Annotated in this window: 60 protein-coding genes and 1 pseudogene (1 of these 61 running past the window's edge); 29 read left to right on the top strand and 32 right to left on the bottom strand. The window is 66.5% G+C overall.

The window, feature by feature from the left end; genetic code table 11:
• The 9 genes from N415_RS33395 to N415_RS23115 form a co-directional block, all read left to right on the top strand.
• Positions 1-91: the final stretch of a hypothetical protein gene (locus N415_RS33395; protein ID WP_343203466.1), read on the top strand. Its footprint begins 785 nt before the window's first position; 91 of the gene's 876 nt are visible here — the last part of the coding sequence; its start codon lies beyond the left edge, outside the window; it ends in the stop codon at positions 89-91.
• Positions 27-1,313: a hypothetical protein gene (locus N415_RS33390; RefSeq protein WP_343203465.1), complete on the top strand. Its 1,287-nt coding sequence runs from the start codon at positions 27-29 to the stop codon at positions 1,311-1,313. Before N415_RS33395 ends, N415_RS33390 begins: the two co-directional genes overlap by 65 nt.
• 35 nt (positions 1,314-1,348) lie before the next feature.
• Positions 1,349-2,182, top strand: a complete 834-nt coding sequence (locus N415_RS23145) for a DUF3097 domain-containing protein (protein ID WP_068187097.1) — start codon at positions 1,349-1,351, stop codon at positions 2,180-2,182.
• Between the two features lie 326 nt (positions 2,183-2,508).
• On the top strand, positions 2,509-3,033 hold the full coding sequence (locus N415_RS23140) for an OsmC family protein (protein WP_068187094.1): 525 nt from the start codon (positions 2,509-2,511) through the stop codon (positions 3,031-3,033).
• Positions 3,034-3,075: 42 nt separating this feature from the next.
• Positions 3,076-4,152: an acyl-CoA dehydrogenase family protein gene (locus tag N415_RS23135; protein ID WP_068187093.1), complete on the top strand. Its 1,077-nt coding sequence runs from the start codon at positions 3,076-3,078 to the stop codon at positions 4,150-4,152.
• A 10-nt stretch (positions 4,153-4,162) separates the two neighbouring features.
• Entirely contained in the window at positions 4,163-4,792 is a 630-nt protein-coding gene (locus tag N415_RS23130) for an RNA polymerase sigma factor (protein ID WP_068187090.1), read from the top strand.
• Positions 4,789-5,058, top strand: coding sequence for a hypothetical protein (locus tag N415_RS23125; RefSeq protein ID WP_068187088.1), 270 nt, complete (start codon positions 4,789-4,791; stop codon positions 5,056-5,058). Before N415_RS23130 ends, N415_RS23125 begins: the two co-directional genes overlap by 4 nt.
• Positions 5,055-5,978 (top strand): formate/nitrite transporter family protein, encoded by a 924-nt coding sequence (locus N415_RS23120; RefSeq protein WP_068187086.1) that lies wholly within the window; start codon positions 5,055-5,057, stop codon positions 5,976-5,978. The genes N415_RS23125 and N415_RS23120 overlap by 4 nt, the downstream gene beginning before the upstream one ends.
• Before the next feature lie 180 nt (positions 5,979-6,158).
• Positions 6,159-7,034: a universal stress protein gene (locus N415_RS23115; protein ID WP_068187082.1), complete on the top strand. Its 876-nt coding sequence runs from the start codon at positions 6,159-6,161 to the stop codon at positions 7,032-7,034.
• Between the two features lie 86 nt (positions 7,035-7,120).
• Here the strand turns inward: N415_RS23115 and N415_RS23110 are convergent, their stop codons facing one another.
• From N415_RS23110 to N415_RS23100, 3 genes are read right to left on the bottom strand one after another with little or no spacing between them, the layout of a single operon-like run.
• The gene (locus N415_RS23110; protein ID WP_068187080.1) at positions 7,121-8,647 is read right to left on the bottom strand and encodes a bifunctional 3-(3-hydroxy-phenyl)propionate/3-hydroxycinnamic acid hydroxylase; all 1,527 of its coding nucleotides are present in this window, start codon (positions 8,645-8,647) and stop codon (positions 7,121-7,123) included.
• Positions 8,644-9,588: a fumarylacetoacetate hydrolase family protein gene (locus N415_RS23105; protein WP_068187078.1), complete on the bottom strand. Its 945-nt coding sequence runs from the start codon at positions 9,586-9,588 to the stop codon at positions 8,644-8,646. The genes N415_RS23110 and N415_RS23105 overlap by 4 nt, the downstream gene beginning before the upstream one ends.
• Entirely contained in the window at positions 9,585-10,715 is a 1,131-nt protein-coding gene (locus N415_RS23100; protein ID WP_068187191.1) for a VOC family protein, read from the bottom strand. Before N415_RS23100 ends, N415_RS23105 begins: the two co-directional genes overlap by 4 nt.
• A gap of 107 nt (positions 10,716-10,822) precedes the next feature.
• On the opposite strand from N415_RS23100, the gene N415_RS23095 reads away from it, so the two are divergent.
• On the top strand, positions 10,823-11,467 hold the full coding sequence (locus N415_RS23095; protein WP_068187189.1) for a TetR family transcriptional regulator: 645 nt from the start codon (positions 10,823-10,825) through the stop codon (positions 11,465-11,467).
• Here N415_RS23095 and N415_RS30975 read toward each other — a convergent pair.
• From N415_RS30975 to N415_RS23030, 13 genes are all read right to left on the bottom strand, one after another.
• Positions 11,464-11,685, bottom strand: a complete 222-nt coding sequence (locus N415_RS30975; protein WP_081665446.1) for a hypothetical protein — start codon at positions 11,683-11,685, stop codon at positions 11,464-11,466. The genes N415_RS23095 and N415_RS30975 overlap by 4 nt on opposite strands.
• 112 nt (positions 11,686-11,797) lie before the next feature.
• On the bottom strand, positions 11,798-12,295 hold the full coding sequence (locus tag N415_RS23085; RefSeq protein ID WP_152531536.1) for a hypothetical protein: 498 nt from the start codon (positions 12,293-12,295) through the stop codon (positions 11,798-11,800).
• Between the two features lie 255 nt (positions 12,296-12,550).
• Positions 12,551-14,101 carry an MlaD family protein gene (locus N415_RS23080; protein ID WP_068187068.1) on the bottom strand — a complete coding sequence of 517 codons (1,551 nt, stop codon included), beginning with the start codon at positions 14,099-14,101 and terminating at the stop codon, positions 12,551-12,553.
• Positions 14,095-15,219 carry a virulence factor Mce family protein gene (locus tag N415_RS23075; RefSeq protein WP_081665455.1) on the bottom strand — a complete coding sequence of 375 codons (1,125 nt, stop codon included), beginning with the start codon at positions 15,217-15,219 and terminating at the stop codon, positions 14,095-14,097. The genes N415_RS23080 and N415_RS23075 overlap by 7 nt, the downstream gene beginning before the upstream one ends.
• Before the next feature lie 50 nt (positions 15,220-15,269).
• Positions 15,270-16,838 carry a virulence factor Mce family protein gene (locus N415_RS23070; RefSeq protein WP_068187066.1) on the bottom strand — a complete coding sequence of 523 codons (1,569 nt, stop codon included), beginning with the start codon at positions 16,836-16,838 and terminating at the stop codon, positions 15,270-15,272.
• A complete protein-coding gene (locus N415_RS23065) occupies positions 16,835-18,394 on the bottom strand; it encodes a virulence factor Mce family protein (RefSeq protein ID WP_068187065.1) in 1,560 nt (519 codons plus the stop codon). Before N415_RS23065 ends, N415_RS23070 begins: the two co-directional genes overlap by 4 nt.
• The gene (locus N415_RS23060; RefSeq protein WP_068187064.1) at positions 18,391-19,431 is read right to left on the bottom strand and encodes a virulence factor Mce family protein; all 1,041 of its coding nucleotides are present in this window, start codon (positions 19,429-19,431) and stop codon (positions 18,391-18,393) included. Before N415_RS23060 ends, N415_RS23065 begins: the two co-directional genes overlap by 4 nt.
• On the bottom strand, positions 19,428-20,753 hold the full coding sequence (locus N415_RS23055; RefSeq protein ID WP_068187063.1) for an MCE family protein: 1,326 nt from the start codon (positions 20,751-20,753) through the stop codon (positions 19,428-19,430). The genes N415_RS23060 and N415_RS23055 overlap by 4 nt, the downstream gene beginning before the upstream one ends.
• A gap of 6 nt (positions 20,754-20,759) precedes the next feature.
• Positions 20,760-21,632, bottom strand: coding sequence for an ABC transporter permease (locus N415_RS23050; RefSeq protein ID WP_068187061.1), 873 nt, complete (start codon positions 21,630-21,632; stop codon positions 20,760-20,762).
• Positions 21,632-22,426: an ABC transporter permease gene (locus tag N415_RS23045; RefSeq protein WP_068105881.1), complete on the bottom strand. Its 795-nt coding sequence runs from the start codon at positions 22,424-22,426 to the stop codon at positions 21,632-21,634. The genes N415_RS23050 and N415_RS23045 overlap by 1 nt, the downstream gene beginning before the upstream one ends.
• Positions 22,427-22,996: 570 nt before the next feature.
• Positions 22,997-23,635: a TetR/AcrR family transcriptional regulator gene (locus N415_RS23040; protein ID WP_239645671.1), complete on the bottom strand. Its 639-nt coding sequence runs from the start codon at positions 23,633-23,635 to the stop codon at positions 22,997-22,999.
• 111 nt (positions 23,636-23,746) lie between these two features.
• On the bottom strand, positions 23,747-24,061 hold the full coding sequence (locus N415_RS23035) for a hypothetical protein (RefSeq protein ID WP_068187059.1): 315 nt from the start codon (positions 24,059-24,061) through the stop codon (positions 23,747-23,749).
• Between the two features lie 125 nt (positions 24,062-24,186).
• Positions 24,187-25,530 carry an acyltransferase gene (locus N415_RS23030; protein WP_068187184.1) on the bottom strand — a complete coding sequence of 448 codons (1,344 nt, stop codon included), beginning with the start codon at positions 25,528-25,530 and terminating at the stop codon, positions 24,187-24,189.
• A 55-nt stretch (positions 25,531-25,585) separates the two neighbouring features.
• Between N415_RS23030 and N415_RS23025 the strand changes: the two genes are divergently transcribed.
• Positions 25,586-26,557 carry an aldo/keto reductase gene (locus N415_RS23025; RefSeq protein WP_068187182.1) on the top strand — a complete coding sequence of 324 codons (972 nt, stop codon included), beginning with the start codon at positions 25,586-25,588 and terminating at the stop codon, positions 26,555-26,557.
• Positions 26,542-27,540 (top strand): NAD-dependent epimerase/dehydratase family protein, encoded by a 999-nt coding sequence (locus tag N415_RS23020; protein WP_068187057.1) that lies wholly within the window; start codon positions 26,542-26,544, stop codon positions 27,538-27,540. Before N415_RS23025 ends, N415_RS23020 begins: the two co-directional genes overlap by 16 nt.
• Before the next feature lie 3 nt (positions 27,541-27,543).
• On the opposite strand, the gene N415_RS23015 is transcribed toward N415_RS23020, so the two are convergent.
• The 3 genes from N415_RS23015 to N415_RS23005 are packed head-to-tail and all read right to left on the bottom strand — an operon-like array spanning position 27,544 to position 30,014.
• Positions 27,544-28,638, bottom strand: a complete 1,095-nt coding sequence (locus N415_RS23015; protein ID WP_068187056.1) for an NAD(P)-dependent oxidoreductase — start codon at positions 28,636-28,638, stop codon at positions 27,544-27,546.
• Between the two features lie 7 nt (positions 28,639-28,645).
• Positions 28,646-29,164, bottom strand: coding sequence for a nuclear transport factor 2 family protein (locus N415_RS23010; protein ID WP_068187054.1), 519 nt, complete (start codon positions 29,162-29,164; stop codon positions 28,646-28,648).
• A gap of 40 nt (positions 29,165-29,204) precedes the next feature.
• Entirely contained in the window at positions 29,205-30,014 is an 810-nt protein-coding gene (locus tag N415_RS23005; protein ID WP_193376494.1) for a thioesterase family protein, read from the bottom strand.
• 137 nt (positions 30,015-30,151) lie between these two features.
• Between N415_RS23005 and N415_RS23000 the strand changes: the two genes are divergently transcribed.
• The 6 genes from N415_RS23000 (at position 30,152) to N415_RS22975 (ending at position 35,223) form a co-directional block, all read left to right on the top strand.
• A complete protein-coding gene (locus N415_RS23000; RefSeq protein WP_081665442.1) occupies positions 30,152-31,195 on the top strand; it encodes an NAD(P)-dependent alcohol dehydrogenase in 1,044 nt (347 codons plus the stop codon).
• On the top strand, positions 31,192-31,557 hold the full coding sequence (locus N415_RS22995; protein ID WP_068187050.1) for a DUF1801 domain-containing protein: 366 nt from the start codon (positions 31,192-31,194) through the stop codon (positions 31,555-31,557). Before N415_RS23000 ends, N415_RS22995 begins: the two co-directional genes overlap by 4 nt.
• Positions 31,558-31,644: 87 nt before the next feature.
• Complete coding sequence (locus N415_RS22990) at positions 31,645-32,892, top strand: acyl-CoA dehydrogenase family protein (RefSeq protein ID WP_068187046.1); 1,248 nt, start codon at positions 31,645-31,647, stop codon at positions 32,890-32,892.
• The gene (locus tag N415_RS22985) at positions 32,889-33,764 is read left to right on the top strand and encodes a hypothetical protein (protein ID WP_068187043.1); all 876 of its coding nucleotides are present in this window, start codon (positions 32,889-32,891) and stop codon (positions 33,762-33,764) included. The genes N415_RS22990 and N415_RS22985 overlap by 4 nt, the downstream gene beginning before the upstream one ends.
• Positions 33,765-33,998: 234 nt before the next feature.
• Entirely contained in the window at positions 33,999-34,328 is a 330-nt protein-coding gene (locus tag N415_RS22980) for a DUF732 domain-containing protein (RefSeq protein WP_158090376.1), read from the top strand.
• Between the two features lie 112 nt (positions 34,329-34,440).
• Complete coding sequence (locus N415_RS22975; RefSeq protein ID WP_068187040.1) at positions 34,441-35,223, top strand: SDR family oxidoreductase; 783 nt, start codon at positions 34,441-34,443, stop codon at positions 35,221-35,223.
• Between the two features lie 12 nt (positions 35,224-35,235).
• Here N415_RS22975 and N415_RS22970 read toward each other — a convergent pair whose 3' ends face one another.
• From N415_RS22970 to N415_RS22955, 4 genes are all read right to left on the bottom strand, one after another.
• Positions 35,236-38,130 carry an MMPL family transporter gene (locus N415_RS22970; RefSeq protein WP_068187038.1) on the bottom strand — a complete coding sequence of 965 codons (2,895 nt, stop codon included), beginning with the start codon at positions 38,128-38,130 and terminating at the stop codon, positions 35,236-35,238.
• Entirely contained in the window at positions 38,127-38,561 is a 435-nt protein-coding gene (locus N415_RS22965) for an MmpS family transport accessory protein (protein ID WP_193376493.1), read from the bottom strand. The genes N415_RS22970 and N415_RS22965 overlap by 4 nt, the downstream gene beginning before the upstream one ends.
• A 238-nt stretch (positions 38,562-38,799) precedes the next feature.
• Positions 38,800-39,417 (bottom strand): TetR family transcriptional regulator, encoded by a 618-nt coding sequence (locus tag N415_RS22960; RefSeq protein ID WP_081665441.1) that lies wholly within the window; start codon positions 39,415-39,417, stop codon positions 38,800-38,802.
• A gap of 39 nt (positions 39,418-39,456) precedes the next feature.
• A complete protein-coding gene (locus N415_RS22955) occupies positions 39,457-40,383 on the bottom strand; it encodes an alpha/beta hydrolase (RefSeq protein ID WP_068187035.1) in 927 nt (308 codons plus the stop codon).
• 97 nt (positions 40,384-40,480) lie between these two features.
• On the opposite strand from N415_RS22955, the gene N415_RS22950 reads away from it, so the two are divergent.
• Positions 40,481-41,830, top strand: coding sequence for an aldehyde dehydrogenase family protein (locus N415_RS22950; RefSeq protein WP_193376495.1), 1,350 nt, complete (start codon positions 40,481-40,483; stop codon positions 41,828-41,830).
• A 67-nt stretch (positions 41,831-41,897) separates the two neighbouring features.
• On the opposite strand, the gene N415_RS22945 is transcribed toward N415_RS22950, so the two are convergent.
• Both N415_RS22945 and N415_RS22940 read right to left on the bottom strand, forming a co-directional pair.
• Complete coding sequence (locus N415_RS22945; RefSeq protein WP_152531538.1) at positions 41,898-42,494, bottom strand: methylated-DNA--[protein]-cysteine S-methyltransferase; 597 nt, start codon at positions 42,492-42,494, stop codon at positions 41,898-41,900.
• Between the two features lie 5 nt (positions 42,495-42,499).
• The gene (locus N415_RS22940) at positions 42,500-43,006 is read right to left on the bottom strand and encodes an RNA polymerase sigma factor (RefSeq protein ID WP_068187031.1); all 507 of its coding nucleotides are present in this window, start codon (positions 43,004-43,006) and stop codon (positions 42,500-42,502) included.
• A gap of 134 nt (positions 43,007-43,140) precedes the next feature.
• On the opposite strand from N415_RS22940, the gene N415_RS22935 reads away from it, so the two are divergent.
• The 3 genes from N415_RS22935 to N415_RS22925 are packed head-to-tail and all read left to right on the top strand — an operon-like array spanning position 43,141 to position 45,055.
• A complete protein-coding gene (locus tag N415_RS22935) occupies positions 43,141-43,653 on the top strand; it encodes a methylated-DNA--[protein]-cysteine S-methyltransferase (RefSeq protein ID WP_068187029.1) in 513 nt (170 codons plus the stop codon).
• Complete coding sequence (locus N415_RS22930) at positions 43,653-44,366, top strand: 2OG-Fe(II) oxygenase (protein ID WP_068187028.1); 714 nt, start codon at positions 43,653-43,655, stop codon at positions 44,364-44,366. Before N415_RS22935 ends, N415_RS22930 begins: the two co-directional genes overlap by 1 nt.
• A gap of 23 nt (positions 44,367-44,389) precedes the next feature.
• Positions 44,390-45,055 (top strand): nitroreductase family protein, encoded by a 666-nt coding sequence (locus N415_RS22925; protein WP_068187027.1) that lies wholly within the window; start codon positions 44,390-44,392, stop codon positions 45,053-45,055.
• A 7-nt stretch (positions 45,056-45,062) separates the two neighbouring features.
• Here N415_RS22925 and N415_RS22920 read toward each other — a convergent pair whose 3' ends face one another.
• Positions 45,063-45,350, bottom strand: coding sequence for a hypothetical protein (locus N415_RS22920; RefSeq protein WP_239645670.1), 288 nt, complete (start codon positions 45,348-45,350; stop codon positions 45,063-45,065).
• A 150-nt stretch (positions 45,351-45,500) separates the two neighbouring features.
• Between N415_RS22920 and N415_RS22915 the strand changes: the two genes are divergently transcribed.
• Positions 45,501-46,163 carry a TetR/AcrR family transcriptional regulator gene (locus N415_RS22915; protein WP_081665440.1) on the top strand — a complete coding sequence of 221 codons (663 nt, stop codon included), beginning with the start codon at positions 45,501-45,503 and terminating at the stop codon, positions 46,161-46,163.
• A 15-nt stretch (positions 46,164-46,178) separates the two neighbouring features.
• Complete coding sequence (locus N415_RS22910; protein ID WP_068187021.1) at positions 46,179-46,757, top strand: carboxymuconolactone decarboxylase family protein; 579 nt, start codon at positions 46,179-46,181, stop codon at positions 46,755-46,757.
• A gap of 220 nt (positions 46,758-46,977) precedes the next feature.
• Here N415_RS22910 and N415_RS22905 read toward each other — a convergent pair whose 3' ends face one another.
• Positions 46,978-48,021 (bottom strand): aldo/keto reductase, encoded by a 1,044-nt coding sequence (locus N415_RS22905; RefSeq protein WP_081665439.1) that lies wholly within the window; start codon positions 48,019-48,021, stop codon positions 46,978-46,980.
• A 63-nt stretch (positions 48,022-48,084) separates the two neighbouring features.
• On the opposite strand from N415_RS22905, the gene N415_RS30970 reads away from it, so the two are divergent.
• Positions 48,085-48,645, top strand: coding sequence for a TetR/AcrR family transcriptional regulator (locus tag N415_RS30970; RefSeq protein WP_161630342.1), 561 nt, complete (start codon positions 48,085-48,087; stop codon positions 48,643-48,645).
• A gap of 61 nt (positions 48,646-48,706) precedes the next feature.
• Here the strand turns inward: N415_RS30970 and N415_RS22895 are convergent, their stop codons facing one another.
• The gene (locus tag N415_RS22895; protein ID WP_068187019.1) at positions 48,707-49,390 is read right to left on the bottom strand and encodes a class I SAM-dependent methyltransferase; all 684 of its coding nucleotides are present in this window, start codon (positions 49,388-49,390) and stop codon (positions 48,707-48,709) included.
• A gap of 105 nt (positions 49,391-49,495) precedes the next feature.
• Between N415_RS22895 and N415_RS22890 the strand changes: the two genes are divergently transcribed.
• Genes N415_RS22890 through N415_RS22880 form a run of 3 tightly spaced genes read left to right on the top strand, consistent with a single transcriptional unit; the run spans position 49,496 to position 50,373 of the window.
• Positions 49,496-49,768, top strand: a complete 273-nt coding sequence (locus N415_RS22890) for a hypothetical protein (RefSeq protein WP_068187017.1) — start codon at positions 49,496-49,498, stop codon at positions 49,766-49,768.
• Between the two features lie 30 nt (positions 49,769-49,798).
• Positions 49,799-49,996, top strand: a complete 198-nt coding sequence (locus tag N415_RS22885; protein ID WP_068187170.1) for an antitoxin Phd — start codon at positions 49,799-49,801, stop codon at positions 49,994-49,996.
• Complete coding sequence (locus N415_RS22880) at positions 49,993-50,373, top strand: type II toxin-antitoxin system death-on-curing family toxin (protein ID WP_068187015.1); 381 nt, start codon at positions 49,993-49,995, stop codon at positions 50,371-50,373. Before N415_RS22885 ends, N415_RS22880 begins: the two co-directional genes overlap by 4 nt.
• Positions 50,374-51,450: 1,077 nt before the next feature.
• Here N415_RS22880 and N415_RS22875 read toward each other — a convergent pair.
• A complete protein-coding gene (locus N415_RS22875; RefSeq protein ID WP_081665437.1) occupies positions 51,451-52,941 on the bottom strand; it encodes an amidase in 1,491 nt (496 codons plus the stop codon).
• Between the two features lie 385 nt (positions 52,942-53,326).
• A pseudogene (locus N415_RS30965) lies at positions 53,327-53,584 on the bottom strand (alpha-hydroxy-acid oxidizing protein); the annotation flags it as partial.
• Between the two features lie 171 nt (positions 53,585-53,755).
• On the opposite strand from N415_RS30965, the gene N415_RS30960 reads away from it, so the two are divergent.
• Entirely contained in the window at positions 53,756-54,292 is a 537-nt protein-coding gene (locus N415_RS30960; RefSeq protein WP_161630341.1) for an endonuclease VII domain-containing protein, read from the top strand.
• Positions 54,293-54,447: 155 nt separating this feature from the next.
• On the opposite strand, the gene N415_RS22870 is transcribed toward N415_RS30960, so the two are convergent.
• Together N415_RS22870 and N415_RS22865 are read right to left on the bottom strand one after the other, a co-directional pair.
• Entirely contained in the window at positions 54,448-54,891 is a 444-nt protein-coding gene (locus N415_RS22870) for a DoxX family protein (protein ID WP_068187169.1), read from the bottom strand.
• A gap of 315 nt (positions 54,892-55,206) precedes the next feature.
• Positions 55,207-55,680 (bottom strand): helix-turn-helix domain-containing protein, encoded by a 474-nt coding sequence (locus tag N415_RS22865; protein WP_068187011.1) that lies wholly within the window; start codon positions 55,678-55,680, stop codon positions 55,207-55,209.
• Positions 55,681-55,928: the final 248 nt, after the last annotated feature.

Raw genomic sequence — 55,928 nt, 5'->3', positions numbered from 1 at the left:
CCGGTTTGGAAGTGATTCTCGACGTGGTGTTCAACCACACGGCCGAGGGCGGAGCGGGCGGGCCCACCCTGTCCTTCCGCGGGCTCTATAACCCCGCCTACTACCGGCTCGTTCCGGGCGAGGAGAGCAGCTACTACGACACGACCGGGACCGGCAATTCGTTGAACACCGGCAACCCCACGACGCTGCGGTTGATCATGGACTCCCTTCGCTATTGGTTGTCGCAGATGGGCGTTGACGGCTTTCGGTTCGACCTGGCGGCCACCCTCGGCCGCGGGGGTGGCGCCTTCGACCCGGTGTCCGCCTTCTTCGATGTGATCGGTCAAGACCCGGTGATTTCGCGGGCAAAGCTGATCGCCGAACCCTGGGACGTCGGTCAGATGGACAGCTATGCGGTGGGCCGATTTCCGCCGCTGTGGAGCGAATGGAACGGACGCTTCCGCGACACCGTTCGCGACTGGTGGCGCAGCCACGACGCGCTGCTGGCGGACTTCGCGTCCCGGCTGTGTGCCTCGTCGGACATCTACGGCGATCGTGCCGAGGGGCGACGCCCGAGTGCATCGGTCAACTTCGTCACCGTGCACGACGGATTCACGCTGCGCGACCTCGTCTCCTACGACCAGAAACACAACGAGGCGAACGGCGAAAACAACCGCGACGGCACCGACGACAACCGGTCATGGAACTGCGGGGTGGAGGGGGCGACCGACGATCCCGATGTATTGGCCCTGCGCGCACGCCAACAGCGCGCGTTCCTGCTGACCCTGCTGCTGTCCGGCGGGGTCCCGATGCTGCTGGGTGGCGACGAACTCGGCCGCACCCAGCGCGGCAACAACAACGCCTACTGCCAGGACAACGAGATCACCTGGTTCGACTGGTCCGCGCGCGACGACGACCTCATCGGGTTCACCACCGACCTCATCGCGCTGCGCCGCCGTCATCCCGTGTTCCGCCGGCACCGCTTCCTCATCGGTCCGGCTGCGGCGGACCTGCGCTGGTTCACGCCGGCCGGCGCCGATATGACCCCCCAGGACTGGGCGGATCCCCTCGCACGCAGCATCGCGTTGTTCATCGACGGCACAACGGATCCCGACGTCGCCCCCGATGGCACCCCGATGGTCGACGATGACTTCCTGGTATTCGTCAACGCCTGGTGGGAGCCGTTGACCTTCTCCGTTCCGGCAGATCTTGCGCTCCTGCCGTGGGACATCGCGTGCGACTCCTTCGACCCCGGGCGAACCGGACGCGCCGGGCAACAGATAGAAGTCGGGCCGCGGTCCGCGGTGGTCCTGCGATCCGCTGGCGCGCCGTAACCCCGGTTGGCCGCAACGCTTCCTAGTATTGCCGGGTGGTCGATCGCTACGGAACGGATGTCCTCGCCTCGGGTCGGCGCAAACCCCGCTCCACGGAGCACCCGGCCGAGCTCGGCCTGGTGGTCGAGGACGTCGAAACCGGCTACGTAGGGGCGGTGGTGCGGGTCGAATACGGCCGCGTCTACCTGGAGGACCGGCACGGTCACACCCGCGGCTTTCCGCTCGGCCCAGGCTTTTTGCTCGAGGGACGCCCGGTGATCCTCACCGTGCCGCGCCGCGCGGCGCCCGCTGCAGCGGGTAGGACGGCGTCCGGCTCCGTCGCGGTGCCCGGCGCGCGTGCCCGGGTCGCCCGGGCCGGCCGGATCTACGTCGAGGGCCGCCATGACGCCGAACTGATCGCGCAGGTGTGGGGCGACGACCTGCGCATCGAGGGCGTCGTCGTCGAGCATCTCGGTGGCATAGACGATCTGGCGGGCATCGTGGCCGAGTTCGCGCCCGGCCCCGGACGCCGGCTCGGCGTGCTCGTCGATCACCTCGTCGCGGGTTCGAAGGAGACCCGGATCGCCGAGGCGGTACGCCGGGGACCGGGCGGCCGCGACACCCTGGTCGTCGGCCACCCCTACGTCGACATCTGGCAGGCCGTGAAGCCGCAGCGGCTCGGCCTGGCGGCCTGGCCCGAGGTTCCGCGGAACGTCGCGTGGAAGCACGGCTGCGCGGCGCTCGGCCTGCCGCATACCAACCAGGCCGACATCGCCCGGGCGTGGCGGCGCATCCGCTCGACCGTGCGCGACTGGAACGACCTGGAACCGGCGCTCATTGGCCGCGTCGAGGAGCTCATCGACTTCGTCACGCAACCGCCCGGGCCCTGAACCTTCCGACGGAAAAGATCCGCGGGATTTTATTCGCGCGCCGAACCCAACCGGCGGGCCCGACCTGCCCGACGCATGCTGGCGCCCCCACCAACTAGCTACCTCAGAGCGGCGATGTCCGGCCGAGGAAGCCCACGACATCGGGCAGAGTCGGTTCATCCGGGCAACACCGCGCCGGTGCGCGCGATCGTCGGCGGCCGCGCTGTTTCGGGCAAGTGACGTGCCGTCTCGCCGGTGCGGGGCGAGCGCGCCCGCCGTCACGCATCGCTCCGGGAGCGCACTAAATCCGTGGAGACGCAATCATTCGCGGGAAACGGAGGACGTTCATGACCGACGCGCTCGTCATCGATGCCGAAGGGCTCGACCGGCTGTCGTGTAATGCCAAGGCCAACCCCGACACCGGCAAGAAGACTCTGAAGGCGAAGACGGTCTGTGAAGCGGGGTTCCGCAACATGACCTACGTGCGCGGTCTCGCGCCGATGCTGGTGGGCGAACCGCCGGCGCTGCTGGGCGACGACTCGGCGCCCAACCCGTCAGAAACGGCCCTGGCGGCCCTGGGGTCGTGCGTGTCGGTCGGCCTGCTCGCCAACGCCACCCACCGCGGGGTGACCTTGACCAAGATCCAGGTCGAGATGGAGGGCGACATCGACATCTCCGCGGTGTGGGGGGTCGGCGACACCCCGGAGGGCAAACGCCTCGGCTTCAGCGCGGTTCGCTGCAAAGTCACCCTCGCCGGCGATGCCGACGACGCGGTCCTCAAACAGATCCACGACAACGCGATCGCCTGGTCGCCGGTGGTCAGCACGTTCCGCAACCCGGTGACCGTGGACTCGACACTGGTCACCGAATAGGCATCCGACGGGAAGTTTCACTGTGGCAAAGGTATTGACGAAATGACGGCGACGTTGGGGCCTACGGTCCGCCGGCTGGAGGTCGAACTGCTGGAAGACATCCGCGCCCACGCCGGGGCGTTGGACGCCGGCGAGCATCACGCGCGCCGCAGTTTCGCCGCGCTCGGCGCGGCCGGCCTGCTGGGGATCGGCGCACCGGGCAATGCCGACGGCAGGCTGCCCGAGATGGCGGACGTCGTGCGGCGGATCTCCGGGGAGTGCATGAGCACCGGTTTCTCGGTGTGGGCGCACCGAATGGCCTTGGAGTATCTGCTCAGCGCCGCAACCCCTTTCAGCATCGCGGCTGCGCGGCCGCTAATCGCCGGAACCGTGCCGGGGGTCACGGCCATGGCATCGGCCTTCAAGGAAGCGGCGGGCTGCGGCAGCCTGGAGCTTACGGCCGCACCGGTCGGCGGCGGTTACGAATTGTCCGGTCCGATCAGGTGGGCCAGCAACCTCTACCCGGACTCGACGATGGTCACCGCCGCGCGGACCGACGCCGGCGAAAAACTCATCGTGGCACTGCCGTTGGACACACCCGGGGTGGTCGTGGGGGAGCACTTCGACCTGTTGGCGCTGGGGAGCACGGCGTCGTCGTATCTGAATCTGCAGTCCGCGTACGTTCCCGTGCAGCAGGTGTTGTCGCGCGACTTCGATGGGTTTCTGCGTACCGTGCGCCCGACCTTCCTTGTGTTGCAGTCGGCCATGTGCCTGGGGCTGACGAGAGCCGCGGTGGAGCAGAGCAGGCTGGGGCTGACGGGGGTCAACGCTGTATTCGCCGCAGACGTCGAACGCGTCGCGGAGAAGCTCGCCTCGGCGGAGGCGACGCTGGCAAGGTTGGCGGCAGCGGTCGGCGGGGCTGAGACGTCACAGACGCCGACGAAGAAAGAGCTGCTGTCGCTGCGGCTCACCGCAGCCGAACTTGCCGGCGCCGGCGCCGATCTGGAGATCCGGACCGCCGGGGGCAAGGGCTACGCCAGTAGGACCTCGGCGAGTCGCCGATACCGGGAAGCAGCGTTCATTCCCGTGCAGTCCCCGTCGGAAGCGCAACTGCGCTGGGAACTCGCCAGATGCTCCTGAGTGAGGGTCGATGGTGACTCCGGTCGCGCTGCCCCCCGAGGGCACCGAGTCTGAACACCTGGTCGGCGGAATTCCGCTGGCCAGTTTGGTGCGCGACTTCCACCGGCCGATGGTGAACTTCGCTCGCACCATGGTCAATTCGACGACGGTGGCCGAAGAAGCGGTCCAGGAAGCGTGGGTGCAGGTCCTGCAGTCGTCCGATTCGTTCGAGGGCCGTTCCTCGGTGCGCACCTGGTTGTTCGGGATCGTCAAGAACACCGCATCGCGGTACCGGCGGCGTGAGTCACGGATCCGCGACCACGAGGTCCTGGCAGCCACCGACGCTGAAGCCATCGATCCACTGGCGGGTCGCATGCACCCCGTTGGTCACCCCGACGCCGGGCACTGGAGCTCGCCGCCGTCGCATCGCTTCCTGCCCGAGGATCAAACGGTGGCAGGCGAACTCGTCGGGCTGGTGCGCGCCGCGCTGGATGCGTTGCCGGAGCGGCAGAAACAACTAATCATCCTGCGCGACCTCGTCGGCGCATCGGCCGAAGAGGCGGCCGGCATCCTTCAGCTGTCCGCCGAGGCGCAGCGCGCCCTGCTCTATCGCGCCCGTGGAAACCTCCGAAATGAATTGGAAAGGCGGTATCAAGGATGACCGTCTACGACCACACGGTCCCCGCCATCGACTGCGTCGACTTCGTGCGGCTGGTCGACGAACTCGTCGATTCCGATCCCGCGGGATGGGGACCGATCGTCGCCAAGCACCTCGATGACTGCCCTCCGTGCCTGGTCTATCTGCAGCAGATGCTCGACCTCAAGATCCTGCTCAACCACGTTTTCGAGGGGGAGAAGCTCAGCGACGAGCACGTTGCCGGGGTCATCCACGCGATCCACGACTTTCCGAAAGGCCGACACGAATGACGATCGACACGCAAGCGCCGCAGTTGGAAAGGCAAGTCACGGCGGGAGACACGCTGCTCTCCTTGTCTTCCGGCACGCCCGGCGCCGCGACCAAGGGCCCCACCGAGGATCCGTTCGAGCCGCTGAGCGTGGGCGCGATGGTGGACCGGGTGGCCGCCATGGCGGTGGAAAAGGCCGCACATCCGTTGGCGTTCTTCGTCCGTTCCGTGGTCGGCGGCGCGATGGTGGCCTTCGGGGTGCTGCTCGCGCTGGTCGTGAGCACCGGCGTGAAAACCCCGGGGGTGGCGAGCCTGCTGATGGGCCTGGCGTTCGGCATGTCCTTCGTGCTGATCCTGGTGTCGGGCATGTCGCTGATCACCGCGGACATGGCCGCGGGGCTGCTAGCCGTGCTGAAACGCGCCATGAGCGTTCGCGGCTACGCGTGGCTGGTTGGCGTCGGCCTCATCGGCAATATCGCCGGTGCGTTTGTGTTCGTCACGCTCTGCGGTGCCGCCGGCGGGCCGTATCTGGGTGCCTTCGCCGAGCGCGCGGCAACCGTCGGCGCCCTGAAGGCCGGCCAGCCGGTCGGCACCGCGCTGTTGCTGGCCGTGGTGTGCACCTGGTTCCTGCAGACCGCCATGTGCATGTTCTTCAAGGCCCGCAGCGACGTCGCGCGGATGGCATTCGCGTTCTACGGGCCGTTCGCGTTTGTGATCGGCGGCACCCAGCACGTGATCGCGAACGTCGGCTTTCTCGGGCTTCCCTTGTTGCTCAATCTGTTTCATCACGCCGCACCGCGCGCCGGCATCAGCTGGGGCTTCGGCCACGACGGCTTGCTCACCAACATCGGTGTCACCACCGTGGGGAATCTGATCGGCGGCACCGTCTTCGTGGCGTTGCCCTTCTGGATCATCGCGCGGCTTCAGCGTCGCCAAACCTGAACGGCCTCCGATTAACGAATGAATGGGCGGTTACCGCTGGACGACTTTCGTCGGCTGAGTCAGCCAACGGCCCCAATGGGTTTCACCGACTGTCCTCCGTCCCAGGTTGTTGAGGACTAAAGCCTCACTACCGACACCCCCGCCTCCCGATAGCGTCGCTGGTGACGAAGGGAGAACCAAGTGTCTGAATCCGTGAAACGTCTGGGCATCGTCGTCGCGGTCGACGGCTCGCCCGCAGCGAACACCGCAGCGTGCTGGGCGGCACGCGAGGCGACGATGAGGAACGTTCCGCTGACCGTCGTCCACGCGGTGGCGACGCCCACCGCGACCTGGCCGCCGGTCCCGTACCCGGAGTCCCTGGCGATAAGGCTGGAGGACGACGGCAAGAAGGCCATCATGCACGCCATCAAGATCGCCGAGGACGCGATGCCGGAGGACGGAAAGGTCGCCATCGGGCGGGAATTGGTATATGCCGCCCCGGCGACCACCCTGATCGAAATGTCCAATGACGCCGAAATGGTCGTTGTGGGCACCTCCGGACGGGGCTTGTTGGCGCGCGGCGTGCTCGGTTCGGTCAGCTCGACCGTAGTGCGGCATGCCAGTTGTCCGGTGGCGGTCGTCCGTGACGAGGACCTACCGGGCCAGGACGCTCCCGTCCTGGTGGGCATCGACGGCTCTCGGACGTCCGAACACGCAACCGAGCTGGCTTTCGACGAGGCGTCTCGTCGGGGCGTTGACCTGGTCGCGTTGCACGCATGGAGTGACGTCACGACCGAGGTGCCGTTCTTGGATTGGGCGACCGTGGAGGAGGAGGGGCAGCGCAGCCTCGGCGAAGCCCTGGCGGGCTGGGGCGAACGCTATCCGGACGTGACGGTCCGACGCGTGATCGTGCGCGACCGGCCGGCGCACCACCTCATCGAAGCGGCCGAATCCGCGCAGCTTGTCGTCGTGGGCAGCCACGGCCGAGGCGGTCTCACAGGGGTGCTGCTGGGCTCCGTCAGCAACACGCTCCTGCACTCGGTCCGCATTCCGGTGATCGTCGCCAAGCCGGCATAGCTGTCGCGGCGCCTTCCCTACCGCGAGCAGACGCAGACTCGCACGCGGAACCCGCTCGCAGTGCGATTCTGCGTCTGCTCGGCAGTTCAGCCGGCGTGCAGGACGGTGGCGGCCCACGCACATATTGCCGCCTGGTCGCGGCCCGCGCGCATGACGGTCCGGTCCGGGCGCACCAACGCCGCCGTGGCTCGGCCACCGCGCAGCCACGAGTCGAGCCCGCCGCCGGGCTCGGCAACCACGACGGCGACGCCGCGGCGCCCGAGGAGCGCTTGCTCCTCGGCGCCGGGGAGACTCGTGGTGATCAGTGCGAACCCGGCGCCGATGACGTCGTCGAGCCGCTGACCGTTGGGCAGCAACGGGTTCGGGCACAGAGTGCCGGCGAGCTGGCGCGGCCGACGGGATTTGCGCACCAGCGCGGAAGCCCGCAGCGGCGGTGTCGTCGAGTCGACCACCTTGTCGCGCAGGCCGGGGATCAGCCGCAGCCTGGGCAGCACCAGGCGACGCGCCAGATCGCCGGCGCGGCCGCCGCCGGTCATCGCCCAGCCGACGCCCAGCGCAAGGTGGATCATGTGCCGGGTATGCGGCTTGCGTTCCTGCTCATAGGAATCGAGAACGCCTGCATCGAGGGTGCCATTGTGGACCGCGGCGATCTTCCAGGCCAGGTTGGCGGCGTCCCGCATTCCGGCGCACAAGCCCTGTCCGATGAACGGGGGAGTGAGATGCGCCGCGTCACCGAGGATGAAGACGTTGCCGCGCCGCCACCGATCCGCGATCTGCGCCCGGAACGTGTACTCCGTAACCCGCAAGAGCGTCATCTCGGAGTCGGCAACCTCGGCGATCCAGGACGCGATCAATGGTCGCAATGACTCCAACGTGCCGAACTGCTCGGCGCTTTCGCCGTCCAGCAATCGGAACTCCCACCGGTAGCGGGCCGCTCCGATGCGCATGTAGGTCCCGGCGCGCACCGGGTCGCACACCTGGTGGACGCCGTCCCATTGGTGCAGGTCGGAGTCGCTGGCGATGTCGACCACGAGCCACCGCTGCTCAAACTTCAAATCCCGCATGGCCGAGCCGATTTCGGTGCGCACGATGCTCTTGGCGCCGTCGCAGCCCAACACGTAGTCCGCGTCGACGTGGTGCACCCGGCCGTCGGTTGTGTCCGTGAACGTGACTCGGGCTCCCGGTCCGCTGTCGCTCACTGCAGTGACCTCGACATTCCCGCGCAACTGGGCGTTCGGATACCGCTTGAGGTTCGCGCGGAGCAGCGCCTCGAACTCCGGTTGGTCGAACATGTTGGCCTGCGGAAAACCGTTCCGGCTCTGGGAGGGCTCGCGGTGGAACTCGCCGAGCACCCGGAACCGGTTGTCCACCAAGCGCAATCCGAGGGTGGGCCGCGAAATCGTCGCGAACTCGTCGGCCATGCCGAGCCGCGCGATGATGCGATAGATCTCGTCGTCCAAGTGCACGGCCCGCGGCTGCGGGTACACGTCGGGCCAGCGGTCGAGGATAAGGCTGTCGACCCCGCCCTGCGCCAGCAGGGTGGCGGCCGTGATCCCGGTCGGTCCGGCGCCGACGATCACCACCGGAACATGCGGAACAACGTTGTCGCTCATTTGAATCGAACCTCGTTGCGCTGTGCGCCGAGGTCGATGGCCCCGTCGTCGGTCGCGACCGAAGCCTCCACGACGTCGCCGTCGTTGAGGTACTTGGGGTTGCCGGCCTGACCTTTGAAGAACATCTTCCATTTCACGGCGGGCGGCAACAGGTTCGAGATCATCTGCACCGGCTTCGGCGGGGCGCTGAGCGCGGTGCCGACCGGGGTGCCGGTGAGCACTAGGTCGCCGGGAGCGAGTTCCTGAAACTGGGTGAGCGATCGCAGCGCTTCCAGCGGCCGATACAGCATGTCGCCCTCGACGAGCGCGTTTTGCCGCTCCTGGCCGTTGACGCTCAGCCGCAGCCGCAGGTCGCCGAACCGGTTGAGCTCCTCGGCGGTCAGCAGCACCAGCTCCGGACCGACCGGCGTGAACGTCGGGTACGACTTGGCCTCGTAGAACTGGGTTTGGGGAAGCTGGATGTCGCGCGCGGAAACATCGTTCGTCACCACCAGCCCGGCGATGAATTCGGCGAGGTTGTCCTCGGAAATGGTTGCGCCGATGGGGACTTCGCGGCCAATGACCAGCCCGATCTCCACCTCGTAGTCGAGGAACCTGACGTGCGGGGGTTTGACGATCTCGTCGAACGGACCGGTGATCGACGCGGACGCCTTGCGGAAGAAGGTCAGCGGAATGGACGCCGGGTCCATGCCGGCATCCTTGACGTGCGACGCGAAGTTGGTCATCTGCGCGATCACCCGGCACGGGCGGGTGATGGGGGAGACCAATGCCAGGCTGTCCAGCGCGACGGGCTCGCCGCCGGCGGCCGCGATGGCGGCGCGGTCGGCCAGCAGGGCCGCGGTACTGGTGGCGTCGGTGTCGATCTTCACGGCGCCGTCCGGGGTCTTGAGCCACCAGGCGGGGCCGGCTTCAGAGGCGGTGCGCAGCACGGAAATTGTCATGAGGTGGGTACTTTCAGTAGGCCGGCGAGGCGGTTGACATCGAATTCGTTGCGTGCGCGTAGCGCGGTGATCATCGAAATCACTTCGTGGCGCGCGGATTTCAGGTCTGTTCCGAGGAAGTCCTTGGTCGCCGGCGGCCCCCACTGGGCCAGTCCGGACGCGGTGAAGGCCGCCCAGCCCGGGTCCAGGGTGTTGTCGAAGAGGTCGCCGTCGGCGAAGTGCTCGACCAGGAATCCGTCGGGATCGCGCCAGTAGTCGAAGATTTGACTGCCCTGGATGTGCCTGCCGATTCCCCAGGATCGGACATAGCCACGGTCCTTGAGGTATTCGCCGCCGGCGGCCAGCGCGTCCAGGTCGCTGACCTGGTAGGCCGAGTGCACGTAACGGTTGGCCGGCCCGAGGGCCAGCGCCAGCGTGTGGTGATCGGCGGGGGTCGATCCTCGATCGCAGCGGATGAAGCTCATGGTCGGTCCGCGGCGGCGCTGGCCCGGGAAGTACAGAAAGTCGCTGACGATCATCCCCAGGTTGTCGAGGTACCAGTTCAGCGTCTCGAGATACTTCGTCGACTGCAGCACCAGGTGCCCCAGCCGCTCGATGCGTGCGGGCACGCGCGGGGGACGCTGGCCGGCGTTGGTCCGCCGCACGCCGCAGCCGAAGTTGAAAGCGTGTACCGGCTGGCCGGGCAGCTCGGGCAACTCGTGCATGCCGGCGACGACGCGCACCGGCATGCCGCTGGGATCGACCAGGTCGGCCGACAGGCCGCCGATGGTCTCCGGCAGCGCCCGTACGGGAGCACCGGTTGTGTCGGCGAGCCGCAGCACGTCGGCCTCGTCGCAGGCCCGGAAGGCCACGCCGGTGAAGCGCGTGCGCGGGCCCCGGCGCAGGATCACGCACGGTCCGCCCGCGCGGGTGCCGCGCAGGTGTAGCTCGTCGGGGTCGTTCCGCGCGGTCTGGAAGCCGAAGGCCCGGGCGAACGCCTCGGCGCGGGTCAGGTCGGGCTTGTCGAACTCCAACCAGGCGATGTCGGCGACCTTGATCACCGGATTGCTGGACCGGCCCGGGTGCTCGCCGCGCAGCGCGCCTTTCTCGCTGTGCAGATTTCGGTGGGGGTTTTTCGTCAGGTTCATCGCCATCTCCAAGGGAACTGACGAAATCGTCACATACTCGGGCCGCGCCGTCAAGACCTATCTGACGAAATCCTCAAAAGTGATGCATAATCCTAAAGATGAGCGCGATGCCCGAAGCCCAGGACCAGCCCAGCCGCTTGGAACGGCGCAAACAGCGCACCAGGGCGGCGCTGATCGGCGCGGCCCAGCGCCTGATCGCCGAGGGCAAGACCAACGTGGCCGTTCTGGAGATCACCCAGGCCGCCGACGTGGGGATGGGTTCCTTCTATAACCACTTCGACAGCAAGGAGCAGCTGTTCGAGGCCGCGGTCGCCGACGTGCTCGACGCGCACGGGGCGCTGCTGGACCGGCTGACCGAGTCGATCGACGACCCGGCCGAAACCTTTGCCACCTGCTTCCGGTTGATCGGCCGGCTATTCCGCCGGCGGCCGCGGGAGAGCGACATCCTGCTGGCCAACGGGCTGGCGCTGCTGTCGTCCGATCGAGGCCTGGCCCCGCGGGCGCTGCGTGACATCAAGGCCGGCGTCGACATGGGCAGGTTCACGGTCGACGATCCCGAACTTGCCCTCTTTATGGCGGGCGGCGCCCTGCTCGGCCTGGGAAAGCTGTTGCGGGACAACCCGGATCGCGACGACGCACAGGCCGCCGACAGCGTGACCGAAAGCGTTCTGCGTCTTTTCGGGCTCAGCGCCGAGGATGCCCGCGCGGTGTGCCAACGCCCGCTGCCCGACGACGCGCTCGTCGAGGCCTAGCGGTGTCGGGTGTCGGTCGACCAAAGGTTCGCGCAGCCCGGGCATTGCAGGTTGACCACCGTCGCGCGGTTGCTCAGCAGGTACTGCCAGTGCGCGCCGCAGTTGCGCTGGCTGCGGCACTCCGAGCACTTGTCGCGGCCCCAGCCGCAATTCGGGCAGGGCAGCCAGGCGCGGCGGGACGCATCGGCGTGTGGGTGAAACGGGAACCTAACCGGCACAGTAAGTAAGCCTTCCTATCTAAATTGGTTAGGGTAGCCTACCCACATTGCCGGCGGCAAAACGCGCCGCAATGCCGATCAGATAAGAGCAGCCCCGCCTCGTAGGCGGCGATCAGGCCCCTTTGCGGGCGTCGTCCCCGGCGGCCGACACGATGTGGGCCACCAGCTTGCCGCCGCGGACGACCTCGATCGTGTGGCCCGCCGCGACCTTGTCGAAGTAGCGTCCCGCGCGCTTGCGCAGCTCGTCCAGCTCGATCCGGCGGCCAGCGTCCGCCGGCGGCGGGGGTGTCGCGCCCTCACCGGCCGACACGATTCGGGCCAATATCCGCCCGCCGCGGACGACGTAGACCGTCTCGCCGGCCGCGACCCGGTCGAAGCACCGCCCGGCGCGGGTTCGCAATTCCTCGAGCCCGACCCAGCCGCCCGCGTCGGAGGCCGGGGCTTTGACGGATCGCGCCGGGATGGGAGCCACCCTCCAGTCGCCGACCGGCAGGATTTGCGCCACCAGCTTGCCGCGACGGACGACATCGAGCGCCTCGCCGGCGGCAACCCGCTCGAGATATGCGCACGCGTCACTGCGGAGCTGGCCCAGGCCAATCACTTCCGGCATTTCGCTCCGATCTCCGACCTTCACCGACCTGGAGCGTGGGGGATGCGCCAACCCGACGATGCCCAAGTATATGACTGTACGTGCGGTCAGTGTCAATGACCTGGTCAGGCCGCTGAGGCGGCCCCGGAGGAGCCGCGCGACGTGCCTCCAGGCGTGCGGGTGCGGTCAGGTGGGGGAGGGCGACCCTCTTGTTGCCCAGGACCTTTGGGTATTGCTAAAAGCGTTGCAAATCAACGAGATTCACCGGACGCAAGCTCAGCGGGGCGGCGCCAGCATGTCCTTCCACCCGTCGTCCCCGGTTTTGGTCGAATTGTCGACCGCGTACTTCACGCCGTCGGGCCCCACGAAGTCGCCGCTCTGCGGGCTGTAAACCGCCGCCGGAGGGCCGCCCGGCGTGTAGACGCAGGGGTTCGGCTGCTGCCCGTTGCATTGGACGGTGCCCGACCCCGGGCGCTGTAACGGATCGCTGACGGGGGGCGGTGTCCCCGGAACCCGGTCGGAGGGTGCGGGATTCATGCCGTTGTTGACGGACGGCGCGGGTATCACCAGGCCCGGCTTGACCGGCTGATCACAGCGCGCCGCGGGCGCGGGGCAGGTCAGGATCTGGTTGGGGTCGCCGTACCAGGGGTTGGTGCCCGCGGGGACGTACGGTCTGGAGTCGCGACATTCGCGCGGCGTGGCGGCGCGTTTGCCGGGCACGTCGACACACGGCAGGTTGCGCGCCCCGCGCACCGCGTTGGCCGGAGCGTCCTGCGGGATCTTGCAATAGGTCCCGGACGGCATCGGCGCCAGGCTGGTGTCCGCCGGCGACCGCCACTGCGGTGCGGGGAGGAACCCCGTCAGACAGGGCGGCGGCTGGTTGATCGTCAGCGAGGTGCCGAGCGACGCGTAGCCCGGGAACGGCGTCGTCACGGTCTGGCCTTCCGAGGCGCCCTGCGGGTAGGAGACGAGCAATTGCTCGACGCCCTTGTGGTAGCGCTTGAGCATGTCCAGCACGATCTCGAGATTCGCCAGCGTCTGCGGCAGCGATTCGCGGACGTCGCCGAACACCGCATTGACCTGATCGGCGGTCGGCGCGCCCTGGGTCAGGATGCTTTGCACGTGCTGGTCGTTTTCCGCGCTCTGCGCGGCGAGGATGTCCAGGTTGTGCGACCACCGCTCGATCGAGTCGCCCGAGTTGACCTGGCTGTCGATGATCGGCCCGGAGTTTTGGATGATGTCGTTGACATCACCGATGTTGGTCTTGAAATCCCCGGCGATCGCCTGGGTCGCGTCGACCAGTCGTTGCAGCGCGGGCCCCAATCCGCCTACGGCTTGGGCGGTTTCGTCAAGCAGCGAGGAGATCTTGTCCTTGGGTAGCGCGGCCAGTCCGCGGTTCGCGGCGTCCAGCGCCGGACCGATGTCGGTGGGTATGGTGCCCTTGGTGATGGTCTGTCCCGGCTGGAAGTACTTGCCCGGGTTGCCGAGTGACACCAGATCTATGTACTGCTCACCGACCGCCGACACCGAATGCACGTTCGCCGTCGCGTCGATCGGGATCTTGAAGCGGTTGGCGATGCTCATGGTCACCCGCGCGCCCGACTTGGTCGGCTCGACGTCGGTGACCCTGCCGATGGTTTCGCCGCGGTAAGCCACGTTGGCCGTTTCGTACAGACCGCCCGAGGCCGGCAGGTCCGCGTGCAACGTGTACTGGCCGATCCCCGCCGCGGTGGGGATCCGCAGGTAGTACCCGCCGAGTGCGACCGCGGTGACGAGGCTGAGGAGGGCGAACAGGATCAGCTGACGCTTGATGAAGGGGGTCAGCATTGGCCTCGGTCCGCCCTTTCCACCAGCGGCCCGCCCGGGGCGTCGTTCGGGTTCGGCGTGTAGCGGACATCGGGGATCATCGTTTCGGGATCGCGGCCCCACGATTGCTCGAGCGCGCGCAGCGCTCCGGAGAATCCGGTCCCGGTCAGGATCGCGTTGTCGACGGAGCTCATGGTCAGGTCGAGCGTCAACGACAGGTTGAAGTAGTCGCCCCGGAACGACTTCGGGACGGCGTCGACGTCGAACGGCCGGACCAGGATCAGCTTCAGCGCGCGGATCAGATAGGGCGCGCCACGGCCCAGTTCCCGCAACGGGCATTGCAGCGCCAGCAGGTCCTGGTGCAGGTCGCCCCGGGAGGCGGACAGGTATTGGTCGGCGACCTGGCTGAGCCGGCCGGTCGCGTCGACCGCGTTGATCAACAGGTTCTGCTTGTCGGCGAAATGCTTGAGCAGGGGCGGGAATTCGGTGAGGACCCGATCGATGACGTCCGAGCGGGGACCCACGTACGCCAGCAGCCGGTTGGTGGAGTCGATGGCTCGGGTGATGTCATCGGTCTGCTCGTTGAGCCGGGCGGTGAAGGTGTCCAGCTTGCCGAGGAAGGCCCGGATCTGGTCGGCCCGGCCGTGCACGATGTTGTACACCTCGTTCTGCAGCGTTTCGAGGTTCGGGATGCCGCCGCCGCGCAAGATCATGGCGAGACTGGCCAGGGTCTGCTCGGTCGTGGGGTAAGCCGACGCGTTTTGCAACGGGATGGTGTCGCCCGGCCTCAGCGGCTCCGGCGAGGGGTTGGGTGGCGCGGCCAGCTCGATGTGCTGGGAGCCGAGCAGGCTGGTCTGTCCGATCTTGGCGGTCGCGTTCCGCGGCAACTTGACGCTCTTGTCCACCCGCAGCGTCAGCGTGGCCACCCAGTTCTTCAGGGCGATCGCGCGCACCGTGCCGACGAAGACATCGGCCACCCGCACCCGGCTGTTGTCGTTCAGGGCCAGCGTGTCGGGCATCTGCACGTAGATGATGTACGAGCCGGGCCCGCTGCCCGGGCCGCCCGGCATCGGCACGTTCGCGATTCCGTGCCACTTGGCGCAGGACGTCAGTGCCGCGGTGGCGACCAGCAGGGCCATCGCCTGCCGCGCCCGGTACCGGACGCGAATACCGAAGGCGCGCAGCGTGTTCACGATCCGAGTCCCGCCGAAACGGCCGCCTCAGCGGGCGGGGGTGTCGGTGCGACCGGCCCTGGGATCACCCCCGGCCCGGGCGCCGGCGGCGGGATCGGCACCTGCGGGGCGCGCACGCCGATGGGTGGCAGCACTGGGTTCTCGTCGTAGGCATTCGGTGGTCCCGGCGGCGTCTGCAGCCCCGATTGTGGGGGCGCGATGTCCGGGCCGCCCATCAGTTCGGCCAACGAGTCGGGGGTCAGCAGGCCCGCGGTGATCGGCCCCACCTGCTGCCCCTGCATCCCCGGGGCAACGACCCAGCCGGGCTGGGTGTTGCGGTGCGACAACGGGGTGTCGGGCACCCAGATCCCGGGCACCGTCGTGTCCTTGTACCCGTTCGGCGGCTGCAGCCGGGGCTCCGAGTAGGCGACTTCCTTGGGCAGCGTCTCGGCGGTGGAAAACAGGTTCAGCCCGAAGGGCAGGTAGTTGAACTTGATCGCATCGAGGACCGGCGCCAGGTATTGCGCACACAGTTCGGCGGAATCTTGGTAGCCCAGCCGGCTGCCGGCCTGAATCATGCTGCAGACGAACTGCATTGGGTTCGCGAAGTTCGGGATCGCCGGGATGGACATGACCGCGCCGTGCGTCGGGTGATAGATCTGGCTGAGGTTCGTCTCCAGCGTGGGCAGCACGTGCAGGGCGGTCTCCAAACCGTTCAGCGGATCGGGCTGCACCAGCGTGTTGGTCAGGGTGGCGAGGTTGTCGATGTCGCTCGTCAACACGCCGCGGTTCTTGTCCAAGAACGGCCGCAGCGTGGACAGGAGGGAGTCGAACTGCTGTATCGCCGTGGCCAGCTCGCGATCGGACCCGGTCAGCTTGTCGGTGAACTGGGCCAGGTTTTGGTTCAGCGCGACGAACTGCTGGTCGTCTTTGTGCAGGGCGTTGACGAACTGCGCCAGGCTGTGTACCACCGCGAAGAAGTCCCCGCGGCCCTCGTTCAGCGCGGTCAACGCCCGCGACAGGCTGTTCAGCGTGGTGTTGATCTGCTTGCCCTTGCCTGCCAGCCCGTCCGCGAACGACTCGATGGCGTCACCGAACGGGCCCTTCGGCTGCTCGGGTGTCGGGCCCAACTTGTTGATGACGTTGGCGACGCTCTGGCTCAGTTGGTCCCACTCCGTCGGGACCTGCGTGCGCTCGATGGGGATCACCGCGTTGTCGCCCATCACCGGGCCGCCCTTGTAGGGCGGCTCCAACTGAATGTTGCGCGACGCCACCAGGGTTGGGTTGACGATCACGGCGGACGCGTTGGCGGGCACCTTGTATTTGTTCTCGTAGTGAAACGTCACCCTCATCTTGTCGCCGGCCGGCTCGATCTTGTCGACCGCACCCACGCGGACGCCCATGATCTGCACCTTGTCCCCGGCATAGAGCGCGTTCGCCTCCGGGAAGTACGCGACCACCGTGTTGGTCGTCAGCTTGTTGTAGAGCTGCAACCCGAGGTATCCGGCCAGCACCGCCAGCGCCACCACCAGCACCCCGATGACCCTCCGGGCCCGCAGGTTACGAAATGTGTTGACGGCACTCAATTCTGGTTACCTCCCGTGATGCCGCTGCCTCCCGTGCCGCCGGGATTGATGAACGGGGCCGGCAGTTGATTCCCGGGTCCGGGCGGCGCGGGTGGCCCCGGAGGCAGGGCGGGCGCGAACGTTGACGGTGGCGGCAGCGGGCCGGCGGGCTGCAGGTTCTCGGTGCGCGCGCCCGGCGGGGTCTGGGCTGGCAGTGGCACGGGTGTGCCCGGCACGTCCGGCGGCGGATCGCCCGGCCGCCCGGCGATCGCGATACCCGGAGTCGGGGGCAGACCGTTCGGGTTCGGTGGCGAGGCCTGCACGTCCATCGGCGCCGGGAAGCTGCCGCCGAACGGGCCGACGCTTACGCCCGTGCACGGCAACGGGTTCCACGGCCGCGGCAGCGCGTCGGCCGGTGGTGTGTACGAGCACGCCGTTCCCGGCGGGACGGCCGGTCCCGGGTGACCGGGCGTGCCCTCCAGCACCGGAGGTGCCGGCGGTGGCGCCCCGTTGGGGAACCGGGTCCCGTTCGGGTCGGGCCAGCGGAACTCGGGCAGCCCGGCGCTGCGCCAGAAGTCCTCCGGATCGATACCACGTTTCTTGAAGGCGGCGTCGACGAACGGCTGCAGGATCCAGTACGGCAACAGGTTGGACAGCACGATCTTGAAGTACGGTCCCGACGCGACGGATTCGCCCAGCGATGCGGCGAATTGGCTGACATAGGTGAGGGTTTGGGCCAGGTCGTCCTTACGCGCCACCAGTACGTCGGTGATGGCGTGCAACTGCTCCAGCACGGGGTTGAGGTTGGGGTTGTCGTTGATGAACCCCTGCACCTGCGTCGAGAAGGCCGAAACGTTTTGCAGCAGGGCGTCGATGGCCCGGCCGCGCTCGTTGAACGCGCCCAGCAGCGTCTTGGCGTTGACCAGCAGTCGATTGACCTGTTCGCTGCGGTCACCGAGCACGCCGGCCACCTGGTGGGCCTGCGCGAGCAGGTGCTTGATCTGTTCGTCGCGCTTGCCGATGGTGTCGGAGAATTTGGTCAACCCGTCGAGCGTGGCGCTCAGGTGCGGGTAGGTCTGGTCGATGGTCTGCGACAAGACGTTCAGCGAGCGCTTGACGGTGTCGATGTCCCAGCCGGCGGCGGCCCTGGTGATGTCGAAGTTCGCGTCGTAGAGCTGATAGGGGGTGGTGCTTTGGCTCAGCGGCAAGACGCTGCCCGGCTTCAACGTCTGGTTTCCGCGCGGCTCGATCTCGAGAACTTTCTTGCCCAGGATGGTGTCGGTCTTGATCGCGAGCCGGCTCTCGGTGCCGATGGTGTTCGCGCCGATGTTGAACTTGATCAGGACATGATCGCCGTCGATCGCGAAGGACTCCACCTTGCCGACATTCACGCCGGTGATGCGCACCTTGTCGCCCTTGTTCAGTTGGCCGGTGTCGGTGAACTGACCGTAGAAGCTCGGAGTGGCGAAGATCATCGGCACGCTGGTGAAGCTTTGGCCGACCACGACGCCGAGAATCAACACCGTGATGCCCATGAGACCCACACGGCTGCGGTTGAATTCGGTCAGCGTTCTCATTGCGGCGAGCACCTGCCCGTGGGCTGCTGCCAGATCCTGACCGTCCGGACCGGGCCGCCGGCCTGCAGCCCGTTCCACTTGATCGTCAGGTCGCAGAGGTAGAAGTTCACCCAGTCGCCGTAGAGGCCGATGCTGCGCCCGATCAGGTTGAGCGCGGTCGGCGTCTTGTGGATCAGATCGCTGAGCTGATCGCGTTGGTCCACGAGCGGCTGCTGGAGCGCCTGCAGGTAGTCGATCTCCTTGTGCAGCAGAGCGCGGTTGTCGGCCAGCAGGTTGGCCACCGTTCCGGCGGCGTTGCTGATGTTCGCGGTGCCGGCGGCAAGCGGGTCGGCGTGGTTTTCCAGCCCGGTGATCAACCGCTCGAAGTTGTCGACCGTCTGGTCGAATTCCTTACGATGCCGAACCGTGGTGTCCAGCACCACATTCAGATTCTTGACCACCTCGCCGATCGCCTCGTCACGCTCCGCGAGGTGCGAGGTCAGCTGCGCGGTCTGGTCGAGGATGTCGTTGATGGTGCCGCCCTGACCCTGAAACACGGTGATGATCGCCGACGCGATGGTGTTGACCTTTTCCGGATCCAGCGCGCGGAACAGGGGTTTGAAACCACCGATCAGGGCGTCGAGATCTAAGGCCGGCGAGGTACGGGACAGCGGGATGAATCCGCCCGGCGGCAACACGCGATCGGCACCCGCACCGTCGCCGCGCTTGAGTTCCAGGAAGCGGTTGGCGAACAGGTCGAGGTAGCGGATCTGGGCGGTCGTCGACTGGTAGAGCGGAATCGAGCGGTCGACGGCGAAGTCCACCTGCGCCTTGCGGCCACCGTCGACCAGGCGCACCTTCTTGACCTTGCCGACCTCCACTCCCGAGGCGCGGACGAACTGGCCGTCTTTGAGGCCGCTGGCATTGCTGAACTCCGCGGTGTAGCTGTTGGTGCGGTTGAAGCGCAGCTGAGCGAACACGACCACGATCGAGACGGTGATCAGCGCCAGCACCAACGAGACGATGGCGAGCTTGATGGCGGAGCCGGTGATCTTCATGGGTTGATCGTGTTGTCCCCGACTTGGCGGCCCCACACGTACTCGATGGCGTACGGCGAGCCGGTGTCCAGATGGTTGTACGGCGCGAGGCTGGCGCCGGTGTCCAGCACCAGCTCGGGCGCGGGCCACAGGTCATGGGTGATGCCTTGCCAGCAACCCGGCGCACCCCCGGGCCCGCCGCGAGCGTTCACCCGCGGCAGATTGTCCGGGTACACATAGGGATTCGGCGCGCCGCCCACCAGCCCGGCCAGCCCGAGGAGCCCCATGGTGGCCACCGTGCCGGCCAGCCCCGGCAGCGTCAGGATGCCGCCCAACCCCGACGTCAGCTCGGTCATCGTCCTCAGCGCGTAGCCGTTGCCGCCGCCCGTCGTCGCGAAGGCCGCGGGTTCTTCGTCGTAGTAATTGCGGATGGTGCAGAAGAATTCGGGGCTGTAGGTGTCGAGCAGCTGGGCGGTGGGCACCAGATCCGCGGCGCCCCGCTGGAAGTAAGGGCCGCCCCGTCGGAAGATGTCTTCACCCGTGTTGCCCAACCCGGCCGCGGCCAGCAACGCGGCGTCCAGGTCGGCCTCCTGCCGGTGCAGGGTGCGCGCCGTGACCACCGCGTGGTTGAGGGCGTCCAACAGATCCGGTGCGGCGTTCGCGTAGGTGTCGCCGAGGGCCGCCAACCGCGCAATGTCGTGGCGGATCTGCGGCATTTGCGGATTGATGTCGTCAAGGATGGTGTTGCCGTTGACGATCGATTGCCCGAACTTGTCGCCCAGCCCGGTCAATGCCTGCGCGGCGGCGGCCAGCGTGAGGTTCACCTTGACCGGGTCCACCTTGTCCGCGATCGAGGTGATCGTCCCGAACAATGTGTTGAACTCCGTCGTCACCGACCGCGCCTCGATCACCTGACTCGTGGTAACGCGTTGCGGCGTCGGGTTTTTCGGAGAGGTCAACGACACATACTTGTTGCCGAACACCGTGGTCGCCTTGATATTGGCCTCCACGTTGGCCGGGATCAGGTCAATGTACTTGGGCTGGACGTCCAAGACGAACTTGGCCGCCGGCACGCCATCGCGCTGGATCTGCGAAATGCTGGCCACCCGGCCGATTTCCACCCCGTTGTAGGTGACCTTCGAATTCGGATCCATCACCAAACCGGACCGGGGGGCCACCATCGTCAGGGGCGTCTTCGGCGTGAGCCGGCCCCGGAACTGCAGCCACACGAACGACAACACCACCGCGGCGATCACCAAGAACACCACGGCCGCCGTCTTGTACGGCGGGATCCGTGGCGGGTGGTCCTTGATTTGCGGGGCCGAGGCGGTTGGGGTCGTCATGGGCGGCTACACCGTGAGGTTGAAGTTCGGGCTCTTGCCGTAGACCGCCATCGCGGTCAGCACGACGACGACAACGATCGTGATCAACGACAGCCGCATCGACCGGCCGACGGCTTCGCCGACGCCGACCGGCCCGCCGCTGGCGGTGTAGCCGTAGTAGCAGTGGGTGGTCATGACGACCACCGCGACCAGGATCACCTCCGCGAACGACCAGCCCACGTCGTTGAGGCGCAGGAATGTGTGGAAGTAGTGGTTGTACGTGCCGGCGGACTGCCCGTAGAAAAACACGGTGGTGACCTGCTGGGACACGAAGGCCAGGGTGATCGCCAACCCATAGAGCGGGATGATGACGACGAGACCCGCCACCACCCGGGTGGACGCCAGGAAGGCGACCGACCGGATGCTCATCACCTCCAGCGCGTCGATCTCCTCGCTGATGCGCATGGCGCCCAGTTCCGCGGTGGCGCCGGCACCGACCGTCGCGGCCAACGCCTGACCTGCGGCCACGGGCGCCACGAAGCGCACGTTGACCAGCGCGGCCAAGAACCCGGTGAACGCCTCGACACCGATGTTGCCCAGCGTCGCGTAGCCCTGGATGGCGACCAGCGAGCCCGCGGACAGCGTGATGAAGCCGACGATGGCGGCGGTGCCGCCGACCACGGCCATCGCGCCGGTGCCCATCCCCATCTGGGCGACCATCCGCAACATTTCCTTGCGGTAGCGGCGCATGGCGAAGGGGATCTGCCCGACGGCGGTCATCGCGAACCAGACCATCTGCCCTATCTCGACCAACGCCCGGGCCGGGGCCTCGCCGTATCGGCTGAGGCTGGCCCAGGAGAATCGGGCGGGCGCCGTGGAATCCGCTGCGGTGACGGTCATCAGCGCCCCGTCCCGAACCGGACACCGATGGTGGTCAGCGCCGCGTTGACCGCGAACAGCGCGATGAAGCAGAGCACCACCGTCTCGTTGACCGCGGTGCCCAGACCCTTGGACCCGCCACGGACGATGAGCCCGCGGTAACAGCCGACGAGGCCGGCGATCAGCCCGAACGTCGCGGCCTTGATGAACGCGATCACCACCTCGGGCAGGCCGGTCAGCGCCGTCAACGTGGACAGGTAGGCACCGCTCGAGACGTTCTGCAGGTAGACGCTGAAGAGGTAGCCGCCCCCGAGGCCGACCGCGACCACGAGGCCGTTGAGCAGCACCGCGACCATCGTCGAGGCGACGACGCGCGGCACCACCAGCCGGTGGATCGGGTCGATGCCAAGCACCTCGAGCGCGTCGATCTCCTCGCGGATGGTGCGGGCGCCGAGGTCGGCGCAGATGGCGGTGCCCCCGGCGCCGGCGACCACCAGCACGGTCACGATCGGGCCGAGCTGGGTGACCGCGCCGATCGCGGCACCGGCACCGGAGACGTCGGCGGCGCCGATCTCGGCCAGCAGCAGGTTGAGCGTGAAGATGAGCAGCACGGTCTCGGGGATGGACACCGCGATCGTCGGCAGCAGTGACACCCGCATGAGGAACCAGCCGGTCCAGATGAACTCGCGCCACTCGAACGGCTGCCTGAGGGCCTTGCCGGTCAGCACGCACATCCGAAAGAACCCGCCGGCGACTTCGGTGCCCGGCCGGATCCGTTGGCCCACTTTGCCGGCGAACGAGTGCGTGGTGGTCATCGGCGCGGCCCCCGAGGCGAATGCGTAACGATTCGCCGCTCTTTTGTCGGCCTTTCAGCTGAGTGTCGGGGCGGCGCGGGGGAGAGGCCGAGACGTCGGGCGTGGTTCCGATTCGCAGCCTTGCCCGTAGGGTGGGTAGGCCCCGAAAACCAGGTCGGCAGAACGCATTTCGATGGCGGCTCGAGTGATGACGCTTGCCGGCTGCCACGCGTCACGATCCGGCCCAGCGGTGCTCGGTGTAACCCCCGGCGTCGCGCATCATGCCGTTCGACGTGCTGGCCCACTCCGCGGTCCTCCCAGGCAGCGGCCCCGGTCCCCGCCCTTCGGTCCCACGCCGCCATCGTTTGCGCCACGCTGCAACTATCGCATTAGACCGTACGTGCGGTCAATAAATCGCAAATCTCGCCCGCTTTCGCCCAAAACATGGTGGGCGGTCCGCGGAACGCCCCGGTTTTATCAGGGGTTTTTGTGTCTCGTAGCGACTGCCGGCGCAGGCCGGCTCAGCGGTACGTATGCACGCCGACTATCGGCGAATTCGGCTGCCGCGCAGAGTGTTTTGGCGGTCAGTCGTCAGCGTCGCCCAGCCGTGACCGCGGCGAGGCACTCACGCACCACCGTGACGACGCCGGCGGACGGGTTTGCCCACTTGGCGAGCCCGAGGCGGTCGAGCAGGAGCCCGCCCAGAAACACGTCGACGAAAGCGGCGCCGACTTCTTCAGGCGTCCGGGAATCGGCCGGATCGAACCACACCCACATCCACTCCAGCGATCCCCACAGCTGCAGCGCCGCCAATTCGACGTCCACGCTTCGGAACACGCCGAGGTCGATCCCGTTGCGGATTTCGTCAATCGCGTGTGTCTGCAACTGATCGCGTAGCTTACGTACGTGCTGCATCGCCGGGTCGTCGGACAGTTGAACCACCTCGCGCTGGCTCGCGACCGTCGCGTGGCGCGCGCTCACCTGCAGCAGGGCGGAGGCGTAAATGATTGCCGCGATGCGCTCGTGCGGGGCGGCCAGGCGATCCCAGGCCATCCGCAGCACGTCGAGCTGGAGGGCCAGGTGGGTCTCTTCGAGCTCCCGCAGCATCTGGGCCTTGGTGCCGAAGTGATGGACGATCGTGCCCTTCGACATGCCGAGTTCGTCGGCGATGTCGCCGATATTTGTTCTGTCATAGCCACGTTCGGCGACGTAGCGGACGAACGCGTCCAAAATCTCGCCACGCCTGCCAGGCGACCTGGGCATCTTCAACCCTTCGGCATAACTAACCGTACGAACGGTCTATCATAGCGTTCGGCGCCGCGAATGCACGTAACGGTTTGGTCAGCGGGGCCCGCGGCGTGCCGCGCCGGGCCCGTCCGGCGCCGTCACGACATACATGTTCTCGCCGGGCGCAGAGTTGATCTCACCGGCGGCGTACACGGTCAGAAGTTCGGAGCCATCACGATCGGCGACGCACACGTAGGCGTCCGTCTCCGCGTCATATTCGAAACTGTCCCAAGCCAATACGAATGCCAAGCACTTGCCGTCGCGGTCCAGAACGACGAGCTTGTGCACCCCGGATTGCTTCAATACTTCGGCATCCTGGGCGCGCCCTCGAGGGCCGTGGTTGTTGGTGACCGCTAGGCTGTCTAACATCTGCGTACTCCCTTAGCGAGGGCGTTGGGACCTGCCAGAGACGTTTCTCCCAGATACGGCCTCCGACCAGGGCATTACGGCCCCTCTCAAGGGGCCGTAAGTCGCTTGCCAAACAGGCCGGGCCGTTATCCCCGGGGCGCCTGCGTCCGCCCTGTCGCCGGTGCCGGATCGACCGCGCCCCGGTCGGTCTTGGTCGGGCGAAGCGCCACCAGCAGCACGCCGCCGGCGAACAGCGCGGCGGTCACCCATGGTAGGCGGCCGTCCGGCGCGAACCCCGCGTAGGCGAAGAAATGCAGGCCGGCGGCGGCCAGCGCGGCACCGACCAGCATGGACACTTCCCCCCAGCGTTCGCTGACGGGCACACCCAGCATCGGCAGCGGGGCCGCGAAAACACGCCGCAACGACCACAACAACACGAGCTCGACCGCCGTCACGACGCCGAGGACGACCACCCACTCCAGCCGGGCCAGCCACCACAGCCCCGTTCCCTCCGGCGGTTGGGGCAGCAGACCCGCCGGATACGCGACGATTGCAACGATCACGACCGGGATCATGTGCCAGAGGTAAAGCGCCATCACGTTGTTGTTGCCGACGGCCAGCGCCCGCTTGACCCTGTCGGCGCGCAGCACGCGGTTCAGCGCGGGGGCGAGCGTTATCGCCAATCCACCCTGCGCGCATCCGAACGCCAGCAGCGCCGCGGTGGGTGGCGTCGTGTTGTCGATCGTCTGCCCAGGAACGCCGATCATGCTGACCGGATACATCCCCAGCCCGATCAGCAGCCCGAGCGCGATCGCCGAGCAGGCGGCCAGCACCACCGCTCTGCGGCCGCCCAGTAGCCCTCCGCGCCAAGCGATCCCGAGCTGGTAGAACGCCCCCCAGCACAGCAGGTAGTTAACCCAGCCAAGGTTGTGCACGTGGGCGCCGATCGAGAGGGCGTCGACCGCCACGACCGCAACCCCCAGCGCCGCCGGGGCCACGAGCCCCCAACGCCGGTGTGCCGCAACCGCAATCGGGGTGAGCGATACGACGATCAGGTAGACGGCCAGGAACCACAGGTGCATGGCCACGGCCCAACCCGCGTACTCCATCGTCGTACGGGCCACGTGGCCGACGTCGAGAACCGCAACCACCACCAACACCAGCGCCACATAGACCGCCGTCGGGCCCAGCACGCGGGCCAGCCGGTGCCGAAGCCAGGTCTGGCGCGACACACCGTCGGTTTCGCGCCGATGCGTCCAGGACAACGCGCCGGCGTAGCCGGCGACCAGAAAGAACGTCGGGACGGCCTGGAAGGGCCACGTCAGCCATTGGGTCCACGGTATGTCGACGAGCGGGTTCTGCCGACCGAAAGATCCGTCCTGATAAGTCACCGAGCCGGCCAACCAATGCCCCAGCACGATCAGGATCACACCCGACACGCGGTAGAAGTCGACCGCCAGATTGCGGGCCGGTCGCGCTGTGTCCTGCACGAGCGCAACGGTACCCGCCCGGTGGCCCGGAGGCGCCCGGCGCACAATGGGGGCCATGAAACGGGCTCATCTCGCGCAACTCGAAGTCGGACGGCTCGGCCTGGGCGCGATGGGCATGTCCGTCGCCTATGCCGGCGCCGGGACCGACGACGCCGAATCCATTCGCACCATCCATCGCGCCATCGACCTCGGCGTCACGTTGATCGACACCGCCGAGGTCTACGGGCCCTACGTGAACGAGGAACTCGTCGCCCGCGCCCTGCAGGGCCGCCGCGACCGGGTGGTGCTGGCGACAAAGTTCGGCCTGATCTCGCACACCGGCCGTAACGGCCTCGACAGCAGCCCCGCCAGCATCCGCACCGCGGTGGAGGGGTCCCTGAAGAGGCTGGCGACCGACCACATCGACCTCTACTACCAACACCGCCTCGATCGCGACACCCCGATCGAAGACACGGTCGGAGCCCTGGCCGAGCTAGTGGCGGCCGGAAAGATCCGGCACATCGGCCTTTCCGAGGTGGGCGTGAACACCATTCGCCGCGCCCACGCAGTGCATCCCATCACCGCTGTGCAGTCCGAGTACTCGTTGTGGACCCGCGACCCCGAAGAGGGTGTGCTAGATGTGCTGCGCGAACTGGGAATCGGGTTCGTCGCCTATTCGCCGCTGGGCCGCGGCTTCCTCACCGGCGCGATCCGCTCCACCGGGGAACTTCCCGACACCGACTTCCGCAAGACCCACCCGCGCTTCTCCGACGAGAACTTCCAGCACAACCTCAGGAGCGCGGACGAAGTGCGCGACATCGCCGCCGACGTCGGCGCGACTCCCGCACAGGTCGCCTTGGCCTGGCTGCTGGCGAAAGGTCCCGACATCGTGCCCATTCCGGGAACCAAGCGCGTGACGCGCCTCGAAGAAAACGTTGCCGCCGACACGGTCGAGCTCACCCCCGACCACTTAGCGAGGCTCGACCGACTCACCCCGGCCGCCGGGGACCGAAGCGCCCAAGCGACACAACAATGGATCGACCGCTAGTGGGCGCCAACAAGAAGCTGGTGATCGGGGCCAGCGGTTTCCTCGGGTCGCATGTCACGCGGCAGCTCGTCGCCTCGGGCGAAGATGTGCGAGTCATGTTGCGCCGCACCAGTTCCACCCAAGGGATCGACGACCTTCCCGTCGAGCGCTGCTACGGCGACGTCTTCGACGACGACGCCCTGCGCGCCGCGATGGCCGGCTGTGACGTCGTGTACTACTGCGTGGTCGACGCCCGGATGTGGCTGCGCGATCCGGCGCCATTGTTCCGCACCAACGTCGAAGGGCTGCGGCACGTTCTGGACGCCGCCCTGGATGCCGACCTGCAGAAGTTCGTATACACCAGCACCGCGGGCTCTTTGGCGATCAGCGACAGCCGGCCGGTCACCGAAGACGACCCGCACAACTGGGACCAGGGCGGCCCGTATATCGAGGCCCGGGTGGCCGGCGAGAACCTGCTGCTGTCGTACGCCCGCGAGCGGGGGCTGCCCGCCGTGGCGCTGTGCATCTCCACCACCTACGGTCCCGGTGATTGGGCGCCGACGCCGCACGGCTCCCTGATCGCCCTCGTCGCCAAGGGCCGTTTCCCGTTCTATTTCGGCTACTCGTCGGAGGTCGTGGGCATCGAAGATGCCGCCAGGGCAATGCTTTTGGCGGCGGAACGGGGACGAAACGGCGAGCGCTACATCGTCTCCGACCGATACATGAGCGGCCGGGAGCTGCACCAGATCGCCGCCACCGCCGTCGGCAGGCGCCCGCCGCGCATCGGCATCCTGATTTCGGTGCTGCGCGCCGGTGCGCGCGTCAACGATTTGGCGGCGCGGCTAATGCGCCGAGACCTTCCGTTCGCCTACGCGGGAATTCGCATGGCGGAGCTGATGTCGCCGCTCGACCACGGCAAGGCAGAACGCGAACTGGGGTGGAAACCGGAGCCCGTCGAAGACTCGATTCGCAAGGCCTCGGTCTTCTTCGCTTCCCGGAAGTAGCCCTTACTCGGCGGCGGCCAGCGCCGCCGGGCCGTACTTCTTCTCGATCAGCGCCCACGGGTCGGCGTACGGGCCCCGGCCCTCGGCGCGGCGCTGCAGCTTGAGCAGGGCGCGCAGCACCGGTCGCAGGATCGGGCCCAGCACGCGCAGGACGATGCGCATGCGGCCCTGGGATTGGGCGATCCAGGCGGTCGACTCGTGCCAATCGTGCTCCTGAAAGTCAAGCAGCGCTTGGGCTTCGGTGGTGTCGAACCATCCGGTGAAACTCCAGCCGCGGTCGTCGCCGGGGTCGCCGGGCAGGCTCGCCGAGGGGCCGAGCCGCCCGAGGCCCGCGGCGGTCATCAGGTCGTCCTCGAGGTCGCGCTGCAGCATTACGTACGATTCGTTGCCGCCGATCAGCACCACCTTGCCGGCAATGCTGGCACCCCGATCCACGGCGTTGGCGAACGCCAGCGCCACGTCGCGCGCGTCCACCATGTGGATGCGGTTGTCGCTGGGTAGCGAACGCATCAGGGTCAGGTGGTCGCCGCTGATGCCCGCCTGGGTGTCCGGCGAGATCACCCCACCCAGCCGGAACATCGCATACGGCAGGCCGCTGGCCCGGATCGCGGCCTCGGCCAGCACCTTGTCCTCGCCGTACTGGTCGATCGGCTGCACCGGGGTTTCCGGGGTGATGCGCTCGGGGTAGCGGTACGGATTGCGTGACCCGTAGACGGCGGCGCTGGAGGCCATCAGGAACAGCGGCGGATCGGGCAGCTGGGCGGCAGCCGCCAGCAGGGTCTCGGTGCCCCCGACGTTGACTCGTCGGGCCAGCGCGGGATTGCGATACGACGGCGGCGAGATGACGGCGGCGAGGTGAATGATCGCTTCGGGCCGGTGGGTCGCGATGAGATCGCCGACCGCCTCGGCGTCCAGCAGGTCGATGTAGGCCGGGATCAGCCTTCCGCCGCCCTCTGACAACTCGGCCGCGGCGGCGACGGTCTTGTCGGTCCGCAGGTCCGTGGCGACGACGGTGCGTCCCCGGTCGAGCAGGATCTGCGCGCATCGCCTGCCGACCTGGCCGAACGCGCCGGTGATCAAAATGGTGCCAGCACTCATCGGCGTATCACTGCTCCATCATTCGGCCGGCGAGCTTGGTGGCAACCCGCCGGATACGGTCGGAGATATAGATCGAGAACAGCGGGGTGACGATGTCCTCCCGCAGCCGAGTCAGCTTGGAGCTCTTGATGAGCCAGCGCCCGTCGATGCTCTCGTAGGTCTCGTGATAGTGGCCGTACCCGACCAGCGTCACCCCCGGCCCGAAGCGAACCACATCTTGCAGCGCCCACACCCCGCGCGCCGTCGTCGCCGACGTCAGCTCGATCTCGGGCGCGTGCACCTGGTGCGCCGTCGCCTGCGTGGGGCGGCCGATGCCTTTGCGGGTGAACGCCACGAACTCGTCGGCGCCGACGATCAGCTTGCCGCCGGCCTCGGACGTGTCGCTGACGAAGTCGTCGGCGAACAGCGCCCGCCACGCCGCCCAGTCCTTCGTGTCGAGGTACCGGCAGTAGCGGGCTTTGAGCTGTTTGATGGCCTCGATCGTCAGGAGCGTGGTGGCGTGATCTTCTGCGGCGCCCCCCGTCATCGCGGCCCAGCGTGACACTTCACCCCGAAACTGTAACCCTTCAGCCTTTGAAGTAGACGATCTGGTGGGTGGTGGCCAGCAGCACACCGTCGCGGGTCCATACCTGGGCGCTCTGGTCGAAGTAACCGCCGGAGAAGCGGTTGGCGTGGGCCGTGGCCAAGACGAAGTCGCCCCTTACGGCGTCAAGCTGGTCCTGAGCGGCAAGGAAATAGGTCGTCAACGAGATCGTCCCCGCGGGTGCGACGCCGCCGCGGCGCAGGAAGACCCGCGGGTAGAACACGTCGCTGAGGGCGGCGAGTGCCGGATAGTCGACGGGGCGTTGCGCTTTGTCACGCACCCACAACGTGGTCGTCGACGACGGACTGGGTCGCTCTTCGGCGCCCGGGAGCGGGCCTTCGGCGAACCGCATGTCGTAGAGGTCCGCCCAACGGACGACGTGACCCATGCTCCTGGGTTCGATCTCTTCCGGCGGCGGCGCGCTCGGCGGACGGGCTTCGGTGTCGGCCCAGCTCTCGCGGATCGTCGCGAACACCGCGGTCGCCGTGGCCTTGGCCTCGCCGTCCTGGCCGAGTTCGACGTTCCAGTGCTGATTGGTGCGGTTCGTGCGAACGACCCGAAGTGACAGGTCAAAGCTGCCGTCGGCGACCGGCGCGGCGAAGTTGACGGTCAACGCCAGCGGCTCACCGATCCGGTCGGGGTGCGTGTCCATGGCCCGCACCATGGCGGCCGCGGTGATCCCGCCGAACGGGCCCACCATGTTGGCCCATTCCGGATGGGTCGCGCCCCGCCTGACGTCGGCATCGATCACGCCGAGGTCGAGCGCGTTGTCAAAAGGGTGTGTACCCATCACGCGGATTCCTTGATCGCCATAGCATCAGGCGGTGGTCGCACGCCGATGCGAGTCGTCGGCAGACTACTTCCCGTCGGGCTTGGCCGCCGGGTTGGGGTCACGGCTGGTGCCACGCCGAACGTAAGGAGCCGAATCGCATGAGCATCCCCGATCGTCAGCGTGCGGTGGTGATGCCGGGGCCCGGTGCGCCCCTCGAGACCGTGGACAGGCCGGTCGATGAACCGGGCCCGGGCCAGGCGCTGGTCAGGGTGCGGGCGTCGAGTCTGAACTTTCACGACAACATCAACCTCATGGGGCTGCTCCCGGGCCCGTGGCCGCGCGTGCCGATGAGCGACGGCGCGGGAGAGGTCGTCGCGGTCGGGCCCGAGGTGGACGGGCTGCAAGTGGGCGACCGCGTCATGGGGGCGTTCCACCCCGGTTGGCTCGATGGGCCGCCCACGCCGGAATCGAAACGGGAGCTGCCCGGCGACACCGAAGACGGGTGGTTGCAGCAGTACCGCGTCGCCGCCGTGTCGGGTCTGGTCCGCACGCCCGCGCAACTCAGCGACGTCGAAGCCGCGACCGTGCCGTGTGCCGGCGTGACGGCCTTCAGTGCGCTGACGGAGGCCAACATCGGTGCCGGCGACGTCGTCGTCACCCAGGGAACCGGCGGCGTCTCGCTATTTACGGTGCAGCTCGCCCGGGCGCTGGGCGCCACTGTGATTTTGACGTCGTCGTCCGACGACAAGCTGAAAATTGGATCCGATTTGGGCGCAACGCATCTCATCAACTACCGCGTGACCCCGGACTGGGAGACCGAGGTGAAGCGACTGACCGCCGGAAGGGGCGCCGACCTGATCGTCGACCTTGGCGGGCCCGCCACTCTGGCGAAGTCGGTGCACTCAGGGCGGGTCGGAGGCACCGTAGCGGTGATCGGCATCCTCAGCGGATTCGACACGGCGCCCATCTCGGTCGCGGAAGTGATGCTCAACAACCTGCGGATCGTCGGAATCACGGTGGGCAGCGTGCAGTCGCAGCGGTCCCTCTGCGATTTAATATCGGCCACCGGCATCAAACCCCACATCAGCCACGTCTTCGACTGGCAGCAGCTGGACGAGGCGCTGGCGGTGATGCGTGCCGGCGAACACGTCGGCAAGATCGCCATCACCATCCCCGACGAAACCACCGGAAAGGCAACATGACGGACTCTCCCTCGAAGCTCATCGACGCCAGAATCAAAGAGCTGGGCGATTGGCGTGGCGAAATGCTTGCCCGCATACGGAAATTGATCAAGCAGGCCGACCCCGACGTGGTCGAGGAGTGGAAGTGGCGAGGTGTCCCGGTGTGGTACCACGACGGGATGATCTGCACCGGCGAGACCTACAAGAGCGTGGTCAAGGTGACGTTCGCCAAGGGCGCCTCGCTGGCGGACCCGTCGGGCCTCTTCAATTCGAGCCTCGACGGCAACACCCGCCGCGCCATCGATTTCCACGAGGGCGACGAGGTCGACGAGGAGGCGTTCGAGGCGCTCGTTTGCGCAGCGGTGGAGCTGAACGCGTCCTAGGCGACCTGTACAGTCGTCAAGCGGTGCTGTACAGTCGCCCAGCACAAGCCCGAGGAGGCCATCGGCGATGACGCACAGGCGAATTCGGTGACCGCCGAGTCGGTCGAAGAATTCCGCGGCCGCGCCAAAGCGTGGTTGGCCGCGAACCTGCCAAGGCTCGACTGCGAAGACGCGATGGTCCTCCAGCGCGACGAACTGGCGTCCTGGCGGCGCGCCCGCGAATTGCAAAGAAAGTTGTACGACGGCGGATTTGCCGGGATCTGCTTTCCCCGCGAGTACGGCGGCCTCGGGCTGAGCTACCAGTACAAGAAGGCGTTCGACGCCGAGGCGGCCGCCTACGAGACGCCCTTGCTGCTCAACGTCCCGTCGTTCGCCATTTGTTGCGCGACGATCCTGGACATGGGCACCGAGGAGCAGAAGCGCACGCACATCGGCGCGGCGCTGCGCGGCGACGAAGTGCTCGTCCAGCTGCTCTCCGAACCCAGCGGCGGTTCGGACCTCGCCGGGGTGATCACCCGCGCCGACCGCCGAGACGGGCGGTGGGTCATCAACGGCGCCAAGACATGGAGCACCTGGGCTTTCGCCGCCGACTACGGGCTGTGCCTGGCCCGAACCGACTGGGACGCACCCAAACACAACGGCCTGACGATGTTTTTGCTGCCGCTTCGACACCCCGGCGTGACGATCAACCGCATCCGTCAGGTCAACGGCTCGGTCGAGTTCTGCGAGGAGTTTTTCGACGACGTCGACGTGGGCGACGACGCCGTCGTCGGGGAACCGGGCAAGGGGTGGGACGTCGCGTCACGACAGCTTTACCACGAGCGCCGCACCATGGGCGACGGCTCCGAGTACACCAGCGGACCCGGAATCGCTGAGGCCGAAGACATTTCGATCGACCTGATGTCGTTGGTCGACAGCACCGGGCAGGGGGACAGCGAACGCGTCCGCGAGATGGTGGGCCGCGTCCTGGTCCACCGGGCCGTGCACGGGCAACTGAGCGAGCACGTCTACCACGCCGTCGTCGACGGATCGCTGCCTCCCGCCGGGGGATCGATCATCAGGCTCGACATGGCCGAGGTGCACGACGTCGAGAACGACACCGCCCTGGCCATTGCCGGTTCGGCCGGCGTGGTCGACGATGACGCGGGACTGCTTGGCATCGGCACGCGATATCTGGGCCGTCAGATCGCCAGCATCGGGGGCGGCACGACGGAGATGGCGCGCAACGTCATTGGCGAACGCGTCCTGAACTTTCCGCGCGAGTACGCCGCCGACCGCGGTGTGCCGTTCAACCAGGTGCGCCGGGGCAAAGCGGCAAAGGGGAACCAACAATGAGCGACCAACTTCGCGACATCCGAGAGCTGGCCAACGACGCCGGCGCCTACCGCGACGAGTTGTACCGGCGCTGGACCGGGCTGCTCAGCTATCGCTACATCGGCCGCAACCACTCGGCGATGAACATCGGCGAGACCGACGACACCGTCACCATTCGCCGCGACATGCGCAACGAGGCCGGTGGACTCATGGTGGCGCCGTTGGCGATCTCATCGCCGGAGGGATGCCAGACCGACATGGTCGCGGTGCCGAACCCGGTCATCGCGTCGGTACAGATCATCGACCCCGGCTACGACGTCACGCGGATCGAGATCGTCGGGTCGGGCATCGTGCACCAGGGCCGGACCATGGGTTACGGGCGGTGCAAGATCGTCGACGCCGACAACCCCGACCGGGTGATCGCGTTCAACGAGGGCCAGGGAGCCGTCATCGGTGTCCCGCCGGAAGGCCTTGGCAAGATGGACATTTCGGGCACCGAGCTGGTGATCGAGGACTCGCCCGATCTGCCCCCGCTGTGGCAGGCCTTCGGGGCCGCCAAGCGCGACGACGGCCATTGGGTGCTGCCCGCGCTGAGCGCCGAGCTCGCCTCACCGGACGCCGCGCTGCACATCGGGCCTCAGCACGTGGTCCTCGAGACCGCCGCGATCGACCTGGCCGCCGAGGTCGCCGGCACCCGGAAGCTTCAGGTCATCAGCTGGCACGTCATGTTCATGTCCCGCGGCAAGGTGGGCCCCTTCCGCGTCGAGGGCACGGCGCATGCCGGCGGGCCCGGACGCATCGGCGTGCGCATGCTCCTGCACGACGAAGGAAACGCGGACAAGGCCGTCACTTCCGCCGCGGCGATCTTCGAAACGGTGACCCGCGGCATTTAATTCAGCCGGAATTAACGGCCAACGGCCGGTAAAGCTTTCGCCGGCCTCGGCCTTTGCGTTCATGGGCGCTTGACGCGTGCGACCTGGCCAGCAACGATCATTGCTATAGACAATGATCGACATTAGACACGGTGGATGCTAGAAACAGTCCGATGTGTAATTTCGGCGGTTCGGGTCAATCCGAACTACGTGTCGAACCTTGAAAGTGATGGGGGAACGATGATGCAGCACAGAATGGCAAGGAAGGTTTCTGCCTGTGCGCTCGGCGCGCTGGCGACTCTGATGCTGGCGCCGTCGACCGTCGCGCGTGCCGACCAGACGGACCAGGATTTCACCAGCTATCTGCAGGCGCATGGCGTCGACCTCGGTAGCCCGGCGCTGGACGTGAAGGCGGCGCAGATGATGTGCAAAGACCTCAACGCCGGCTACAGCCAGAAGGACGAGATAGACCAACTGACGGGCTCGCATCGGTTGAACGAGGCCCAAGCCCAAATGTTCGTCGCCGCGGCAACCGCGGACTACTGCCCCGCAAAGCACCCGCCGAGCAAGCCGAGCAGCAGCTAACGGCGCGCGTCGGGTCGCGACTGCGGGGATCGCGACGCGTCGAAGCCCTGGTCATACATCTGTGTGCGTCTGTATGGTGCAAAAAACGCACCGGCACGACAGGAGACGCATAGTGGCAGACCGGTTGACGGGGAAGGTCGCGCTCGTCAGTGGCGGGGCTCGGGGGATGGGCGCTTCGCATGTGCGGACCCTGGTCGCTGAGGGGGCCAAGGTGGTGTTCGGCGACATCCTCGACGACGAGGGCAAGGCCGTCGCGGCCGAGCTCGGCGACACCGTGCGCTACGTGCATCTGGACGTCACCAAACCCGAACAGTGGGAAGCCGCGGTGGCCACCGCCGTTACCGAGTTCGGCGGGGTCGACGTCCTGGTGAACAACGCCGGCATCATCAACATCGGCACGTTTGAGGACTACGAGCTCTCGGAGTGGCAGCGCATCCTCGACATCAACCTGACGGGAGTGTTCCTCGGCATCCGCGCCGTGGTGAAACCCATGAAGGAAGCGGGACGGGGATCGATCATCAACATCTCCTCGATCGAAGGCATGGCCGGCACCATCGGTTGCCACGGGTATACCGCAACGAAATTCGCGGTCCGCGGGTTGACGAAGTCGGCCGCGCTGGAACTCGGGCCCAGCGGAATCCGGGTCAACTCGATTCATCCCGGGCTCATCAAGACGCCGATGACCGAATGGGTCCCCGAAGACATCTTCAATACCGCGGTGGGCCGGATCGGCGAGCCGAAGGAGGTGTCCAGTCTCGTGGTGTATCTGGCCAGCGATGAGTCCAGCTACTCGACCGGCTCGGAGTTCGTGGTCGACGGCGGCACCACCGCGGGCCTGGCACACAAGGACTTCTCCGTGGTCGACGCCAGCCAGCAGCCCGAGTGGGTGACGTAGCCCCGCAGCTACTCAGACCGTCGCCAGCGACTCGGCTTGCTTGGCCGGCGTCGGCCACGGCGACGGCACCGGCCGCTGCCGCACCCGTTGCGGCCACCAGAACCACTTGCCCAGCAGCGCGGCGATCGACGGCATCATCAGCGACCGCACGATCAGCGTGTCGAAGAGCAGGCCGAGGCCGATGGTGGTGCCGACCTGGCCGATGACCGTGAGTTCACTGACCGCCATCGTCATCATCGTGAACGCGAACACCAGTCCCGCCGAGGTGACCACCGACCCGGTGCCTCCCATTGCGCGGATGATGCCCGTGTTCAGGCCCGCGTGGATCTCTTCCTTGAACCGGGCCACCAGCAGCAGGTTGTAGTCGGCCCCGACGGCCAGCAGGATGATGACCGACATCGCCAGCACCATCCAGTGCAGTTCGATGCCGATCAGGTGTTGCCAGATGAGGACCGACAGTCCGAAGGATGCTCCCAGCGAGATCAGGACTGTGCCCACGATCACGGCCGAGCCGACGACGCTGCGCGTGATGATCAGCATGATGATGAAAATCAGGCACAGCGAGGCGATTCCGGCGATCAGCAGGTCATAGTTGCTGCCGTCCTGCATGTCCTTGTAGGTGGCCGCGGTGCCGCCGAGGTAGATCTTGGAGCCCTCCAGCGGCGTTCCCTTGAGCGATTCGTAGGCGGCCTTCTTGATCGCGTCGATGTGCGAAATGCCCTCAGGCGTCATGGGATCGCCGTCGTGGCTGATGATGAACCGCACCGCGTGGCCGTCGGGCGAAAGGAAGTTCTTCATGCCTTTCTTGAACTCGGCATTGTTGAACGTCTCCGGGGGCAGGTAGAACGAGTCGTCGTTCTTGGAGGCGTCGAACGCCTTGCCCATGGCGTTGGAGTTCTTCTGTGCCTCGTTCTGCTGATCCTGCAGGCCCTTCTGGGTCGAATACATGGTCAGCATCGTCGTTTTCATGGCCCGCATGTTCTCGATCATGGACGGCATCAGCGCCACCATCTGGGGCATCAGCGTGTCGAGATGATCCATGATCGGCAGCAGGCTCTGGATGTCGTCGGTCATCGTGTCGATGCCGTCGAGCGCGTCGAACACCGACCGAATCGAGAAGCACACCGGGATGTCGTAGCAGTGCTTTTCCCAGTAGAAGTAGCTGCGGATCGGCCGGAAGAAGTCCTCGAAATCGGCCATGTGCTGGCGCAATTCCTCGATGTCGATGGTCATGTCATGCATTTTTCGGACCATCACGTGCATGTCGTTGGCCATCTGCGCGGTGATGCTTTGCATCTTTTCCATGCTGTCGATGGTCGTCTGCATCATGTCGGCCTGGTGCAGCATGTCGGCCATCTGATCCGCTTGGTACTTCTGATTCATCTGCTGGGTGACGCCCTGCATGCTGATCTGGAACGGGATCGAGGTGTGCTCGATCGGGGTGCCCTGCGGACGGGTGATCGCCTGCACGCGCGAAATTCCGGGCACCCGGAAGATCGACTTGGCGATCTTGTCGATGACCAGGAAGTCGGCGGAATTGCGTAGGTCGTGGTCACTTTCGATCATCAGCAGCTCGGGGTTCATCCGGGCGTTCGAGAAGTGCCGGTCCGCCGCCGCGTAACCGGCGTTCGCCGGCAGATCGGCGGGCAGGTATTTGCGGTCGTTGTAGTTGGTCCGGTAACCGGGCAGGGTCAGCAGGCCGACGAGTGCGATCGCGATCGTCACGATCAGAACGGGGCCGGGCCACCGGACGACGACGGCGCCGACCTTGCGCCAGCCGCGGGTCCGCTGCGCCCGCCTGGGCTCCAGCGTCTGGCGGAACCGCGACGCTACCGAGATCACCGCGGGGCCGAGCGTCAGCGCCGCCGCGACGACGACCACCATGCCGATGGCCAATGGGATGCCCAGCGTCTGGAAGTAGGGCAGGTTGGTGAAGTGCAGGCAGAACGTCGCGCCGGCGATGGTCAGGCCGGAGCCGGCCACCACGTGCGCGGTGCCACCAAACATGGTGTAGTACGCGTCTTCTCGCGATTCGCCGACCGACCGGGCCTCCTGATATCGGCCGATCAGGAAGATCGCATAGTCGGTCGCGGCCGCGATCGCCAGCGTCACCAACAGGTTCGTCGCGAAGGTGGACAGCCCGATGATGTTGTAGTAGCCGAGGAACGCCACCATGCCGCGCGCCGCGGAGAGTTCGAGCACCACCATCACCAACGTGAGCAGCACCGTGATGATCGACCGGTAGACCAAGAGCAGCATCGCGATGATTACGACGAACGTGACGGTCGTGATCACCTGCAGGCTGCGGTCGCCGGCGATGTGCTGATCCGCTTGCACGGCGGCGGGCCCGGTGACGTAGGCCTTGACCCCGTTGGGCGCCGGCAGGCTCTTGACGATGTTCTGCACGGCCTCGACCGACTCGTTGGCCAGGGACTCGCCCTGGTTGCCCGCGAGGTAGACCTGGACATAGGCGGCCTTGCCGTCGTTGCTCTGGACGCCGGCCCCACTCAAGGGATCGCTCCACATGTCCTGGACGTGTTCAACGTGTTTGGTGTCGGCGTCCAGCTTTTTGACCATCTGGTCGTAGTAGGCGTGCGCGTCGTTGCCCAACGGGTTTTGGCCCTCGAGGACGATCATCACCGAGCTGTTGGACTTGTACTCGCGGAACACGTCACCCATGTGTTTGGTCGCGATGACCGACTGGGCGTCGTCCGGGCTCATCGAGACCGAGCGCATCTTCCCGACCTCGTCCAGCTGCGGGACGATCGTGTTGAGCACCGCGATGATCGCGATCCAGCCGAGGACGATGGGTACGGCGAACTTTCGGATGATTCGCGGGATCGCCGGGCGCTCGGCGTGTTTGGCGACGGGCAGGGTATCGGTCGGGTGTTCGGTGCTTGCGCTCATGCGGATTTCACCAAGCAAAAGGTCAGGGCGTGCACGCCGTTGGTTATGTTCTCGTCCTTCACTTCGTCGTCGATCGTGATGCGACAACCCAGGCGGTCACCGTCGCTTTGGGCGGAGAGGTTAGGGAAGACCGAGGGAGCGGTCGTGCTGAGGACCAGGGTCCAGGGCAGCGGCGCACCGTCGACGCGTTTCGGGTCGGCGGACAGATCGAGGTAGTTGACGTTGGCGTGGCTGGCCGAGCCGAAGATCTCGTATTTGACGACCTTGGGCTTGAACGGCTTGGAATCGTCCTGCCGAGGGCTGGTCATGACGCCGGTGTCGTTGGCCGTGAAGAACGTCTTGACCCGGGCCACGGTGAACCCGCCGATCACCACCACCGCGACGATCAACAGGGGCAACCACGCATTGCGCACGATCCTGGATAGCTGCACCTGCGTGGATTCCTCTCCTGGTCAATCAACGGTGCTGCGTCGCCGCTAGGTGATCACCGCATTACGTTGCGCCACAACGAAGTTCATGACCCGCCGTGATCTGTACGGTCTGAGCCGTCGGGCCCTTCGAAATCTGCCCCGCATCGTCGAACCCCCGCCTGATGCCACCAAAGCATAGTACATCGCCTGCAGAGTTTGCAGACAGTGCAAAAAAGTGATCTAGCTAACTATCCGGCGTTCACTTCGCGAAGATGCTGTTGACCAGGGCGGCCGCGCGCTCCACGTAAGGCATCGGGGTGTCGTCGGAATCCTTCGGCACGCCACTGGCCCAGCGTTCGATGCCCGAACGCACGGCGGTCAACGCCAGCGCGGCGATCAAGGCGGGTATCTCGTCGTCCGGTCGCATCGCCTGGCGGCGGGCAACGATGTCGGTCAGCTGGTTCTGGAACCGCTCCAGCTCCGCGAGAAATGCGGCCATCACGGCGGGGCTGGTCTTGGCGAGCTCGAGCATGCCGACGGCCTGTTCGCGTCGTGGGGGCACGTCGCGGAGATGATGCGCCGCGAGCGTGATCAGCTCCGCCAGGATCACCCGATACGGGGCCGGACCGGCCGCGACGAAATCTTCGGCCAGCTCCGGAGGCAGGTCGGAGGGGCCGTAGGCGATCGCGGATTCCTTGGTGGGGAAGTAGTTGAAGAACGTCCGCGTCGAGATTCCCGCCTCGACGCAGATCTCCTCGATGGTCACCTTGTCGAAACCACGGCTGGTCGTCAGGCGCACCGCGGCGTCGCGGATGTCCGCGCTCGTCTGGCGACGACGTCGCTCGCGAAGACCCATGGGGTGGCACTGGTTGCGCATGACACTCATCGTTGCACGATACGCAAACTTTGCAGTCAACTAGCCGTGCGGAGCGAGGGCCGCGCGCAGGTGAGCGCACTGGCTGGCGAAGAACTTCACCGAAATCGGCGCCTTGTCCGCGATCTGATCGAACGCGTGAAACGCACCTGGGACGACCTCTTCATGAACGGGCACCCCGGCCTCCCGCAGCCGCCGCCCATAGTCCAGGCACTCCTCGTAGAACAGGTCCAGCGTCCCGACGCCGATCCAGGCCGGCGGCAGGCCCGACAGGTCTTCCCGGCGGGCCGGCGCCGCCTCCCGGGGATCCGCGCCGTTGAGGTACCACCGCCACGCCAGCTGATTGTCGGTTTCGGTCCACATGAGCCGCTTGTGGCCGTCGTGATTGGCGCCGGTGCGGTCGTCGAGCATCGGGTAGACGAGCATTTGGAACGCGACGTTGACATCGCCGCGATCGTGCGCCCGCTGGGCCACCGCGGCCGCGAAATGTCCACCGGCACTGGCCCCGCCGACCGCGACGCGGTCCGGGTCGACCCACGGCTGGCGCGCCAGCCACCTCAGTGCCGCGTAGCAATCCTCGACCGGGATCGGATAGGGGTGCTCCGGCGCCAGCCGGTGTTCCACCGCGGCGACCGCGACACCGGTGAGGTGTGACAGCTTGCGTAGAAACTTGTCGTCCTGTGCGGCGTGTCCCATGATCGTGCCGCCGCCGTGGATCCAGAGCATCGCCGGCGCCGGATGGGGAAGGCCGACGGGACGGTGCAGGCGAACCGTGACGTGCTCGTTGACCGAGGCAACCGGGACGTTACGGATCCGGGTCGCGTTGCCCATGAGGTTCATCAGCGCGCGCTGGACCCGGTAGCCGCGGTGCAGGGCGTATCCGCGGGGCAGGAAGTGGGCCGCCTTGCGCAGGCCTGGGTCCAACGCGTGGCGCGACGTGAAGGCGTTGCCGGCGTGGGTTTTTGCCATCGCGTGCCTTCCGCTCCAGTGCGCCGACCATACATGACGTGGTCATGATCTGATTGGCCCGCGCACCGAGAGGGTAAACGGGGTCGTGGCTTCGACCATGACCAAGGTCATCAACGTCCTGGATCCTCGCACCGGCGACCAGGTGACGCAGGTGCCCGTCACCGAGCCGTCGGACTGTGACGATGCGGTCTGGCGGGCCGCGGATGCCGCCGCCGCTTGGGCGCGCACGGCGCCCGCCGAACGGGCCGAGGCGATCGCGGCGGCCGCTGCCGACGTCCGTGGCGCCGCCGACGAACTCGCCGAACTGAACGAGCGGGAAACCGGAAAGCTGCGCGACGACGCTCGCGGCGGCGTGGAGGCCGGGGTGGGCACCCTGTTGCAGTACGCCCAACTCGGCCCGTTGCATCGCGGGCGCAGCCTGCAGGGCGATTGGTCGGCAACCGATCTGATGGTTCCGCAGCCGCGCGGTGTCGTCGCGGTGCTCACGCCGTGGAACGACCCTGTCGCGGTGGCCGCCGGACTGCTCGGCGCGGCGCTCGTCACCGGAAACACCGTGGTCCACAAGCCCAGTGAGCGCTGCCCGGGGACCGGTCGGCGGTTCGCCGAGCTGCTGGCCGCGCGTCTGCCCCAGGGCGTGCTCGAAATCGTTGACGGCGACGGCACGGTCGGTGCTCGGTTGGCCGAGTCGGAGCGTGTCGACGTGGTCGCGCACGTCGGCAGCAGCGCGACCGGCCGGGAGATCGCCCGGGCCTGCGTGGAACGCGGCGCCAAGGCGCTGCTGGAGAACGGCGGAAACGACGCCCTAATCGTCGACGCGGACGTCGACCCCCGCTGGGCGGCCGGCCAGGCGGCACTTGGTGCCTTCGCCAACGCGGGTCAGATCTGTGTGTCGGTCGAGCGCGTGTATGTGGTTCAGCCGATCGCCGAGGCGTTCGTCGATGCGTTGGTCGACGAGGCCTTGGCGTGGGCCGAAAGGATCGGGCCGTTGGTGGACCAGGCCCACCGCGAGCACGTGCACGCCCACGTCGAGGACGCGGCGCGGCGCGGCGCCCACGTCCTGGCCGGCGGCGAACCGCGGCCGGGACCGGGTTCGTTCTATCCGCCGACCGTGCTGACGGACTGCTCGCCGGACATGCTGGTGCTGCGCGAGGAGACGTTCGGTCCGATCGCGCCGGTGCGTATGGTGCCGGATTTCGCCGCGGCCCTGGCCGAGGCTGCCGACGACCGCTTCGGCCTCGCAGCCACGGTACTGACCGGAGACATGGCGCACGCGCAGGAGGCGTGGCGCAGCCTCCCGGTCGGCACCGTCAAGATCAACAACGTGTTTGGGGGTGCGCCCGGGGGAGCGTCCGAGCCGCGCCGGGCCAGCGGCACCGGCTTCGGCTTCGGTCCCGAGCTCCTCGACGAGATGACCACCATGAAGGTGGTGCACTGGTCGCCGCTTTGATTCGCCGCGAAAGTGCAACTACCGACGCCTCCACTCGAGAAACGGGTCGCCAGTTGCACTTTCGCGGCTAGGCTTGGTTCCGTTCCAGCTCGAGCAGGACGCGCTTGGCGGTGGGGCCACCGCGGTAGGCACCCATCGTTCCGTCGGAACGGATCACCCGGTGACACGGCACGAAGATGGGGATGGGGTTGGTCGCGCACGCGGTGCCGACGGCGCGAACGGCCTTGGGGGAACCGGACAGTCGGGCCAGGGTGGCATAGCTCGCGGTGTTGCCGTAACTGATGTCGGCGTTGAGGTGTTCCAGCACGGTACGCCGAAAGCCCTGCGACAGCGACCAGTCCAGCGCGACGTCGAAACTGTGCCGGCGGCCGGTGAAGTATTCGTCGAGTTGTTGCGCAATAGGATCCAGCCGTGGCCGCGATTCGAGCACGCGGGGGCTGATGCGCTCCGCGAGGTTCTGCAGCACGCTGTCGCGGTCTTCGTTGGCGAACGCCACCCTCAGCAGCCCCAGGGGGGTGGCCGCCAACAGCAGTGGTCCGACGGCGGAGTCCAGTGTGCGATAGGCGATGTCGAGGAGATCGCCGGCCTGGGCGTCCCTTTCCAGCCGGGCATGCAGGCGCCGGAGCCGCTCGCGATCGACCGGATAGTGCTGGGTGAGATCCATTGCGGTCATTGGTGGTTCCTTGTCGTGTCGATGCGGGGATAGGTGCGGCGGAGGGTGGCGATGCCGTCGGCGGCGGCCCGGCGGGCGGCGTCGACGCTGCTGTCGAGGATCACCGCGATCTCGGCGTAGGGCAGGCCGGCCAGATAGTGGTAGGCAACGGCCTGGCGCTGTTTGGGTGGCAGCGCGCCGACCGCGGCGTCCAGGTCCAGATCGTGTGCGTCGGCCCGCTCGCGAGCGGGGGAGTCGGGAGGGTCGGCTACGGGGACGGCCCGCCGCGCTGCGCGCCGCGTGATGTCAATGGCCTTCCGGTGCGCGATGGTCACCAGCCATGCTTCGACATTCGCGTCGGCCGGCAGCTGAGGATAGGCCTTCAATGCGGCCAGGAAGGTGTCCGACCAGGCGTCGTCGGCGTCGACGTGGCCGATCACCGCGCGAACGACCCGCCACACCGTGGCGCCGTGTCGAGCCACGACCGCCTCGAAAGGCGGCTTGACGTGCCGATCGACATTCATCCTGACGCCATTTCCTCCGTGACAATCCGCGACTCCCATTGTGAAGACGCTGGCCCGCCGTCAGATGCGAGACACCGAGATGCGAGCTCACGTTTTCCAACCGTCCGTCGTCTACCAGGAAAGGAGGTCGAACGATGCAGACACGACACACGGTGATCGATAGCCCCCTCGGGGAGCTGACACTGGCCGCGGACGGCGACGCCCTCACGGGCGTGTACTTCCGGCATCATTGGCACCCACCCGCTGCCGACGCTCTCGGTCGGTCCGTGCAGTCCGTCGTCGACGAACTCTTTCGGTGCGCCGCCGATCAGCTGCACGAATACTGCTCCGGAAAGCGAACCCAGTTCGATGTCCCCATCGCCCTGGATGGCGATCCGCGTCAGAGAAGAGTCTGGGATCTCCTGCCCGGCATCGGCTACGGCGAGACCACCACCTACGGCGAGCTGGCCGCGATGCTGTCGGACGGCTACACGGCCTACGAAGTCGGTCAGGCGGTGGGGCGCAACCCGCTGAGCATCATCGTCCCGTGCCATCGCGTCGTCGGAAAGGGTGGCGCGCTCACAGGTTACGCTGGCGGCCTGAAGCGAAAACGATTCCTGCTTGACCTGGAGGCGCCGGTGCCCGCGGCGGCCGGCAGATTGTTCTGATGCCGTCGAAATGGGATCGGAGGGTGAACGCCGCGGACTGGGACGCGGTGACCGCCGACATGAACGAGGTTGGCGGCGCGCTGCTTCCGCGGCTGCTGACCCCAAGGGAATGCGCAGCGGTGCTCGATCTCTATCCAGACGACAGCCTGTTCCGCGCCACCGTCGACATGGCCCGCCATCGTTATGGGCAAGGCGAGTACCGCTATTTCAAGCGGCCCTACCCGCATCCCATCGACGAGCTGAAGCAGGCGCTCTATCCCCGGTTGTTGCCGATCGCCCGCGACTGGTGGACGAGGCTGCGACGCGACCCGCCCTGGCCCGACACACTCGACGAATGGCTCGACATGTGCCATCGCGCCGGCCAAACCAAACCCACCGCGTTGTTGCTCAAATACGGGCCGGGCGATTGGAACGCGCTGCACCGAGACCTGTACGGGGACCTCGTCTTTCCGCTTCAGGTCGTCATCAACCTCACCGAGCCGGGCGTGACGCACAGCGGCGGCGAGTTCCTACTCGTCGAGCAGCGGCCCCGCGCGCAGTCGCGCGGAACCGCCACCACGCTGCCGCACGGGCATGGCTACATCTTCACCACCAGGGAACGGCCGGTCCGCTCGACGCGGGGATGGTCGGCCGCGCCCGTGCGACACGGGGTGTCGGTGGTCCGCACCGGTCACCGGTGCAGCCTCGGGTTGATCTTTCACGACGCCGCCTGACCGCATGGGGCACGATGGCTTGCATGGAGCTTTACGACGTCATGCGGTCGACGCCCGCGGTGCGCGAATACACTGACGACCCGCTTCCCGACAAGGTGCTCGCACGGATTCTCGACAACGCCCGCTTCGCGCCATCCGGCGGCAATCGGCAGGGCGTGCGCGTCATCGTGGTGCGAGACAAGGACACCCGGGCCGCGCTGGCCGAGCTAGGACTTCCCGCCGCACGCCGGTACACCGCGCAACTCGCCAACGGCGAGACGCCGTGGAACCCGTTGCAACCGACCGGCGTCGACGCGTCGACCATCGAGGCGACGGAGCCGCCCGCGCAGATGTCGGCTCCGCTTCGCGACGCTCCGGTGGTGCTCGTGATTTGTCTGGATCTCTCGGTCGTCGCGGCCACCGATCAGAACCTCGATCGCATCGGCGTGGTGCCCGGCGCCTCGGTCTACCCGTTCGTGTGGAACGTGTTGCTGGCCGCGCGCAGCGAGGGCTACGGCGGCGTGCTGACCACGATGGCCGTCGCCGAGGAGCTGCGCGTCAAAGAGCTTCTCGGCGTGCCCGATTCGTACGCGATCGCCGCGGTGGTCCCGCTGGGCAAACCAGTGCGCCGGGTGACCAAGCTGCGACGACGGCCAGTCCCCGAGTTCGTCACCCGCGAGCGCTTCGACGGGGCACCGTTCGACGCCTAGCCCGGTCTCACCGGATCTGTTGCGCCCCGTACCAGACCCCGTCGGGTGCGCCGATCGCGCCCGCCCGTTCGCGGGTCGCGGCCAGTTCCGGCGACGTGGCGAATTGACGTGCCTTGTCCGCGTCGTGCATGTCCATGACCACGATGACGGTGTTGGGGTTGTCGGCGTCGACGTAAGTTCCGGTGACCACCAGTCCGTGCTCACGGCGCACCGCGTCAAGCTCCGAATTGCGGAAGACCGTGTTCCATTGCTCGACGCTGGTGACTCGCTGTTTGACGAGCATTACTCCGGTCACGATGAATCCTCCTGACTGTGCGCGTTTTTGGGGCGGGACGGCCGTATTCCGCGGCAACGCCGGATATGTCTACACGCGTAGATATACCCGAGCCTAGACCCGCCGGGCACGTATGTCTACAGTTGTAGATAAATTTCGGACGGAGGCAGGATGGAGCCCACGGTCGACCAGGACGGCCCGGATGCGAACCCGCCGCGGCGAAATGCCGCAGCCACCCGGGTGCGGCTGCTGACTGCGGCACGTGAACAATTCCTGCGCAACGGGTATCGGGCGACCTCGCTGCGGGCGATCGCGGCCCAGGCCGGCGTCGACGTGATGCTCATCAAGCGCTACTTCGGTTCGAAAGAAGAGCTTTTCGCGGAAGCCACCGACATTTCGGATAACGTGGAATCGGTACGGCAAGCCCCGGATGGCGTGGTGGGCCGCGCCATGATCGAACGGGTGCTGCGCGCACGCCGAGACGTCGACGCCCCGCTTTTCGCGCTGCTGCGGTCCAGCGGTGACCCTGCCGTCGTCACGCGCCTCAACGAACAGCTCGAAACCGGACTGACCCGCAATTTGTCTCGCAGAATCAAGGCCGACAAACCACGGCTTCGCGCCGACATGGTCTCCGCCCTGCTCCTCGGAATCGGCGTGCAGCGCGCGCTGCTGAAAAAGGATCCGATCGCCACCGCCGACGACGGCGCCATCGCCGCGATCTTCATCGAAGCCTTTGAGGCGCTGACGAAATTGCCGCAAGGAGCTGAGCAAGGGGGTGGCATCCGGAATCGTAGGCGGCCATACTCCAGGAGATCGGGCCAGACCGCTCGGTGAACGGGAGACGATGACGTGACACGAATCGAGCCTTCGAGCGCATTCGCCGCGGTGCCGACGCAAGATCTCGGTCAAGGGGATCGGATCAACCTCGGCGTCGCCGCCATCATGGGTCGCCTGCCCGCCGTGACCGAGGCGTTGGGCTCGCTGACCGCGGCGCTGCGCACCAACGGCACGCTGCCGCCCCGGCTGCTCGAGCTGGTGCGACTGCGCATCGCGTTCTTCAACCAATGCCGAAGCTGCATCGCGGTGCGTTACCAAAGCGCCATCGACGACGGCCTCGACCAGGACGCGGTCTGCTCGCTGGAGCGCCCCGCCGACGCCGAAAACCTCTCGGCCGCAGAGCGATCCGCCTTACGCTTCGCGGACCTGTTTGCCACCGATCACCTCGCCATCGACGACGCGGTTTACGACGAACTGCGCGAGCACTTCACTGAAGACCAGCTCGTCGAACTCGGTGTGCACTGCGCGATCGCGCTAGGCGTCGGGCGGCTCTCGGCGACGTGGGATGTCAGCGACGATCTTCCCGAGACGACGGCTCCGTCGGAACGTGTGGCGCCATGGAGCTCCGCCTCGGTGGTCGCGTCGGGTTAGGCGCCACGTGCATACACCCAGCCGGCCTCGTACGCCTGCTTCGTAACAGCGGCATTTTTGTTTCTGCACTGCAGACCCTGATCCAGGCGAATGGGATAGCGCAACAGCGAGGGATTTGTGTTGTGGGTCGTCGAATAGCTGGAATAGCGGGTAACCCGGACTGGAGAGGCATTTAGCACCTGTTGGGCGAGACCGGGTGGTTCCCGCCACATTCGCGCATTCAGTTTGGCGCGACGGTTCGGGCATGCTCAGGCGCGTATCGGTCACCCACGATGGTTCCCGGCGCGAAAAGCTCTGAGAGGTAAGCGCGTTCGTCGGCGCTGATGGCGACGTTGGTGGCAGCGAGATTCTCGGCGACGTACTCGGCGCGCTTGGTGCCGGGAATCGTCACGACCGGGAAAGGGCGTGACAACAGCCACGCCAACGCCAGTTGTCCTGGCCGACAAGCCTTTTGCTCAGCCAGCGCGGCGAGTTCGGCGACCGGGGCCAGATTTGTGCCCAGGTGCTCCCTTGTGAACCGCGGATTGGTGGCGCGCAAGTCGCCGGGCGCGAAGGTGGCATCAGCGGCCAACGCCCCAGTCAGCGCAGACCGGCCCAGCGGACTGTAGGCCACCAGCGTAATTCCTAAGGCGGCACAAGTCTGGGCGATATCGCTTTCGATGCCGCGCTCCCAGAGGGAGTACTCGCTCTGCAGGGCTGCTATGGGGTGCACCCCGTGTGCTCGGCGTAAGGTGTGCGACCCCACCTCGCTGAGGCCGATCGCGCGGACCTTGCCCGCGCTTACCAGATCAGCCATCGCCCCGACCGTTTCCTCGATAGGGACTTCTGGGTCCAGCCGATGGTAGTAGTACAAGTCGATCACGTCGGTCCCGAGCCGGCGCAGACTGGCCTCGCACGCGGCGGTCACATACTCGGGCCGTCCGTCTATGGCAATCCCGTCGTTGGTTGCGTTGATCCTGGCGGCGAACTTCGTGGCCAGCACCATGTCGTCGCGGCGCCCGGAAATGGCCTTCCCGATCAGCTCCTCATTATGTCCGAACCCACGGATAGGGACTCCCCACGTGATATCGGAAGCTCCGTAGACGTCTGAGGTGTCGAGGTGGTCCACTCCGAGGTCGAGTGCTGCGCGAATGGTTCGTACCGATGTCGAATCGTCGGCTTGACCAAAGCTTTGCGACATCCCCATGCAACCAAGACCGATCGGTCGAACATGCAGGTCCGATTTGCCGATCCGGACCCGCGCCACGCCCTCGACTGTCGTCACCGTCTGACTCTCCAACAAGTGATAGCTTTACTATCAGATAGTACTCCTGGGACGGAGCTGACGATGAGACGAGACGCGGAAACCAACCGCAGCCGTTTGATCGCCGCTGCCGAGGAAGTGTTTGCGCAGCACGGAGCGCGGGCGACCCTGGAGGATGTCGCCCGTGCGGCGGGGACCGGCCCGGCTACGCTCTACCGACGGTTCCCCAATAAGGACGCGCTGGTCCGCGAGGTGTTGAGCGAGTTCTTCCGGCGCCTTCTGGCCACCGCTGAGGAAGCTCATGCAGCACCTGACGAGCGATGCCTGAGTGTCTTCCTCTACACGGTGGGCGCCGAACTCGTTCGCAAGAGCGGGTTGTCGGCCTACCTATGGGGCGACCTCGCGCCAAAGCCACTCGTCGAGGAACTCCGGCAACAGTCGGCCGCCCTGCTTTCGCGCGGCCAGCGATCCGGGGCGATCCGGCAAGACGTGACATCCGCAGACGTGACGGCGACCATTTGGGCACTACGCGGCATCTGCGCTGCCGGTGGTGCTGACGACCTCTGGCGACGACACCTCGACACCGTGCTGCGCGGGCTGCGCCCCTCCGTGGAAGAACATAGTCAGACAGGCTGTGCCCAGTGATAGTTCACACACTGCGGATGTGGCAGCGCGCAGATAACGAGTTGCAGGTTCTGTGGGCCGATCAAGCCGATTTGTGCGCCGACAGGAGGTAGGCGGGAAAGACCAACCTACCCTTTTCGTCGGTGGCCAGTTGCGGCATCGGCACCACTTCACCATCACCATGCACCTGTCCAGCCAGCGCGTGGATGGAGGCGGGCTCTATCTCATCGATGGACCAATACTTCGACACGGCGGCGCGCAACTCACCCTCGGTGACGGCATTGATCGGCACCGTGAAATCGTCAGGGAAAGCACCGTGGGCGAAGACAAGGACAAATAAGGACGCTCCGGGTCCGGCGGCGCGGTACATCGCACGGAGATAAGCGTCACGGCTTTCGACCGGCAACGAATGAAACAGTGTGCTATCCATCAGCGTTGAGAAGCGGCCGTCGAATCCGGTCAGGGATGTGATGTCGGCGCACAGAAACGTTGCATTGACGATGCCGCGGGATTTCGCTGTTGCCGTGGCCGTGTCGATCGCTGCCCGGCTCAGGTCCACCCCGACCACGATGTGACCCTTGGCGGCCAGCGTCAACGACAACTCAGCGTGTCCGCAGCCGGCGTCCAGGACATCGCCGTGGATGCGTCCTTCGTTGATCAGGCGCATGAAAGCAGGTTGAGGTTCGCCGATGTTCCATGGGGGTGGTCCCACGAAGATGCCTTCCTCCCGGTAGGCGCCATCCCAGTCGATCAGTTCAGTAGCCATACACTGAAATACGTACGCATACGCTCACAGGTTCAAAACCATTCATGCACGTATGGCGCGGTTCCGCAGATCGCTTGAATTGCAGGCTAATCCGGATCTATCGAGGTGCCCGCACGACCGCTGGAATGCCTCGACCAGGACGCGGTCTACTCGTTGGAGTGCCCCACCGAGGCCGAAAACCTTTCGGCCGCCGAGCGATCCGCCCTGCGCTTCGCGGAGCTGTTCGCCAGCGACCACCTCGCGATCGACGACGCGGTTTACGACGAGCTGCGCGAGCACTTCAGCGAAGACCAGCTCGTTGAACTCGGCGGGCGCTGCGCGATCGCGCTAGGCGTTGGGCGGCTCTCGGCGCCGTGGGATGTCAATCACTGGTACTGAAATTAGTACCAAATGCAGTACTATAGGCGTATGCCTTCGTTGAATATCCCGTTTACCGAGGAAGAACTCGAGGCCATCCGCATTGCGGCCGCGGGCGATGACCTGTCGCTCCGCGCGTTTGCCCACAAGGCGATTCTGTCGGCAGCCAGTGAGCACAAGCGCCGGGTCGCTGAGGCCGCGAAAATCGTCGCGACGAGGTCGGCCGAACTCAACCAGCGTTTGGCGTGACCGAATTTCTCGACCGCGATGACGTCCTTACCGCCGGCGCGGCGGCTGTCGGAGAGGTCCTCACGGTCAGCGATTACGGCCTTCTCGACGCGGCCGTTGCGAGGCCGCGAGCGACGGTCTTCGGCATTGACGCGTATCCCGACCACCTATCCAAGGCGGCTGCGCTGATGCAATCGCTTGCGCGCAACCACGCGCTTGCCGATGGCAACAAGCGCACCGCTTGGGCGGCGGCATGGACCTTCTTGTACATCAACGGAATCCAACTGGGTGATTTTGACATCGACGACGCCGAGCAGTTCGTGAACGCGGTCGCGACCGATGGGACCATTTCGGTCAACATCATCGCTGAGAAGCTGGCTTCGTACGCCGCTTCGTAAACCACGGCATTTCTTCGGATGCTTATCCGTGCAAAGACCCTGTGCGACAAGAAGATTCGTCACAGTGACGTATTGGCCGTGGCTGACCGGAGGGCCCGCGCGGGGGACGGTCTGAGTAGGAAATCCTGATAATGGGGAAGTTGGGCTCCGGCGTAGCGACGACGGTGGTATGCGGTCCGCTAGCCGGACGGCGAATGTTGTCGACGCGAGGGGTGTGGGCGGCCCAACGGTCGGGTTCGTCGGCCGCTTCGTACAAAGAACGGTTCTTGGCGGTGGCCGCGAATGTTGTCGACGCGAGGGGTGTGGGCGGCCCAACGGTCGGGTTCGTCGGCCGCTTCGTACAAGAACGGTTCTTGGCGATGGCCGGCGCGTGTAGCGCGTTGTGTTAATAGCGCTGCGCCACAGATCATTTCGTCACAGTGACGTATTGTTGCGATTATGACGGGACCGGGACGGAAAGATTTCCGGGTCACCGACCCGGGTCGGCCGGCCTTGGCGGAGCGCTGGAGGTTTGGCTCATTACGTTCCGTCGGATGGAGCCACCGGCTCTGGCGCGACGTGCCGAGAACTTGCGTGCGAGATGCGACGTCTTGGCAATGGCGAGCAGCGCCGGGTACGGACGCTCGGGGCCGTCTGTGCAGTGCAGGCCCGCCGTATCGAAGTCTCCTGGTGAGTCATTTACCGATAAGCGACACTATGTCAAGTAAACTACTCCGTTTTCATCAGGTGAATCAGACCTGCCCGACCGTCACGTCGCCTACCCAAGTGGTCCGGTCGGGTCCAAATGCCTGGACAGCAGCAGTTTTATGCAGTTAGCGCAAGCTGAACGCGAATGCGGTGGAACCACCCGGTCCTGTCCCAGCGGGCCGCGCACCCAAAGAAAGCGTCACGGTCGGGCCGCGCACCCAGAGAAAGCGTCACGGGTCATCGCAGCCGCCGCGGGTCCTACCCGCGGGATGCATCAATCGACTTACGAGCTGGAGGCCCTCGCCCTCACGATCCCCTACTGTGAAACCGCCCATTCCGCATAGCGATATGGCAACACGCTTGCCGGAAACGGCTTTAGCCGCGGGCAGGCTACCAACCGCTGGTGTGACGCTCGATGTCCGCGGCGGCGCGGAACAGCATCGCCTCACCGAACTCGGGACCCACGAGTTGTACCGCCACCGGGAGTCCTTCGGCGCCACGGCCACACGGTACCGAGATTGACGGCAAGTCCGCATAGGTAAACGGGATGGTGTAGCGACGGCCGCGAGTGAACTCGTCGGACCGGGTGTCCAACCGCGGCGCCACGGTGGGCATCGTCGGCGTCAGGAGCAGGTCAACGTGGTCGAGTGTGGAGCGCAGGGGTGCCGCGTCGGTCGGGCGCCGCGCCACCGCGGCGTCGTAGTCGGCCTGCGTAAGTTTGGCGGCTGCGGCCATATCGGCGCGCACCACCGGGCCGAAGACACTCTTGTCGGTGACCGGGCCATAGACGTCGCGCATCGCCTGGGCAAACTCCCAGCGCAGGATGGTGAACGCCGGCGTGAAGTCCATAATGGCGGAGAGGTTTTCGACCTTCACGGTGATGACTTGCGCGCCGAGTTGCTCGAGCAGCGGCAGGACCCGGCGCACCGCCCCCTCCACGTCGGGATCCAGACCGCTCAGGCTGTAGTCCTCGATCAGGCCGATCCGCAGACCCGCGACACCCTTGTCGAGCGAGGCCAGGTAGTCGGTCTTCGGTGCCGGCCGAGAATACGGATCGCGAGGGTCTTGACCCGCGATCGCGGCGAGCATTACCGCGGTGTCGTGCACCGTGCGGCCGAGCGGGCCCGCGACATCGAACCGCGGCGCGCGTGGGAAGGCGCCGTACAGGCTGACCAGGCCGTGCGTCGGCCGAATACCGACGACGCCGTTCCATGCGGCCGGGACTCGCACCGAGCCGCCGGTGTCGCTGCCGATGCCGGCCGCGACGATGCCCGCGCCCACCGCGGCGCCGGTCCCGCTCGAGGACCCGCCGGGCGATCGCTCCGAGCGCAGTGCATTGTGCGCGTCGCCGTAATAGAGGTTCTTGCCGTCGATGCCCGCGGCGAACTCATTGAGGTTGGTCTTGCCGATGCTCACCGCACCGGCTTCGGTCAGCCGGGTGATCACGGCCGCATCCTCGGTCGGCACGCGGTGCGCGAAAACCTGCGAGCCGACAGAGGTGAGCACACCCGCGGTGGAGTAGAGGTCCTTGCAGACGATCGGAATGCCGTGCAGCGGGCCACGATCGGTGCCGCGAGCCAACTCGGCGTCGAGCTTTGCCGCGGCGTCGAGCGCCTGTTTGTCGGTGAGCGTGATGAACGCGTTCAGCTGCGCCTGCAGCCGCTTCGCCTCGGCCAGGGCTGCCTGGGTCAGCTGGACCGACGTTGTGCGGCGGTCCCGCAGCATCGCGCCGGCCTCGGCGATGGTCCGCGGGGGACGCGCCGGGGCGGCTGCGGGAGTACGGGGCAGCTCGGCAACGACTCCTGTTACGGCAGCCGCACCCGCGGCCGCGCCCGCCAGCGTCAGCAATCGTCGCCGAGACATGTTCCAGCGCTTCGCCATACCGCTCCTTTCGTGGCGGACACCATCATTGCGTCGCCGACACCAGCCTTCGATACAGGTGGCGCAGCTCGTCGGTGTCCTTCGATCGAAACCGATTACGCGCACTACCCTTCCAAGCGCCGATTACCCGGGTGTCACGCCGGTGTGACTGCACTGAACGACTAACCGTGTTGTCAAAGGGAATTCGGCCCCGATCTTGCCCGTTCTATCGTTCCAGGATCTTCGGGTTGCAGCTCACAACTTCACATCCGGATTCGGCTTTGGGCGGCCGTGGCGGTGCGCTTGTCGACAGCCGAGCCGGCGTGCAAATTTCTCATGGTGTTCGCTGCCCGGGTTCGCTGGTTAGCACGATAATGCGAGCGTGGTCGCGGAGCTGATCGAGCGGGTCGGCTTCTGCGAGGATCGAACGCAAGTGATGTACTACGCCGTCTTCGCCGCCCAAAGCGAGCGCGTAGGCGAAGGACCGGCCGACACCGACCGCCGTCGCGCCGAGTGACAATGCCTTCACTACGTCGGTCCCGTTTCGGATACCGGAGTCAAATAGTACGGGCATGTCACCGGCTGCGGCGACAAAGTCGGGCAAGGTCGCCAAAGAGGGCAAGCCACCGTTGGCTTGTCGGCCACCGTGGCTGGAACAACCTAACTGGGCTGCAGCTCGCCGATGAACTCGACGTGGAACAGCTGCTTAACGGATCTTGGTTCGTTGCAGCGCGGGTGCGTTGGTAAGAATCCGTCGCGCGGGATGAATACGGCTGGATCGAATATGGCGTGTTACCAGCAACGTTTGTCGGTGCCCGCCTCCAGACTTGCGTTCATGACACTGATCCGTGCGCAAGAACTCATCCGATGCTCACCCATCAATGGCTGTGGTCAACTCAAGCCACGGACAAAGATGGCGCGGTGTGGCCAGGCGGACCCGTTGTGCATGGCGTGCTACCAGCGAGCTCGCCGACTCCTGCAGAGTCCGGCGGAAATCCGTCGTGCCAACCTTTGGGCCAAGTACCGCATTACCCCCGAACAGTATGACGCGCTCCGGGCCGAGCAGAACTATCGCTGCGGTGTTTGCGGTACCAAAGAAGCCGACATAGACCTCACGAGGGTAGGTGGCCGTCCGCGCAGCGACGGCCAACCGCTGCTCAAGGTGCCACTTGCCGTTGACCACGACCACAGGACTCGTGCCATTCGCGGCCTTCTGTGCCCGTCGTGCAATGCCGGTCTGGGAGCCTTTGGCGACGATCCAAATCGGCTATACGCGGCGATCGCGTATCTCAATAATGCGTGGCTGGTCGTGCGCAGACCGGATCCCGGCGCGGGTGGTACAGAGGCGGAAGGGTGCGAACGCGCCTCGTAAAGGTGATTGAAGCCGAAGCTCGCTTGCTGGCGTGGATGTCAGGCTGTTGGACGATTCAGACGGCTTTCGGCGGAGCAATTGTCAATACACGGCTGCCGCATCAACGATGTCCTTTGCACTGCGGCCAGCTGGCCGCACGCGAACGAGCGGCTCCTCTAAGTCCCTGAGGGCCCGGTGTTTAGCTGTCGGCTTCGCGATAGCAGCCGGTCTAGGGAGTATCTGTTGTCGCGGCGGAACGCAATGACCGCAGCGAGAAAGATCGTGTGAACGAGCTGATCGCCGATAAGGTCGAAACGTTCAATCGACGTCGCGCCGAAGATCAGGATCATCATGACGCAGCTGGCCGCCAGCGCGGCCATACGCGTCATTGCGCCGGCCACTAACAGCAATCCGCTCAGCAACTCCACAAACGGCAAAACGTAGCCGCACCCGGAGACCAGCGCCCCAGGCAGAAGCGATGTGTGAAACTCGCTCATCAAGTGAGCGTGAAAGACACCCAGCTTCGGCAGCCGAACCAAACCATGCCCAAGCAGACTGACCCCAATGGCAAGGCGCACGACGAGATAGGCGAGAGTGCGATCTTCTCCTGCGGCTGACATCTTATTCTCCCCCACAGCATGCGACGGTGTCAGGACCGCACTGTCCCAACCGATTCCGACGGCGTGAACATCTATGCGCCGTTCCGACGAGCAAGCCCCGGTGCGCCGGCAACCAACATCAACGCCAACCTGGAGCCGATTCGCTGCGCCACTGGACGTCAAGTAATCACATCCTCGAATGCGTCCCATGAGCGGACCGTCTTCGTCGCGAAAAGGTCGTACGCGCTGTTCATCGTGTTCCCCTGCGGCCCAAGCCCTTCCGCTTGCTGAGGCTGCGACACGGCGCCGACGAACTGTGCCACCGCGGACACCGGATCAACCCTCGCCGGTGACCCGGACGCGTTTCACTTCGGCGTAGTCGACCGGCTCCCCGCAGGCGTCGCAGGTGTGACCGACCGACAACTCGTGGTCGCGATGACGCATCGAGATCGGCGGCTGCTCGACCGCCCACCGATTACCCCATTGGCGCAGCACCTGCAGCACGGGTATCAGGTCACGACCCGCCTCGCTGAGGTAATAGCCCCAGCGCGGCGGCGCCTCTTGGTACGTGGTGCGCTCGAGGACACCAGCGGCGACGAGTTCCTTGAGCCGGGCGGCCAGACGGTCTCGTGGCGCGGCGGTGCCCCGCGCGATCTCGCCGAAGCGGTGGTGCCCGAGATGGACCTCGCGAATGATCAGCAGGGACCACCGGTCCCCGACGATCTCCAACGCGGCGGCGATCGCGCAGGGCCTGCCCCGGACCGTCGGGGTCTGCAACGGTTCCGGGTTTTTGGCGGCACGTACGGACATACGCCCTAGGTTTGCATATCAAACCGTCGGGCCGCTAGTCTGCTGCCTGTGATGGTCCGGAAATCAAACCATGCAGCGGCGCGGTGGACCATGGCCACCGTGGTCGTGGCGGCGGTGTTCATGTCGAACCTGGACCTTTGGATTGTCAACGTCGCCCTGGTGGACATCGGGCGCGGCTTCGGCAACTCGCTGTCCGCCGCCTCTTGGGTGCTCAACGCATACGCCATCGGGCTGGCCGCGCTGCTGAT

Source organism: Mycobacterium sp. UM_CSW, assembly GCF_000455205.1.
Lineage (GTDB): Bacteria > Actinomycetota > Actinomycetes > Mycobacteriales > Mycobacteriaceae > Mycobacterium.
This window is presented reverse-complemented; position numbering and strand designations above follow the sequence as displayed.

Bases quoted from the DNA above. Each gene is read 5' to 3' on its own strand.
- N415_RS22945 (WP_152531538.1), bottom strand. From the start codon at position 42,494: ATGGATCTCACCCAGCACTATCCGGTCGATCGCGAGCGGCTCCGGCGC.
- N415_RS23000 (WP_081665442.1), top strand. From the start codon at position 30,152: ATGAGCATCCCCGATCGTCAGCGTGCGGTGGTGATGCCGGGGCCCGGT.
- N415_RS23095 (WP_068187189.1), top strand. From the start codon at position 10,823: ATGCCCGAAGCCCAGGACCAGCCCAGCCGCTTGGAACGGCGCAAACAG.
- N415_RS30960 (WP_161630341.1), top strand. From the start codon at position 53,756: ATGACACTGATCCGTGCGCAAGAACTCATCCGATGCTCACCCATCAAT.
- N415_RS22925 (WP_068187027.1), top strand. From the start codon at position 44,390: ATGGAGCTTTACGACGTCATGCGGTCGACGCCCGCGGTGCGCGAATAC.
- N415_RS23045 (WP_068105881.1), bottom strand. From the start codon at position 22,426: ATGACCACCACGCACTCGTTCGCCGGCAAAGTGGGCCAACGGATCCGG.
- N415_RS23130 (WP_068187090.1), top strand. From the start codon at position 4,163: ATGGTGACTCCGGTCGCGCTGCCCCCCGAGGGCACCGAGTCTGAACAC.
- N415_RS23080 (WP_068187068.1), bottom strand. From the start codon at position 14,101: ATGCTGACCCCCTTCATCAAGCGTCAGCTGATCCTGTTCGCCCTCCTC.
- N415_RS23110 (WP_068187080.1), bottom strand. From the start codon at position 8,647: ATGAGCGACAACGTTGTTCCGCATGTTCCGGTGGTGATCGTCGGCGCC.
- N415_RS23060 (WP_068187064.1), bottom strand. From the start codon at position 19,431: ATGAAGATCACCGGCTCCGCCATCAAGCTCGCCATCGTCTCGTTGGTG.
- N415_RS22955 (WP_068187035.1), bottom strand. From the start codon at position 40,383: ATGGCAAAAACCCACGCCGGCAACGCCTTCACGTCGCGCCACGCGTTG.
- N415_RS22865 (WP_068187011.1), bottom strand. From the start codon at position 55,680: ATGTCCGTACGTGCCGCCAAAAACCCGGAACCGTTGCAGACCCCGACG.
- N415_RS22940 (WP_068187031.1), bottom strand. From the start codon at position 43,006: ATGAATGTCGATCGGCACGTCAAGCCGCCTTTCGAGGCGGTCGTGGCT.
- N415_RS23055 (WP_068187063.1), bottom strand. From the start codon at position 20,753: ATGACGACCCCAACCGCCTCGGCCCCGCAAATCAAGGACCACCCGCCA.
- N415_RS22980 (WP_158090376.1), top strand. From the start codon at position 33,999: ATGGCAAGGAAGGTTTCTGCCTGTGCGCTCGGCGCGCTGGCGACTCTG.
- N415_RS22875 (WP_081665437.1), bottom strand. From the start codon at position 52,941: ATGGCGAAGCGCTGGAACATGTCTCGGCGACGATTGCTGACGCTGGCG.
- N415_RS23020 (WP_068187057.1), top strand. From the start codon at position 26,542: ATGGATCGACCGCTAGTGGGCGCCAACAAGAAGCTGGTGATCGGGGCC.
- N415_RS23065 (WP_068187065.1), bottom strand. From the start codon at position 18,394: ATGAGAACGCTGACCGAATTCAACCGCAGCCGTGTGGGTCTCATGGGC.
- N415_RS23035 (WP_068187059.1), bottom strand. From the start codon at position 24,061: ATGTTAGACAGCCTAGCGGTCACCAACAACCACGGCCCTCGAGGGCGC.
- N415_RS22970 (WP_068187038.1), bottom strand. From the start codon at position 38,130: ATGAGCGCAAGCACCGAACACCCGACCGATACCCTGCCCGTCGCCAAA.
- N415_RS23085 (WP_152531536.1), bottom strand. From the start codon at position 12,295: ATGCCGGAAGTGATTGGCCTGGGCCAGCTCCGCAGTGACGCGTGCGCA.
- N415_RS23025 (WP_068187182.1), top strand. From the start codon at position 25,586: ATGAAACGGGCTCATCTCGCGCAACTCGAAGTCGGACGGCTCGGCCTG.
- N415_RS23105 (WP_068187078.1), bottom strand. From the start codon at position 9,588: ATGACAATTTCCGTGCTGCGCACCGCCTCTGAAGCCGGCCCCGCCTGG.
- N415_RS22960 (WP_081665441.1), bottom strand. From the start codon at position 39,417: ATGCGCAACCAGTGCCACCCCATGGGTCTTCGCGAGCGACGTCGTCGC.
- N415_RS22915 (WP_081665440.1), top strand. From the start codon at position 45,501: ATGGAGCCCACGGTCGACCAGGACGGCCCGGATGCGAACCCGCCGCGG.
- N415_RS23120 (WP_068187086.1), top strand. From the start codon at position 5,055: ATGACGATCGACACGCAAGCGCCGCAGTTGGAAAGGCAAGTCACGGCG.
- N415_RS22895 (WP_068187019.1), bottom strand. From the start codon at position 49,390: ATGGCTACTGAACTGATCGACTGGGATGGCGCCTACCGGGAGGAAGGC.
- N415_RS22985 (WP_068187043.1), top strand. From the start codon at position 32,889: ATGAGCGACCAACTTCGCGACATCCGAGAGCTGGCCAACGACGCCGGC.
- N415_RS22935 (WP_068187029.1), top strand. From the start codon at position 43,141: ATGCAGACACGACACACGGTGATCGATAGCCCCCTCGGGGAGCTGACA.
- N415_RS23015 (WP_068187056.1), bottom strand. From the start codon at position 28,638: ATGAGTGCTGGCACCATTTTGATCACCGGCGCGTTCGGCCAGGTCGGC.
- N415_RS22950 (WP_193376495.1), top strand. From the start codon at position 40,481: ATGACCAAGGTCATCAACGTCCTGGATCCTCGCACCGGCGACCAGGTG.
- N415_RS23010 (WP_068187054.1), bottom strand. From the start codon at position 29,164: ATGACGGGGGGCGCCGCAGAAGATCACGCCACCACGCTCCTGACGATC.
- N415_RS23050 (WP_068187061.1), bottom strand. From the start codon at position 21,632: ATGACCGTCACCGCAGCGGATTCCACGGCGCCCGCCCGATTCTCCTGG.
- N415_RS22885 (WP_068187170.1), top strand. From the start codon at position 49,799: ATGCCTTCGTTGAATATCCCGTTTACCGAGGAAGAACTCGAGGCCATC.
- N415_RS30970 (WP_161630342.1), top strand. From the start codon at position 48,085: ATGAGACGAGACGCGGAAACCAACCGCAGCCGTTTGATCGCCGCTGCC.
- N415_RS23075 (WP_081665455.1), bottom strand. From the start codon at position 15,219: ATGGCCCTGCTGGTCGCCACCGCGGCACTGACGTCCTGCGCCAAGTGG.
- N415_RS23135 (WP_068187093.1), top strand. From the start codon at position 3,076: ATGACGGCGACGTTGGGGCCTACGGTCCGCCGGCTGGAGGTCGAACTG.
- N415_RS22930 (WP_068187028.1), top strand. From the start codon at position 43,653: ATGCCGTCGAAATGGGATCGGAGGGTGAACGCCGCGGACTGGGACGCG.
- N415_RS23100 (WP_068187191.1), bottom strand. From the start codon at position 10,715: ATGAACCTGACGAAAAACCCCCACCGAAATCTGCACAGCGAGAAAGGC.
- N415_RS23140 (WP_068187094.1), top strand. From the start codon at position 2,509: ATGACCGACGCGCTCGTCATCGATGCCGAAGGGCTCGACCGGCTGTCG.
- N415_RS22870 (WP_068187169.1), bottom strand. From the start codon at position 54,891: ATGTCAGCCGCAGGAGAAGATCGCACTCTCGCCTATCTCGTCGTGCGC.
- N415_RS22995 (WP_068187050.1), top strand. From the start codon at position 31,192: ATGACGGACTCTCCCTCGAAGCTCATCGACGCCAGAATCAAAGAGCTG.
- N415_RS23125 (WP_068187088.1), top strand. From the start codon at position 4,789: ATGACCGTCTACGACCACACGGTCCCCGCCATCGACTGCGTCGACTTC.